Raw genomic sequence first — 56,605 nt, 5'->3', positions numbered from 1 at the left:
GTGATCGAAACGTCGGCCGCCGCGCCCGCTGCGGCGCCGGCCCCTGCGCCCGCACCGGCAGCCGGTGCCGCACCCGTTGCCGCAGCTCCCGCGTCCGTGCCTTTGGCCGGCAGCTACACCGGCAAGGCCGACATCGAGTGCGAAGTGCTCGTGCTCGGCGCCGGTCCCGGCGGCTACTCGGCCGCGTTCCGCAGCGCGGACCTGGGCATGAAGACCGTGCTGGTGGAGCGCTACGCCACGCTCGGCGGCGTGTGCCTCAACGTGGGCTGCATCCCCTCGAAGGCGCTGCTGCACACGGCCGGCGTGATGGACGAGGTGAAGCTGCTCGCCAAGCATGGCATCAAGTTCGCCGCACCCGAAGTCGACATCGACGCACTGCGCGACTTCAAGGACGGCGTGATCAAGAAGCTCACCGGCGGCCTTGCCGGCATGGCGAAGGCGCGCAAGGTCGAGGTCGTCACCGGCGTCGGCAGCTTCCTCGATGCGTACCACGTCGAGGTGGCGGGCGAGGGCGGCGCGAAGAAGGTGGTGAAGTTCGCCAAGGCCATCATCGCCGCGGGCTCGCAGGCCGTGAAGCTGCCCTTCATGCCCGAGGACGATCGCGTGGTCGACTCCACCGGCGCGCTGCTGCTCAAGGGCATCCCGAAGCGCATGCTCGTGATCGGCGGCGGCATCATCGGCCTCGAGATGGCCACGGTGTACTCGACGCTGGGCACGCGCATCGACGTGGTCGAGATGCTCGACGGCCTGATGCAGGGCGCCGACCGTGACCTCGTGAAGGTATGGGAGAAGGTCAACGCGCCGCGCTTCGACAACGTGATGCTCAAGACGAAGACCGTCGGTGCCAAGGCGACCAAGGCCGGCATCGAGGTCAGCTTCGAAGGCGAGAAGGCACCGAAAGAGCCGCAGGTCTACGACTTGGTGCTCGTGGCCGTGGGCCGCAGCCCGAACGGCAAGAAGATTGCGGCCGGCAAGGCCGGTGTGGCCATCACCGACCGCGGCTTCATCGACGTCGACAAGCAGATGCGCACCAACGTGCCGCACATCTTCGCCATCGGCGACGTCGTCGGCCAGCCCATGCTGGCGCACAAGGCGGTGCATGAGGCGCACGTGGCGGCCGAGGTAGCGCACGGCGAGGCGTCGTTCTTCGATGCGCGGCAGATTCCCTCGGTGGCCTACACCGACCCCGAGGTGGCGTGGGCCGGCAAGACCGAGGAGCAGTGCAAGGCCGAGGGCCTGAAGGTCGGCAAGGCGGTGTTCCCGTGGGCCGCATCGGGCCGTGCCATCGCCAACGGGCGCGACGAGGGCTTCACCAAGCTGCTGTTCGACGAGGCCACGCACCGCATCGTCGGCGGCGGCATCGTCGGCACGCATGCGGGCGACCTGATCAGCGAGGTGTGCCTGGCCATCGAGATGGGCTGCGAGCCCTCGGACATCGGCAAGACCATCCACCCGCATCCGACGCTCGGCGAATCGATCGGCATGGCGGCCGAAGTCTTCGAAGGGCATTGCACCGACCTGCCCCCGGTGAAGAAGAAGTAGGCCGCCGCCATGCCGCTCGCACTGGCTTTCGAGGCGCTGGGATCAGGGCCCCCGGTGGTGATCCTGCACGGCCTGTTCGGCGCGGGCCGCAACTGGACGCAGGTGGCACAGGCGCTGGCCGCGGACCATCGCGTCTACCTGCCTGACGCCCGCAACCACGGCGCCTCGCCGTGGGCCGAATCGATGTCGTACCTGGAGATGGCGGACGACGTGCTCGCGCTGATCGAGCGCGAGCAATTGCAGCGGCCCTTCGTGATCGGCCACAGCATGGGCGGCAAGACCGCGATGGCGCTGGCGCTCTCGCACCCCGAGGCCATCGGTGGCATCGCCGTGATCGACATCGCCCCCGAAAGCTACGCCGACCAGTTCTCGTCGTACGTGTCGGCCATGCGCAGTCTCGAGGTGGCGAGCGCCGCCAGCCGCCGCGAAATCCACCAGGCGCTGGCCGACAGCCTCGGCGCCGACGCGCCGGTCGACTTCCTGATGCAGAACCTGCGCCGGCAGAACAATCGCTTCGACTGGCGGCTCAACCTGCTCGCCACCGGTCTGTGCATGCGCGAGCTTTGCGGCTTTCCTGAGGCGCTGCGCGAAGCGCGCTACGACGGCCCCGCGCTGTTCATCCACGGTGCGGAGTCCGGCTACGTGCGGCCTTCGTCGCTTGCCGGCATTCGCGCGTTGTTCCCGCACGCGGGGACCGAGCGCATTGCCGACGCCGGGCACTGGGTGCACGCCGACCAGCCCGCGGCGCTGCTGTGCGGGCTGCGTGACTGGCTGGCCGATGCCGACGCGGCCACCCCTTACTGACATTTCCACGGAGACACCATGTCCGACGAAAAACTGCGCGAAGCCGCCCTCGACTACCACCGCTTTCCCACGCCGGGCAAGATCTCGGTGAACCCGACCAAGCCGATGGCCACGCAGCGCGACCTCGCGCTCGCGTACTCGCCCGGCGTGGCCGAGGCCTGCATGGAGATCGTGCGCGACCCGGCCGAGGCGATGAACCTCACCTCGCGCGCCAACCTGGTGGCCGTCATCACCAACGGCACGGCGGTGCTGGGCCTGGGCAACATCGGTGCGCTGGCCGGCAAGCCGGTGATGGAAGGCAAGGCCTGCCTGTTCAAGAAATTCGCCGGCATCGACGTGTTCGACATCGAACTCGACGAGAACGATCCCGACGCGCTGATCGACACCATCGCGCGCATGGAGCCCACCTTCGGCGGCATCAACCTGGAAGACATCAAGGCGCCCGAATGCTTCTACATCGAGAAGAAGCTGCGCGAGCGCATGAAGATCCCGGTCTTTCATGACGACCAGCACGGCACTGCCATCGTCGCGGCCGCAGCCATCCTCAATGCGCTGCGGCATGTGAAGAAGGACATCCGCGAGGTGAAGCTGGTGGCCTCGGGCGCCGGCGCGGCGGCGCTGGCCTGCCTCGACCTGATCGTGAGCCTGGGCCTGCCGATGCACAGCATCTTCGTGTCCGACAGCGCGGGCGTGGTCTACACCGGCCGCAAGGAGCAGATGGACCCGAACAAGGCCCGCTACGCGCAGGACACCTCGGCGCGCAAGCTGGCCGACGTGATCGCCGGCGCCGACATCTTCCTCGGCCTCTCGGCCGGCGGCGTGCTCAAGCCCGAGATGGTGAAGGAAATGGCGCGCGACCCGATCATCCTCGCCATGGCCAACCCGACACCGGAAATCCTTCCGGAAGATGCGCTGGCCGTGCGCCCCGACGCCATCCTCGGCACCGGCCGGTCGGACTATCCGAACCAGGTCAACAACGTCCTGTGCTTTCCGTTCATCTTCCGTGGCGCGCTCGACGTTGGCGCGACCACCATCAACGAGGAGATGAAGCTCGCCGCCGTGCGCGCCATCGCCGAGCTCGCGCATGCCGAAATTCCCGAGGTGGTGGCACAGGCCTACGGCGCGGTCGGCTTGCGCTTCGGCCGCGACTACCTGATTCCCAAGCCCTTCGACCCGCGCCTGATCGAGTTCGTCGCCCCCGCGGTGGCGCAGGCCGCGGCGGACAGCGGCGTGGCGACGCGGCCTATCGCCGACATGAAGGCCTACCGCCAGCGGCTGTCGCAGTTCGTCTACCAGTCCGGCAGCAGCATGCAGCCGCTGTTTGCCGCGGCCAAGCAGGCGCCCAAGCGCGTGGTCTACGCGGAAGGCGAGGACGAGCGCGTGCTGCGCGCCGCGCAGGTGGTGGTCGACGAAGGCCTGGCGCGCCCGCTGCTGCTGGGCCGCCCCGAGGTGATTGCCGAACGCATTGCGCAGTACGGCCTGCGCCTCACGCTGGGCACCGACTGCGAGGCCGTCGACCTGCTCGACCCCGGCGTGTACGGCGATGCGGCCGAAGCGTACTACCAGCTCAAGCGCCGCGACGGCGTCTCGCGCCTGGTGGCGCAGACCGAGATGCGCAGCCGCGGCACGCTGCTCGCGGCCATGCTGGTGCGCCAGGGCAAGGCCGACGCGATGCTGTGCGGCACGCTCGGCGGCTACGGCGACCACTTGGGCCATGTGCGCGACGTGATCGGCCTGCGCCCCGGCACCAAGACCATGGCCGCCATGCAGATGCTGATGCTGCCCGGGCGCCAGCTCTTCATTTGCGACACGCACGTCAACCGCGACCCCGATGCCGCGCAGATCGCCGAGATCGCGCTGCTCGCGGCCGAGGAGGTGCGCCGGTTCGGCGTGACGCCGAGCGTGGCGCTGCTGTCGCACTCGAATTTCGGCGGCTCGGACGCGGCCTCGGCCGTGAAGATGCGCGAAGCGCTCGCACTCATCAAGGCGAGCGATCCACAGCTTGCGGTGGAGGGCGAGATGCGCGGCGACGCGGCGCTGTCCAAGTCGATCCTCGACCACGAGTTTCCGGACTCGGCGCTGGAGACCGAGGCCAACGTGCTCATCATGCCCAACGTCGATGCGGCCAACATCTCGTACAACCTGCTGCGCGTGGCGGCCGGCAGCGGCATCACGGTGGGCGGCATCCTGCTGGGCGCGGCGCGCTCGGTGCACATCCTCACGCCGTCGTCCACGGTGCGCCGCATCGTCAACATGACGGCCCTGGCGGTGGTCGATGCCAACTCGAACCGCAACGCAGCCTGACGGCGACTGAAATTTTCTAGGAGATATCGTGGACCACCAAGTCGTACCCAAGCCCTTTTACAAGTCCCTGTACTTCCAGGTCATCACGGCCATCGTGCTCGGGGTGCTGCTGGGGCATTTCTATCCGGATACCGGCGCATCGATGAAGCCGCTGGGCGACGGCTTCATCAAGCTCATCAAGATGATCATCGCGCCGATCATCTTCTGCACGGTGGTGGTCGGCATCGCGGGCATGGAGGACATGAAGAAGGTCGGCAAGACCGGCGGCCTGGCGCTCCTGTACTTCGAGATCGTGAGCAGCATCGCGCTGGTGGTGGGCCTCGTGATCATCAACATCGTGCGGCCTGGCGCCGGCATGAACGTCGACGTGAGCCAGCTGGACGCCAAGAGCATCGCGGCCTACACCGGCCCGGGCAAGATGCAGAGCACCACCGACTTCCTGCTCAACGTGATCCCGAGCACGGTGGTCGACGCCTTCGCCAAGGGCGAGATCCTGCAGGTGCTGCTGATCGCCGTGATGTTCGGCTTTGCGCTGCACAAGTTCGGCGGGCGCGGCACGCTGGTGTTCGACGTGATCGAAAAAGGCTCACACGTGCTCTTCGTGATCGTGGGCTACATCATGAAGGTCGCGCCCATCGGCGCGTTCGGCGCGATGGCCTTCACCATCGGCAAATACGGCGTGAGTTCGCTGCTGCAGCTCGGCCAGTTGATGGCCACCTTCTACGCCACCTGCCTGTTCTTCATCTTCGTGGTGCTCGGGCTCATTGCGCGCTTCCACGGCTTCAGCATCTGGAAGTTCATCAAGTACATCAAAGAAGAGCTGCTGATCGTGTTGGGCACCTCGTCGAGCGAATCGGTGTTGCCGCGCATGATGGCCAAGCTGGAGAACCTGGGTGCCAAGAAGTCGGTGGTCGGCCTGGTGGTGCCGACGGGCTACTCGTTCAATCTCGACGGCACCTCGATCTACCTGACGATGGCGGCCGTGTTCATCGCGCAGGCGACCAACACCGACATGACGCTCGGCCAGCAGCTCACGCTGCTGCTGGTGCTGCTGCTGACCTCGAAAGGTGCGGCGGGCGTGACGGGGAGCGGCTTCATCGTGCTGGCGGCCACCCTATCGGCCGTGGGCCACGTGCCGGTGGCGGGCCTCGCGCTCATCCTCGGCATCGACCGCTTCATGTCGGAAGCGCGCGCGCTGACCAACCTGATCGGCAACGGGGTTGCCACGGTCGTGGTCGCCAAGTGGACCAACGACCTGGACACCGTCCGCATGAAGCGCATCCTGGACAACGAGACGTCGGCCGAGGCCGACGCGCCCGAGGCGGTGCTGGACAAGGTCGAGACCCACATGCCCGTGGCCCAGGCCCGCTGAAGCATCGCATGCCTGTACGGAGCAGCCCACCATGAACAGCCCCGTGCAGAAGCACCGAGTCGTCATCGTGGGCGGCGGGGCCGGCGGCTTGGAGCTGGCGACGCGCCTGGGCGACACGCTGGGCAAGCGCGGCGTGGCGGACATCACGCTGATCGACAAGAACCGCACCCACGTCTGGAAGCCCAAGCTGCACGAAATCGCCGCGGGCAGCATGGACCTGAGCGCGCACGAAGTGGATTACCTCGCGCAGGCGCACTGGCACCGCTTTCGGTTCCGGCTCGGCGAGCTCACCGGCATCGACCGCGAGCGGCGCGAGGTACAGGTGGCGCCCTACATGGATGACGAGGGCCGGCTGGTCACGCCGGCGCGCGCTTTCGGCTACGACACGCTGGTGATTGCCATCGGCAGCCTCAGCAACGACTTCGGCACGCCCGGCGTGCGCGAGCATGCGCTGCGGCTCGAATCGAAGGCCGATGCGCAGCGCTTTCACCAGCGCATGATCAACGCCTGCATCCGCGCGCACGCGCAGACCACGCCGCTGCGCCCCGAGCAGCTGCACGTGGCCATCATCGGCGCGGGCGCTACCGGCGTGGAACTGGCGGCGGAGCTGCACCGCACCACGCGCGAAGTGGTCGCCTACGGGCTGGATCGCGTGGACGCCGAGAAGGACATCCAGGTCAGCGTGATCGAGGCCGCTGACCGCGTGCTGCCCGCGCTGCCCGCGCGCATGTCCGCCGCCACGGAGGCGCTGCTGCGCAAGCTGGGCGTGGACGTGCACACCTCTGCCAAGGTGGCGGAGGTGCTGCCCGAGGGCATTCGGCTGGCCGACGGCCGCGTGCTGCCGGCCGAGCTGGTGGTGTGGGCCGCGGGTGTGAAGGCGGCCGATTTCATGAAGGACATCGCGGGGCTGGAAACCAACCGCAGCAACCAGCTCACGGTGCTGCCGACCTTGCAGACCACGCGCGATGCCGACGTCTTCGCCATCGGCGACTGCGCAGCCTGTGACTGGCCCGAGGCCAACGGCGGCAAGGGCGGGCTGGTGCCGCCGCGCGCGCAGGCGGCGCACCAGCAGGCCTCGCACGTTGCGGCGCAGATCCGCCGGCGCTTGGGCGGACAGGCGCTCAAGCCCTATCGGTACCGCGACTTCGGCTCGCTGGTGTCGCTGGGCGAGTTCAGCACCGTCGGCAACATGATGGGCGGGCCGGTGGGCGGCAGCCTGATGATCGAAGGCCGTTTCGCCCGGCTCATGTACGTGTCGCTCTACAAGATGCACGAGCTGGCGCTGCACGGCGTCGTCAAGGTCTCGCTCGACACGCTTGCACGCCTCATCACGCGGCGCACCGAACCCCACGTCAAGCTGCATTGAGCAGTCACAGCCATGACCCAACCTTCTTACGAATTCGACGCGGCCTCATGGCTGCAAGCCTGGCAACAAGGGCTGTCGCAGAGTCACCAGCAGTTCGGCGCGCTGATGCGCAGCGCGCTGGAGATCGCGCCGTTGGACGCGCGCGGCAAGGCGCAAATGGATTTTGCGCTGCGCCAGGTGATCGATGCGATGAACCCGGCCAACAGCCTTGCGACCAACCCCGAGGCGATGCAGGCCGCGCTCGACTCCGGCGGTACCAGCCTGGTGGAAGGCACACGCCTCTTTCTCGCGGACGTGGCGAAGGGCCGCATCTCGATGTCGGACGACGAGGCTTTCGAGGTCGGCCGCAACGTCGCGACCAGCCCGGGCGGCGTGGTGTTCGAGAACGAGCTGATGCAGCTCGTGCAGTACACGCCTTCCACGGCCAAGGTCCACAGGCGCCCGCTGGTGATCGTGCCGCCTTGCATCAACAAGTTCTACATCCTCGACCTGCAGCCTGCGAATTCGCTGGTCGCGTATGCCGTTGAACAGGGCCACACGGTGTTCCTCGTGTCGTGGCGCAACGTGTCCGCGGAACAAGGCCACCTGGGTTGGGACGATTACGTCGAGCAAGGCGTGTTGCAGGCACTCGACGTTGCGCGGGGCATCGCCCGAGCCGACAAGGTCAACGCGCTCGGCTTTTGCATCGGCGGCACGCTGTTGGGCAGCGCGCTCGCCGTGGCGGCCGCACGCGGCGAGAAGCCGGCCGCCAGCGTCACGCTCCTGACGGCGATGCTCGACTTCTCCGACACCGGCGAACTGGGGTTGATGGTCGACGAGAACATGGTCGCCACGCGCGAGGCCAGCATCGGCCGCGGCGGCCTCATGAAGGGCCGCGAACTCGCCACCGTGTTTGCCGCGCTGCGCGCCAACGATCTGATCTGGCCCTACGTGGTCAACGGCTACCTCAAGGGCAAGGCGCCGGCGGCCTTCGACCTGCTGTTCTGGAACGGCGACGACACCAACCTGCCAGGGCCGATGTACTGCTGGTACCTGCGCAACACCTACCTGGAAAACAAGCTCCACGTGCCTGGCGGCACGGTGCAGTGCGGCGTGCCGGTGGACCTGTCGCGCATCGATGCACCCGCGTTCATCTATGCCTCGCGCGACGATCACATCGTGCCGTGGAAGACGGCCTATGCCGGCACCCGGCTGCTCGGCGGCGAAACCCGCTTCGTGCTCGGCGCGAGCGGCCACATCGCCGGCGTGATCAACCCGCCCGCGAAGAAGAAGCGCAACCACTGGGTCGGCGATCTCGCGGCCGATGCCGGCGCCTGGCTCCAGGGTGCGCAAAGCATCGACGGCAGCTGGTGGCCTGCGTGGAGCGAGTGGCTCGGCGCCCATGCCGGCGCGAAGGTCGCCGCGCGCCGCGTGCTGGGCAGCGAGGATTTCGCCCTCATCGAGCCCGCACCCGGGCGCTATGTCAAAGCCAAGGCGGCCTGATCGGCCGCCGTCATTCCCTTCGCATCAACCCCAAAGGAGACTCTCATGTCAGACGATATCGTGATCGTGGCCGCGCAACGCACGGCGGTCGGCAAGTTCGGCGGCGCGCTCGCCGGCACGGCGGCGCCGGAGCTGGGCGCCCACGTGGTGAAGGGCCTGCTTGCCAAGGCCGGCGTGCCCGGCGATGCGGTGTCCGAGGTGATCATGGGCCAGGTGCTGGCGGCCGGCGCGGGGCAGAACCCGGCGCGCCAGACGGTCATCAAGGCCGGCCTGCCCATTGGTGTGCCAGGCCTCACCATCAACAAGGTCTGCGGCTCGGGCCTGAAGGCCGTGATGCTGGCGGCACAGGCCGTGAGGTGCGGCGACGCCGAGATCGTGGTGGCCGGCGGCCAGGAGAACATGAGCGCCGCGCCGCACGTGCTGCCCAACTCGCGCAACGGCCAGCGCATGGGCGACTGGAAGCTGGTCGACACCATGATCGTGGACGGTCTGTGGGACGTCTACAACCAGTACCACATGGGCACCACGGCCGAGAACGTGGCAAAGAAGTACGGCATCACCCGCGAGATGCAGGACGCCCTCGCGCTGGCCTCGCAGCAGAAGGCCGCGGCCGCGCAGGACGCGGGTCGCTTCAACGACGAGATTCTTCCCTTCAGCATCGCCCAGAAGAAGGGTGATCCGATCGTCTTCTCGGCCGACGAGTTCGTGAACCGCAAGACCAGTGCCGATGCGCTCGCGGGCCTTCGCCCGGCCTTCGACAAGACCGGCTCGGTGACGGCCGGCAACGCTTCGGGCCTGAACGACGGCGCGGCTGCAGTGCTGGTGATGTCGGCCTCGCGGGCGGCGGCGCTTGGCCTGCATCCGCTCGCGGTGATCCGCGCCTATGCGAGCGCAGGGCTCGACCCATCGCTCATGGGCATGGGCCCGGTGCCCGCCTCGCAGCTGGCGCTCAAGAAGGCCGGCTGGAAGGCGCAGGATCTCGACCTGATGGAAATCAACGAAGCCTTTGCGGCGCAGGCTTGCGCCGTGAACCGCGAGATGGAATGGGACACCAGCCGCATCAACGTGAACGGCGGCGCCATTGCCATCGGCCATCCCATCGGCGCCTCGGGCTGCCGCGTGCTGGTGACGCTGCTGCACGAGATGCGCCGCCGCGGCGCCAACAAGGGCCTCGCGTCGCTGTGCATCGGCGGCGGCATGGGCGTGGCGCTGGCTGTTGAACGCGCCTGAACGAATTTCTTACCTGTCACACACAACGCACCTAGGAGCAATCAAATGAGCGAGAAGAAGCAACAAGTGGTCCTGGTCACAGGCGGCATGGGCGGTCTGGGCGAGACGATCTCCATCAAGATGGTCGATGCGGGCTACAAGCTCGCGGTGACCTATTCGCCGGGCAACAAGTCGCATGCCGAGTGGGTGGCGCAGATGGCCGAGCGCGGCTACCAGATCCTGGCCGTGCCGTGCGACGTGGCCGACTACGACTCGTGCGCGCAGGCGGTGAGCCAGGTGCAGGCGGCCCTTGGCCCGGTCGACGTGCTGGTCAACAACGCCGGCATCACGCGCGACATGACCTTCAAGAAGATGGACCAGATCAACTGGAACGCCGTGCTGCGCACCAACCTCGACAGCCTGTTCAACATGAGCAAGCAGGTGGCCGACGGGATGGTGGACCGGGGCTGGGGCCGCATCATCAACGTGTCGTCGGTGAACGGCTCCAAGGGCGCGTTCGGCCAGACCAACTACTCGGCCGCCAAGGCCGGCGTGCACGGCTTCACCAAGGCGTTGGCGCTCGAGGTGGCGAAGAAGGGCGTGACCGTGAACACCATCTCGCCCGGCTACATCGGCACGAAGATGGTCACGGCCATCCCGAAGGAAGTGCTCGACAGCAAGATCCTGCCGCACATTCCCGTCGGGCGCCTGGGCAAGCCCGAGGAAGTGGCCGGCCTGATCATCTACCTGGCCTCGCAAGAAGCGGCCTTCGTGACTGGCGCGAACATCGCCATCAACGGCGGCCAGCACATGCAATGAACGGACGACCATGATCCTCAAAAACGGCATCGATCAGGTCGCACTGATCAACAAGTTCACCGACGCCTCGGCCAAGCAGGGCGAAGCCATCCGCAAGGCCGTGCACGAGGCCACGCTCAAGGCGCTGCAGGGGCGCGAGCTCACGCTCGCGAACATCCGGCAGGTGCTGGGCACGGTCACCAAGGCGGCCTCGGCCGGCGCCGAGGGGAGCAAGCTGCCCGCGCCCGATGTGCAGGCGCTGCTGGCCAAGGCCTTCGCCGGCATGGATGGCGCGTTGGAGCAGGCGGTGCTGGCCAACCAGCGCGCGCTGCAGCAGCTGGTCGACCAGGGGGTGAGCCTGCGCGAGACGCAGCTCAAGAAGGCGCTGGCCGACATCGAGAAGATGGAAGACACGCTGTTTGCCAGCGTGCGCAAGGCGGCGCCGGCCGACGGCCCCTGGAGCGCCGTGTTCCAGGCGGCGCAGGGCAAGGGCACGGGCACCGGCGCACGCGCCACCGCGGCGCTCGAACAGCTCATGGAAGACACGCACAAGAACCTGCGCGACGGCCGTGCGCTGAGCCTGCGCGCCTCGCAGGCGATGCTCGACAGCTACGCAACGCTGGTGAGCGGCGTGCTGATCGGCATGTCCGAAGCCCTGAAGCAGGGCGGGGCGGCGAAGCGATGACCCGGGCCGGCGGCGGCACCGCCGCCGGCCTGAAAGGAACCCGATGGACGCCCTGATCCTCGCCCGCATGCAGTTCGCGGCCAACATCACCTTTCACATCCTGTTTCCCACGATCAGCATTGCGCTGGGCTGGCTGCTGCTGTTCTTCCGCTGGCGGTGGCTGCGCACACGCGGTGGCACCGACACCATGCTGGCCCAGGGCTGGCTCGACGCCTACCGTTTCTGGACCAAGGTGTTCGCGCTGACCTTCGCGCTGGGCGTGGTGAGCGGCATCACCATGAGCTTTCAGTTCGGCACCAACTGGCCGGGCTTCATGGAGCGCGTCGGCAACGTGGCGGGACCGTTGCTGGGCTACGAGGTGCTGACCGCGTTCTTCCTGGAGGCGGGCTTTCTGGGCGTGATGCTGTTCGGCCATGGCAAGGTCAGCGAGCGCGTGCATCTCATGTCGACCTTCATGGTGGCCTTCGGCACCACGCTGTCGGCTTTCTGGATCCTGGCGCTGAACTCGTGGATGCAGACGCCCGCGGGCCACGAGATCGTGGACGGCGAGTTCCACGTGGCGAGCTGGTTGGAGGTGATCTTCAATCCCTCGTTCCCGTACCGCTTCGCGCACATGCTGCTAGCCTCGGCGCTGACCTGCGCGTTCCTCCTGACCGGCCTGTCGGCCTGGCAGGTGCTGCGCGGCGCGGGACAGCGCAGCGCGGCCCGCGTGATGCGCGTGGGGCTCACGCTGGCGGCGGTTCTGATTCCGGTGCAGATCGTGGTGGGCGACATGCACGGCCTCAACACGCTGGAGCACCAACCGGCCAAGATCGCGGCGATGGAAGGCGTGTGGGAGACCGAGCGCGGGGCGCCCCTCTTGCTGTTTGCCATTCCCGATGCCCGGACGCGCAGCAACCGCTTCGAGATCGCGGTGCCGAACGGCGCGAGCCTGATCCTCACGCACAAGGCCGACGGCGAGATCCGCGGGCTCAACGACTTTCCCGGCGCGCACCCGCCGCCGCTGCCGATGTTCTTCGCGTTCCGCATCATGGTCGGCATGGGCATGCTGATGCTTGCGACCAGCTGGCTCGGGTGGTGGCTGTATCGCCGCGCTCGCTGGCAGCCGGCGAAGCTGCCGCGCGCGCTGCTGTGGCTGTTCGCGGGCATGACCTTCTCGGGCTGGGTGGCCACGGTGGCTGGCTGGTACGTCACCGAGATCGGCCGCCAGCCCTACATCGTTTACGGCCTGGTGCGCACGGCCGACGTGGTGTCGAAGGTGCCGGCCGCGATGATCGGGCTCACGCTGGCGCTCTACGTGGCGTTGTACCTCGCGCTCATCGTCGCGTACGTGGCGGTGCTCAAGTACATGGCCGAGAAGCCCGACGAGGTGCTCGCGACGGAGGCGGCCGAACGGGCCGTGACACCGCCGGGCGCGATCACCTCGCCCGTGATCGAAAGAGGCCGCGCATGAGACGCCGGGCCGCTCCCAACTCGAACAGCACCGCAGCGCGTCGCGCGGAGGTTACCCAATGAATGCGACGATGAGCTTTGACGCCGCGTTGCCGGTGATCTTCATGGCGCTGATGGGCGTGTCGATGCTGGTCTACGTGATCAGCGACGGCTACGACCTGGGCGTGGGCATGCTCATGCACCGCGCCACCGACGCCGAGAAGGACGTGATGGTCGCCTCCATCGGCCCGTTCTGGGATGCCAACGAAACCTGGCTGGTGCTGGGCGTGGGCATCCTGCTGGTGGCCTTCCCCAAGGCGCACGGCCTGGTGCTGGGCGAGCTCTACCTGCCGGTGACGCTGATGCTGATCGGCCTCACGCTGCGCGGCGTGGCTTTCGATTTTCGCGTGAAGGCGCGCGACAGCCACAAGCGCACCTGGGACCGGCTCTTCTTTGCGGGCTCCACGCTGGCCTCGGTCGCGCAGGGCTGGATGCTGGGGCGCTACATCAGCGGCTTCGGCACCGGCTGGAACTACCCGGTGTTCGCCGCCGCGATTGCCGTGGCGCTGCCGATGGCCTACGTGCTGATGGGCGCGGCCTGGCTCATCATGAAGACCGAGGGCGCGTTGCAGGAGCGGGCCGTGCAGTGGGCGCGCACCGCCTGGGCGCCCATGGTCGGCGGCATGCTGCTGATTTCGATGGCCACGCCCTGGATCAGCCCCGAGGTGCGCGGGCGCTGGTTCGCGCTGCCCGAATTTCTGGCGCTGGCCGCCATTCCGCTCATGACCGGCGCGGCGCTGCTTGCCGTGCGCGCCCTGCTGAACACGCGCATGGTGCGCGGGCCGGTGTGCTGGCTGCCCTTTGTGCTGCTGGTGATGGTGTTCGTGCTCGGGTTTCTGGGGCTGGCCTACAGCATCTATCCCTATGTGGTGATCGGCCAGCTCACGATCTGGCAGGCGGCCAGCAGCGCGCCGGCGCTCAAGGTGATCCTGGTCGGCGTGTGCATCTCGGTGCCGGCCATCGTGGGCTACACCGTGTTCTCCTATCGGGTCTTCCGCGGCAAGACCGGCGAACTGCGCTATGCCTGAGCAGACGCTGGGCCTGGCTGAAACCGCGCGTGACACCCGGCACCGGGCAGCCACTGATGCGGCCTTCGCGGCCTTGTGCAATAACGGGTTCATGATTTCACGGGAGCCGACCCGGCACTTCGACTTGCCTTCTCATACCCACAGGCGGTGGCGCAGCCTGCCGCGCTGGTTCGGCGCGCTGTCGCTGGTGGCACTGGCCGCCTTCGCCGGCCACCACTTCGCCCTGCAGAACGGCCTGGCGCGGCTGCGCGAAGCGGCCGACCACCGGCTCGACATGCTTGCGACCGGGCTCGATGCCGACCTGGCCCGCTTCGAGTATCTGCCGGCGCTGCTGGAGATGACCCCGATCGTCCCGGCGTTGCTCCGCGCGCCGTCGGATGGGGCGCTGCGCGACGCGGTCAATCGCTATCTCGATGGCGTCAACGCCGCCGCGGGCGCGGAAATGCTTTATGTGCTCGACGCCGCGGGCACGTCGCTGGCGGCTTCCGATTGGGACCGGGCCGGTACCACCGTCGGCCAGGACCTGTCGTTCCGGCCCTATGTGATCGATGCGCTGGGCCAGGGCAAGGGCCGCTTCTACGGCGTCGGCATCACCAGCCGCAAGCCGGGCTATTACCTCTCGTACGCCTTGCGCCGCGACCAGCCCGTGCGCGGCGTGGTGGCCGTCAAGGTCAACCTCGAGGAGACCGAGCGCGCCTGGCGCATGCTGCCGGGCAACGTGGCGCTGATCGACCAGCGCGGCGTGGTGATCCTGGCCACCCGCGAAGACCTGAAGTTCCGGCCGATGCTGCCGCTGGACGCCTCGCAGCGGGCCGAAGTGCTGCGCTCGCGCCCCTATGGCGAGGCCGGCCTGCAGCCCCTGCAATGGACGCTGAAGGAGGCACTGGCGCGCGACGTGCAGGTCGTCGCGCTCGACGGCGTGGACCAGCTCGCCTCGAAGCGCTCGCTGCGCGGTGCGCCGTGGCAGCTGATGGCGCTCGACGACCTGGCGCCGGTGCGCGTGGGCGCGCGCAACGCGGCCATCACCGCGAGCCTGGCGATGGCGGTGCTGCTGCTGCTCGCCGTCACGCTGTGGCAGCGCCGCCGGGCCGTGCGGCAGAAGCTGGCCAACCAGGCGGCGCTGCAGGCGGCGCACGACACCCTCGAATCGACCGTGACCGCGCGCACCGCGCAGCTGCGCGCCGCCCAGGGCGAGGTGGTGCATGCCGGAAAGATGGCGACGCTGGGCCAGATGTCGGCCGGCGTGGTGCACGAGCTGAACCAGCCGCTCACGGCAATGCGCACCCTCTCCGAAAGTGCCGCCATCCTGCTCGACAAGAGCCGCTTCGACGACGTGCGCGGCAACCTGCAGCGCATCCGCGGCATGGTCGACCGCTTGGCGCGCCTGACTTCGCAGCTCAAGACCTTTGCGCACAAGGGCGAGCTGCCGCTCGCGCCGGTGCCGATGGCACAGGCCTTGGCCGACGCGCAGGCCATCGTCGCCGAAGCCTCGAAGAAGAACGGCGTTGCCATCGAGGTCGACGTGCAGCCGGCCACCGTAAGCGTCATGGCCGAGGAGGCCGCGCTGGGCAGCGTGCTCGTCAACCTGATGCGCAACGCCATCGACGCCATGCAGGCCTCGCCCGCCTCGCGACGCACGCTGCGCCTGGAGGCCCGGCCGCAGGACGGCCGCGTGATCCTGCGTGTGAGCGACACCGGTCCCGGCATTCCGCCCGACATCCTGCCGCGCCTGTTCGAGCCCTTCGTCACCAGCAAGCCGGCGGGCACCGGCCTGGGCCTGGGCCTCGTGATCTCGGCACAATTGGTGCGGGCCATGGACGGTACGCTGCGCGCCGCCAACCTGGCGGAGGGCGGCGCCTGCTTTGTTGCCGACCTGCCGGCCGCCGTCCAGGCCATTCTTATTCCCACCCCCACAGGAGTGATCAACAAGTGAGTGAAGCCCCTGCCATCCGGGTGCTGCTGGTGGAGGACGACGAAGACGTCCGCCTCAGCACGATCCAGGTGCTGACCCTGGCCGGTTTCGAGGTCGAAGCCTTCGCGAGCGCCGAACGCGCCCGCGCCCACATCAGCTTTGGCGTGCCGGCCATTGTGGTCTGCGACGTGCGACTGCCGGGCATGAGCGGCACCGAATGGCTGGGCGAACTGCACACCGCCGATGCCGAGCTGCCCGTGATTCTGGTCACCGGCCACGGCCACATCGCCATGGCAGTGCAGGCCATGCGCGAGGGTGCCTACGACTTCATCGAGAAGCCCTTCAGCTCCGAGCGGCTGGTGGCCATCGTGCGCCACGCCATCGAGCGCCGGCAGCTCACGCTGCAGGTGAGGGCGCTGCGTGACGCGCTGGAAAACTGGCACGGCATCCAGGCGGTGCTGATCGGCCGCTCGGCGCAGATGCAGCAGGTGCGCCGCACCGTGATGACCTTGGCCGAGACCTCCGCCGACGTGCTGATCTATGGCGAAACCGGGACCGGCAAGGAGCTCGTCGCCCGCTGCCTGCACGAGCACAGTGAGCGCCGCCGTCAGCACTTCGTGCCGCTCAACTGCGGCGGCCTGCCCGAGGCACTGGCCGAGAGCGAGCTGTTCGGCCACGAGGCCGGCGCCTTCACCAGCGCCAACCGCGTGCGCGTGGGCAAGTTCGAGTACGCCAACGGCGGCACGCTTTTTCTCGACGAGATCGAGAGCATGCCGATGGCGGTGCAGATCAAGCTGCTGCGTGCGCTGCAGGAGCGCAGCATCGAGCGCATCGGCTCCAACAAGGCCATTCCCTTCGACTGCCGTGTGGTGGCCGCGAGCAAGGACGACCTGAAGGACATGAGCGACCGCCAGAAGTTCAGGGCCGACCTGTACTACCGGCTCGGCGTCGCCTTCATCGAACTGCCGCCGCTGCGCGAACGGCGCGAAGACATTCCCCTGCTGTTCGAACATTTCACGCTGCTGGCGGCCGCGCGCTACGAGCGCGCCGCGCCGATCCCGAGCAGCGCGCAGGTCGCCGACCTGATGGCCTATGCCTGGCCCGGCAACGTGCGCGAGCTGCGCAACGTGGCCGACCGCTTCGTGCTCGGCCTCTTGGGCGAGCGCCTCACGCAGGTGCGAGGCAGCGCCGAAGACGTGCCCGCCTTGCCCCGCGGATTACCACAGCAGGTGGAGTCTTTCGAGCGGGCGGTGATCGTCGAGACGCTGCGCAAGCACCAGGGCGACCAACCGGCCACCGCCAGCGCGCTGGCCATCGCGCGGCAGACGCTGCACGACAAGCTGCGCAAGCTCGGCATCGCGGCGGACGAGTTCAAGGCCTAGGGGCGGGAAGTCGTCCGATCGGTCGGCGCGCCGGCGGCGAGATGCATCTGCCGCTCATGATTTCAACGCAGGTACCGATTGCTTGAACTGCCCGTCGGTCCTTTAGACGACCCGCAGTTTCTGGAACTCGCTGCGCAACAACGCGACGACTTCGGCGAGGTCCAGGGCCTCTAGTCGATTCGTTTTCAGGAAGGCGGCCCATTGCCTTTGCTTCGCGGCATCCTGCACGAATGCATCGCTCAAGCCCGAGGGGAGGGTGCTGGGCAGCGCCAGTTTCCGCCGATCGAACGTGGCCTCGACTGCACGGCGCAGCTCGGCAATTTCCAAGGCATCTTCGGTGACCAGTACCCAGAGATCGAAGTAGTCCTTCATGCGAGTATTGGCCATGCCCAGCAGGCACACCGCATGAAACTTCTCGGCTACCACCGTGTATTTCGGATAGGTGCGCAACTGCGGAGCGGGCAGGTCCTCGAGCATCACCGGGTAGCTTACCGATTCGGGCGCTGGCGTCACCGCGTCCCCAAAACCGATGTCTACTTGCAGCGCGATGCGCGCACCATCCAGTTTTGCCTGCAGATCGATCCGCACACCGCCATAGCCCGCCTCCCTGCGGATCACCGAGCCCTTGACCGAGGCCGGATCGAACGCGATGCCGTCCTCCACCTCGATCTGGCAGATCTCGCGGAATGCCGACACGGCGGTGTCGATGTCGTCCGGACCGAACCCCAGCAGATCCGCATCGCGTGTCGGCCGATGCGGCTGGTCGTACCACAGCGAAAACAGCAATGCGCCCTTGAGCAGGTAGTTGGCAGCATGCGGTGAGACCGACAGTCGGTAGAGCAGCCGTTCCAAGCCATAGTGGGTGAGCGTCAGGTTGAAGTCCTGCTTCGCGGCATCGGCGCGCTGCTTCAAGCGAGCGCGGATGGACGCTGCGAGATTGCGGCTCATGCCGTAACGCTTTCCAGATAGGGTCGCATGACATTGGCTACGCGATCCACCGTTGCGTAGTGCCAGAGCGCATCCATCGACAGCTTGCGCCGCGACCAGCCATCTTGCAGCGCCTCCAGCGCCACATCCAGGCCGATCTTGTTGCGGTACTTGAAACAGTCCGCCACCGTCTTGGCCGCGTTGAACACCGGGACCGTCACTCCATCGATCTCGACGGGCTCGATGCCTTCGGTCAGAGCCGCCCCCGACATGCGCACCACCCGCAGCGGCGGCTGGTCCAGCCGGGGTGTGGGCGAGTGATGGGGGATTGCCATCCAAACCTCGAACGGCGCCTGGGTGCCAATGCCATGGACGCGCAGCGCTGACAGCAGGCACACCACTCCGCGCGGCACGCGCAGCGCCACCTCAGCCAGAGACCGGTGTGCGCTGAGCGCGCGTCCCGGCAGGCTGTAGACGCCCCGGGCGACGCGCTCGAGCTTGCCCGCCGCCACCAGCCTGCTAAGGACCACTGTCGGCAGTGCCTGCTCAGCCAGATCGCGCGCGCGCAGCAGCGGTCGACGCTCGGCGAGCGCGAGGATGGCTTGTTCGAGCGTCGAGTCAGAGCCGAAGGTCATGCCCGGAGTATGTTGCAATAGTTAGTCATTTGTCAATAAATGACTAAATAATGCAATGTGCCGACGGCTACTCTCGAGCGCCGGGGCGGCAACCCAGCCAGCTTGCATCGGCACTGCCAATCCCGTACGCTGGCCCAACGTCCACGCGCAGCACCCGAGCCCTTGCGGGCCGCCGGGCCGGCCTTGCGGACGCTAAGGAGACATGCCATGCCAAGCCGATCGAACGGCCTCACGGCCGAAATAGAAGCGGTGCGAACGCTGGCGCTCGTGGGCCCTGCAGCCGCGGGCAAGAGCTCCCTTGCCGAGGCCTTGCTGCACAAGGCGGGTGCCATCGGAGCGTGCGGCAGCATCGAGCGCGGCAGCACCGTCAGCGACTACGACCCGCTCGAGCGCCGAATGCAGCACTCGCTCAACGCGTCGGTGATGCACCTCACGCATGCCGGCACGCGCATCCACTTCATCGACACGCCCGGCGGCCCCGACTTCCTCGGCCAAAGCCTGCCCGCGCTGGAGGCGGTCGAAACAGCGGCGGTGGTCATCAATGCCGCCACCGGCATCGAGCCGATGGCGGTGCGCATGATGGAGTACGCGGCCTCGCGCCATCTTGCCCGCATGATCATCGTCAACAAGATCGACGCGCAGGGCGTTTCGCTGGCGGGCCTGCTGGCCGACATCCAGGCGACCTTCGGCCGCGAATGCCTGCCGCTGAATCTGCCCGACAGGGTCGGCAAGCGGGTCTTGGACTGCTTCTTCAACCGCTTCGGGCAGTCCGACTTCGGCCCCGTCGAGGCGGCGCACCGCGCGCTGGTGGAGCAGGTGGTCGAGGTCGACCCGGCCTTTGTCGACCGCTACCTCGAGGAGGGCGACGTGGATTCGTCCGAGCTGCACGCGCCGCTCGAGCAGGCGCTGCGCGAAGGCCACCTGATTCCGGTGTGCTTCGTCTCGTCGCGCAGCGGCGCCGGCGTGGCCGAGCTGCTGGACGTGATCGTCAAGCTTCTGCCCGACCCGACCGAAGCCAATCCGCCGGAGTTCCTGCTGGGCGAGGGCACGGATGCGAAGCCGATGCAGGCCAGGCCCGACCCATCGATGCACGTGCTGGCGCACGTGTTCAAGGTCACGGTGGACCCCTACGTCGGCAAGCTCGGCATCTTCCGCGTGCACCAGGGCACGGTCACGCCCGACAGCCTTCTTTACGTGGGCGACGGTCGCAAGCCCTTCAAGGTGGGGCACCTGTTCATGCTCCAGGGCAAAGACCATGTGGAGGTCTCGCGTGCGATACCGGGCGACATCGTGGCGGTGGCCAAGGTCGATGAAATCCATTTCGACGCCGTGTTGCACGACGCGGCAGAAGACAACCACATCCATCTTGCGCCGCTGGCGTTTCCGGTGCCGGTGCACGGCCTGGCCGTGGAGCCCAAGCGGCATGGCGACGAGCAGCGCGCCTGGGAGATTCTCGGCAAGCTCGCGGCCGAGGATCCGTGCCTGCGCATCGAGCATGCGGCCGCGACCAACGAGACGGTGCTCTACGGACTCGGCGAGCTTCACTTGCGCATCGTGCTCGAGCGCTTGCGCGAGGTGTACCGCTTCGAGGTCCTGACCCGGCCGCCGCGCATTGCCTATCGGGAGACAGTGAGCGCGCCGGCCGCGGGGCATCACCGGCACAAGAAACAGACCGGTGGCGCTGGGCAGTTCGCCGAAGTCTTCCTGCGCATCGAGCCGCTGGCGCGCGGCGCGGGCTTTCAATTTGCCGACGAAGTCAGGGGCGGGGCGATCCCGGGTCAGTTCATTCCCGCCGTCGAAAAGGGCGTGCGCGAGGTCCTGCTGAGCGGCGCGATCGCGGGCTATCCCGTGGTCGATGTGCGCGTGGTGGTGCACGATGGCAAACACCACAGCGTCGACAGCAAGGACATCGCCTTTGCGACCGCAGGACGCAAGGCCTTCATGGCCGCGATCCGCGAGGCCCGGCCGGTCGTGCTCGAGCCGATCGTGCAGATCGAGATCGCCGTTCCTGAACATTCGGTGGGCGACGTCACGAACGACTTGTCGTCGCGGCGCGGCCTGGTCACCGGGACGTCGGCCCTGGGTGGCGGCACCGTGACCGTCGGCGGGCAGGTGCCCGAGGCCGAACTGGCCAACTACCAGTCGCGGCTCAATGCGATGACCAGCGGCCAGGGCCGCTACACCCTCGCGTTGTCGCACTACGAAGCCGTGCCGCCGGCCGTCCAGCAGACGTTGATGGGACAGTATCGGGTGCGGGAGGAGGATTAGGTCAGGCTCGGGCCAGGCGCCGATTCACGACACTCAAGGTCGTCGGCGCTCTTGCGAAGCGCCGATGTTCGTGGACGCTTGGCCCTAGTGATAGTCATCTTCGCGCTGATGACGGATCGCGGCGACCGCGACCTCTCGTTCGCTGATGATTCGAAACAAGGCCACATATCCCGAAGCTCCGAAAGGGATGACTAACTCGCGCTCGAGCCGGTCCGCGTCCGCAATCCGGCAAGTGAACGGATTGGTTTCCAGGATTCGGAATTCCGTGCGAATAGCGGCCAATGCGCGACTCGGAAGATCGAAGTCTCCGTGCTGCAGAGCGGATTCGACAAGAAAGTCTTCAAGACGCAAGAGATCTTCAAGGGCCTCGCGCGTCAGGGTGACCGCATAAGTCACGAACGAGCGGTTCTGCCGCGTTTTTCTTGAGCTAACTCTGAAATACGCGCGTCGAGACGCCCTTGCATCGCGTCGAATACGTCTTTGGCAGAGTAGTACTCGCCGCTCTTTTTTGCACGCTTCAATGAATCGCGCCCACGCGCAAGGAACTCTTGTTGGGACTTGCGTCGCTGCGCAGCCTGCACGGCCGCGTTTTCCACGAACTGCGACAAAGTTTCACCTTGGCGCAGCACGCTCTCGATTTCATCGCGCACGGATGGCTCGACGCGTACGGGGGGCAACTGGGCTGTTTTCATGCCAATGATTGTAGAGCAATTGCTATGCGCGGCCAAGCCGATAGATACCGCCAGATCACCCCTCCGGACCACCGTGGCCCAGCCTTCCGCCGAGCGCCTCGTCGATGTTGTGATGAAAGCGCAGCACCTCGTGCTCGAGCCGGCCGAGATGAAAATGCGTGTTGGCGCCGCTGGAAAGGCCGCGCTGGATCGCCACCGCTGTGGCAATGTCCTCTTGCTGGAAAACGGTCTGTTCGATGAGCTGGAAGGTCTTCTCCCAGTGAGGGGTCCAATCGTCGCCAGTGCGATCCGGTGGAATCAGCATCGTGTGCACCCAGCGGACCTGATCCGGCGCCGGCGAAAACATGCCGATCAGGCTCACGTAGTCGGGGTGCCAGATGAGAAAAGTGTTCGGGAACACGAGCTGCGTCGGCGTGGCGAGCTTGCACAGTGCGTCGCGGCCCTGCGGCGGCTCGAAGGCCTCGAAGGCGGCCCGCCGCGCCACCAGCGAGTCCTGGTGCGGCCCGGCATGCAGGTTGACCGTGTACGCGTCGGCAAAGAAGGGATAGATCGTGTCGCGGTGCAGCACGCGGATGTGATAGCCCTCCAGGAAGGCGTCGACCGTCAGCTTCCAGTTGGCCTGGTACACCCGGTCGACCTTGCGGAACACGGTCATTCGGGGCAGGCCCATCCAGTCCATGTGCGCGCCCAGCCCTTGGAGGAAGGCCTCGGCCGAAAACGCCGCGCCGGGACTGCACTTGACGACGACCAGCCCGCTGGCTTCGTCGCAGGGCAGCTCGACCAGGTTCAGCGTGGCGGGATCGATGCCGTCGAAGGTCTCGGCATGCAGGCGATGGCGCAGTCGGCCATCGAGTTCGTAGGTCCAGGCATGGTAGGGACAGACCAGGGCCTTGCAGGCTTTGGCCTTGGCCGGCTCGGCGCCGGGGTCGGAGCCGGCGATCAGCGCCATGCCGCGGTGCCGGCAGACGTTGAGGAAAGCACGCACGCGGCCGTCGGCCGCCCGGGTCAGGACGATGGGGACGCCGAGAGCGTCGAAGGGCAGGGCCGATCCGATCGGAATTTCCGAGCTGTGGGCCGCAACGATGGGCCACTGGCCGAACAGCGCCGCCTGCTCCTGCTGCCAATGCTGCGGGTCCGTGTAGTGGCTGACCGGCACGGTTCCGGACTGCTCCCCCTCCTCACGCGATTGGGTGAGCCGAGCCTGGTCGAGGCGGTGGACCATGTCGGCCAGCGTCGCCGGTATCGGTGCAGCAGTGTTCGGATTGATCATCGGGATCGCTTCGCATCGTGGTGAGCCATGGAACAGCCCTCAGCTTAGGTTGAATGCGTGCCGGACATGTTCAGCTTTCATTCGCGGATGCCGGCAGGTGCGCAGTCCAGCCCTCCGGCACATCCGACGCGAGGGGTGTTCAGCTTTTCCGGGCTCGCGTGGGCCGCCTTGCACCCGCCGCGGTGAACCCCGAAGATGAGCCCCTTCCTCCATTGGAGCTCGCCATCGCCCCCGCATGAATTCGATCGTCAGACCTCGCCGCAAGCCCATGCAGTCGCGCGCCTGGATGACCAGTTGCGCGATCCAGGATGCCTTCGTCATGCTGCTGGTCGAGCGGGGCTACGAGAAGATGTCGATGCGCGAGATCGCAGGCGTTGCGGGTGTCGGCCTGGGCACCCTGTATCTGTACTTTCCCGGCAAGGAGTCGATTGCCGCGGTCACCATCCGCCGCTGGATGCGCAAGCAGGCCGCGATCCTGGCGGAGGCCTCCAAGGTGTCCAGTCCGCGCACGGTCGAGCTGGCGGCGCGAGCCATGGTGCAAGCGCATGTGCGAGGCCTGCTCGGCCAGGAAAACGAGTGGCGCGCATTGCTTCATCTCGAACGCCGCATCTCTTCGCCCGCCAGCTACCGCGAGATCTACCGCGAATTCGTCGGCCTGTTCCGCGATGCCTTCATCGCGTCTTCCGACTGGCCAGTCGGGGCCGATCCGCTGCGTGCCGCATTCAATGCGTTCTCGATGGTCGATGGCATCGTCGGGCATGCGCTGCTGGTGCAGGAGACCTGCCCGGATGCGGGAGAACTGGCGGCCGACATAGAGTGCGCGGTGGCCGGCTACATCCGGTCCGTACAGGCGCAGGCGAGTCGTATCGGTGACATGGAGACATGCTGGCCAGCCTCCGCATGACTGCGCTGCTGCGGGATTTCACCAAGGCCCTGCGGCCACAGGGGCGGCGCATACTCGCTGCAGCGCCGCTCGTCGGCCCCTCTCGGGGTTCCGGGCGACTGTCAGGAGGCACGCCTTGCAGCGAACCGACATTGCGAATCCGGCCTATTTCCACAAGGTCGTCGATTGCCAGTACGCCTGTCCGGCGCACACCCCTGTTCCCGAATACATCCGCATGATCGCGCAGCGCCGCTACAGCGACGCCTACATGATCAACTGGGTTTCCAACGTCTTTCCCGGCATCCTGGGGCGCACCTGCGACCGGCCTTGCGAGCCGGCCTGCCGGCGCGGGCGGGTCGAGGAAAGCAACGCGAAGGATCCGGAGCCGGTGGCGATCTGCCGGCTCAAGCGAGTGGCGGCCGACATGAAGGACGACGTGCGAGCGCGCATGCCCAAGCTCGCGCCGAAGAACGGCAAGCGCGTTGCCTGTGTCGGCGCGGGGCCGGCATCGCTTACCGTCGCGCGCGACCTTGCGCCGCTGGGCTACGAAGTGACGGTGTTCGACGGCGATGCCAAGGCCGGCGGCTTCATCCGCACGCAGATCCCGCGCTTTCGGCTGCCCGAATCGGTGATCGACGAGGAGACGGGCTACATCCTGGACCTGGGCGTCGAATTCCGCGGCGGCGAGCGCATCGACTCGATGAAGGCGCTGATGGCCGAGGGGTGGGATGCGATCTTCGTCGGCTGCGGCGCGCCGCGCGGGCGCGACCTGGACCTTCCCGGCCGCCAGGAAGCGGCGGCCAGCATCCACATCGGCATCGATTGGCTCAACTCCGTCTCGTTCGGCCACGTCACGAGCATCGGGCAGCGCGTGATCGTGCTGGGCGGCGGCAACACGGCGATGGACTGCTGCCGATCGGCCCGCCGGCTGGGCGGCACCGACGTGAAGGTCATCGTGCGCAGCGGCTTCGAGGAGATGAAGGCCTCGCCCTGGGAGAAGGAAGACGCCCAGCACGAAGGCATTCCGATCATCAACTTCCACGTGCCCAAGGCCTTCGTCCACGAGGAGGGCAGGCTGGTGGGCATGCGCTTCGAGATCGTCCAGGCCGCGTACGACGACCAGGGCCGCCGCACGCTGGTGCCCACCGGCGCGCCGGACGCCTGCTTTGAATGCGACGAGGTGCTGGTGGCGGTGGGCCAGGAAAACGCCTTCCCGTGGATCGAGCGCGATTGCGGCCTTGGCTTCGACACATGGGGCCTGCCGGCGCTCGACAAGAACACTTTTCAATCGACGGTGCCCAACGTGTTCTTCGGCGGCGATGCGGCCTTCGGGCCCAAGAACATCATCACCGCCGTGGCCCACGGCCATGAGGCTGCGGTGTCGATCGACAAGCTGTTGCGCGCCGAGCCGGTCTACGTTCGCCCGCCGCCCATGACCAACCTGGTGTCGCAGAAGATGGGCATCCACGAGTGGAGCTACGACAACGACACCTCCAACGACCTGCGCTACAAGGTGCCGTGGGCCAAGGCCGAGGCAGCGCTCGCCAGCATCCGGGTGGAGGTGGAACTGGGCTTCGACGCCGCCACCGCCTTCAAGGAGGCCGAGCGCTGCCTGAACTGCGATGTGCAGACCGTGTTCAACGAGACCACCTGCATCGAGTGCGATGCCTGCGTGGACATCTGCCCCATGGACTGCATCAGCTTCACCGCCAACGGCGCGGAAGCCGAGCTGCGGACCCGGCTCAAGGCGCCGGCGCTCAACCTGGCGCAGGACCTGTACGTGTCCGGCGGGCTCAAGACGGGCCGCGTGATGGTCAAGGACGAGGACGTCTGCCTGCACTGCGGCCTGTGTGCCGAGCGCTGTCCCACGGGGGCGTGGGACATGCAGAAGTTCTTGCTGAAGATGACGCCCGCGGGGCAGGGGGTGGCGCGATGAGCGCCGTACGGCCGCCTGAAAGGGCAAAGGACGGGGCGAAGGAAATGGAGAGCTTGAACCCCATCCCGCAGATCGAAGCGGTCAACGATTTCGTCATCAAGTTCGCCAACGTCAACGGCTCAGGCTCGGCCTCGGCCAACGAGCTGTTCGCCAAAGCCATCCTGCGCATGGGCGTGCCGGTGAGTCCGCGCAACATCTTCCCCAGCAACATCCAGGGCCTGCCGACCTGGTACGAGGTGCGCGTGACCGAAGCGGGCCACCTGGGGCGGCGCGGCGGCACCGACATGATGGTGGCGATGAACCCGCAGACCTGGGATGCCGACCTGGCCGAGCTGGAGCCCGGCGGCTATCTCTTCTACGACAGCACGCGGCCGCTGCCGCCGTCGAAATTTCGCAGCGACATCCGCGTCATCGGCATGCCGCTCACCGATATCTGCAACGCCGTCTACCAGGACCCGCGCCAGCGCCAGCTGTTCAAGAACATCGTCTACGTGGGCGCCCTGGCCATCCTGCTCGGCATCGAGCCGAAAGTGGTCGAAGAGCTGTTCGGCGAACAGTACAAGGGCAAGGAAAAACTGCTGGCCTCCAATGTGCAGGCGCTGCACCTGGGCTGCGACTTCGCAAGGGAAAACCTGCGCGAACCGCTGGGGCTGCAGGTGCGGCGCGCCGACCGGGTGGGCGACCGGATCTTCGTGGACGGCAACAGCGCCGCGGCATTGGGCTGCGTGTATGGCGGCGCCACGGTCGCGGCCTGGTATCCGATCACGCCGTCGTCCTCGGTGGCCGAGGCCTTCCAGAAGTACTGCACCAAATTCCGCGTCGACCCAGCCACCGGCCAACAACGATTCGCCATCGTGCAGGCGGAAGACGAACTCGCCTCGATCGGCATGGTGGTCGGCGCGGGCTGGAACGGTGCGCGGGCCTTCACCACGACCTCGGGGCCGGGCGTTTCGCTGATGGCCGAGTTCATCGGCCTGGCCTACTTTGCCGAGATCCCCGTCACGCTCATCAACGTGCAGCGCGGCGGGCCTTCCACCGGCATGCCGACGCGCACGCAACAGGCCGACATCCTGTCCTGTGCCTACGCCTCGCACGGCGACACCAAGCACGTGCTGCTGTTTCCCGAGGATCCGCACGAGTGCTTCGAGCATGCGGCGGCGGCGCTGGACCTGGCCGACCGCCTGCAGACCCCGGTGTTCGTGATGACGGACCTGGACATCGGCATGAACCAGCGCCTGTGCGCGCCCTTTGCCTGGGACGACAGCAAGGCCTACGACCGCGGCAAGGTCATGAGCGCCGAAGAGCTCGAGGCCGGCCGCGACTTCGGTCGTTACAAGGACGTGGACGGCGACGGCATCCCGTGGCGCACGCTGCCGGGCACGCATCCGACCAAGGGCAGCTACTTCACCCGCGGCACCACACGCGACGCCTATGCCCGCTATTCGGAGCGCGGGCCGGACTACATCTACAACATGGAGCGGCTGCTGAAGAAGTTCGCGACCGCGGCCACGCTGGTGCCGCAGCCGGTGCTGCGCCCGGCCGCCCAAAAGACCGAGCTGGGCGTGATCTATTTCGGTTCGACCAGCCCGGCCATGCACGAGGCGCTGCAGGCGCTGGAGGAACGCGGCATCCACCTCGATGCGCTGCGGCTGCGGGCCTTTCCCTTCCCGGACAGCGTGGTTCGTTTCCTGGCGCAGCACGCGCAGGTGTTCGTGGTCGAGCAGAACCGCGACGCCCAGATGCGCAGCCTGCTGGTCAACGAGCTGGACATCGATCCCGCACGGCTGGTCCGGGTGCTGCACTTCGACGGCACGCCCATCACGGCGCGCTTCATCGTCCGGTCCATCGGCACGCACCTGCAGGCGCAGGCATCCGGCACCACCGATCCGAAGGAGCCTGCATGACCTACCTCGCCAAGCCCCGGCTGCACCACCCGACGCTGGCCACCAACAAGGTCGGCTACACGCGGCGCGACTACGAGGGCAAGATCTCCACGCTGTGCGCCGGCTGCGGACACGACTCGATCTCCGCCGCCATCATCGAGGCCTGCTGGGAGCTGGACATCGAACCGCATCACGTGGCCAAGCTCTCGGGCATCGGTTGCAGCTCGAAGACGCCGGACTATTTTCTGGGTGCGTCGCACGGCTTCAACACCGTGCACGGCCGCATGCCCAGCGTGCTGACCGGCGCCAACCTGGCCAACCGCGACCTGCTGTACCTGGGCGTTTCGGGCGACGGAGATTCGGCTTCCATCGGCCTGGGCCAGTTCGCCCATGCCATGCGGCGCGGCGTGCGCATGGCCTACATCGTGGAGAACAACGGGGTCTACGGCCTCACCAAGGGCCAGTTTTCCGCCACTGCCGACCAGGGTTCGAAGAGCAAGAAGGGTGTCGTCAACACCGACAGCCCCGTGGACCTTGTTGCCATGGCGCTGCAGCTGGGTGCCAGTTACGTGGGTCGGGGCTTTTCGGGTAACAAGGCGCAATTGGTGCCGCTCATCAAAGGGGCGATCAGCCACGGCGGAGCCGCTTTCATCGACGTGATCAGCCCCTGCGTTGCGTTCAACAACCATCCCGGCAGTACCAAGAGTTACGACTATGTGCGTGAGCACAACGAGGCGGTGAGCCGCATCGACTTCATCAGTGGGCGAGAGGAGATCGCCGTCGACATCGAGCCGGGCGAAGTGATGGACGTGCGCCAGCACGACGGCACGCTGCTGCGCCTGCGCAGCCTGCATCCCGACTACGACCCCGGCGACCGTTACGCCGCCATGGCCTACATGCAAAGGCACCAGGAAATGGGCGAGGTGGTGACCGGCCTGCTCTTCGTCGACCCGCTGGCGACCGACCTGCACACGGCGCTCAACACCTGCGACCGGCCGCTCAATGCGCTGGGGCCTGCCGAGCTGTGCCCGGGCGGCCAGGCCCTGGAACGGCTCAACGCCTCCTTGCGCTGAGCGGCGGCTCGCTGCACCATTGCCATCCTTCTCTTCTGGAGGTCGCACCATGGCCGAGCGCACCGTTTTCCAATCCATCTCGCGCAAGCATGTGGTCAGCCTGGGTCCCCAGGCCAGTGCGCGCGACGCCGCCTGCGTGATGACGCGTGCGAACTGCGGCAGCGTGCTCATCATGGAGCTGCCCGACATCCTGCTGGGCATCCTGACCGAGCGCGACCTGATGACCCGCGTGCTGGCCCGGGGGCTCGACGCCGATCACACTTCGGTGCGCGAAGTCATGACACCCAACCCGATCTGCGTGCCGCCCGAAACGCTGGTGTCCGACGCCGTGGTGCTCATGCTCGAACGGGGCTTCCGCCATCTGCCCTTGATGGCGGGCACGAAGATCCTCGGCGTGTTCTCGGTGCGCGACGCGCTGCCGCGGGAGCTCGGCACCGCCGTGAGCCTGACCGAATTTCGCGAGCAGGTGAATGACGCGCTGGGGTAGGGCGACCGCAGTGGGCAATGGGCCGTTCGCGATGCCAGTGCGATCGACCGTCTTCTAGCCGTTCAGTACGAGAGAGCCCTGCGGATACTGCGCGCACATGAATTCGACGAACGCCCGAACCTTTGGCGCGGGAAGCCGCCGCGAGGTATGCAGAACCCAGAGCGCGGGCTCCACGCCCGACACCGTGCCCCACTGAACCAGTTCTCCGCGCGTCAGTTGGTTCCACGCAATGGACTGTGGGATCAGGGCGGCGCCAGCGCCAGCGATCGCAGCGTCGCGAATCATGAGGAACGAAGAAAGTCTCAGCCGCGGGATTGGCTCCAGGACAAGGCGTCCGTCGTCGAGCGTCCAGTTCCCGCCTTGAAAGTTTGTTGAAACGACGCCGGGAACGGGGCTGACCTTGCCGGGCGTTGGCACGGGCACAGAGGGCGCCGCCACAACCACCAGCCGGTCCTTGGCGAAGCACCGGCCCACGAGGCTGCTGTCCGGGCTTGGACTGATCCGGATCGCGGCATCGAACTGCTCCTCGACGAGGTCGACCAGGCGATCGTCCGCGACCACCTCGCACGCGACCTCGGGATAGGCCGCGCAGAACTCGGCGCAGATGCGACCCATCGCCAGCTGGGAGAACAGCACTGGCGAAGCGATACGCAAGCGCCCGCGCGGTACCGACAAGCCCTCGCGCGCGGACGTCATGGCGTCAGCCACCTCATGCATTGGCCCTTCGGTGCGGTCCATCAGCATCTGGCCGGCTTCCGTCAGCTTGAGCCCGCGGGCGCTGCGCTCGATGAGTCGCACGCCGAGCTGCTCTTCCAGGTCCGCGATGCGCCGGGACAGAGTGGCCTTCGATCTGCCGCTCGCGCGGCTTGCCTTTCCGAGGCCGCCATTGGTGGCGACGAGCGCGAAGTCGGTCAATGCGTTGAGGTCCATGGTGTTCCGGATTTGAGACGAGGTGTCTTCATTTTCGAGTCTTCGTTTTGCCAATGCAACGGCCTATCTTCTCCTCATCGCAACTTCGACCGGAGAAAACTGAAATGACCACTGCCACCACCACTGCTCCCACCACCGCTCAACGCGCCGTGCTGATCCGCGCCTATGGCGGTGCGGCCGCCGCCGAGCTCGCCGAGATCGCGACACCCGCGGCCGGACACGGCCAGGTCCTGGTCCGCGTCCGGGCCGCCGGCGTGAACGGCATCGACTGGAAGGTTCGTGAAGGCTTCGTGCGGGAGGCGTTCCCGCTTCAACTGCCCGCCGTGCTGGGCATCGAACTCGCGGGTGTCGTCGAAGCGCTCGGTCCGGGCGCCTCGCGCTTTCGGGTGGGTGATCGCGTCATGGGTCCGCTGGGAGGGCTGGGTGCCTATGCCGAGTTCGTGGCGGTCGACGAGGCGAAGCTCGTGCGCACGCCGCACGGCCTGGACGACCTACATGCGGCCGCCATCCCGGTGGCGGCCGTGGCCGCCTGGCAAAGCTTGCATCACGCGGGCCCGCTCGCCGCAGGCCAGCGAATCCTGATCCACGGCGCAGCGGGAGGGCTGGGCGGCTATGCGGTGCAGTACGCCAAGCGGGCCGGCGCCGAAGTCTTCGCCAGCGCGTCGACCGCGCACCTCGACTACGTTCGCAGCCTGGGCGCGGACCACGTCATCGACTACCGCACCGAACGCTTCGAGTCGGTCGCGCGGGACATCGACCTGGTGCTCGACTACGTTGGCGGCGAAGTGCTCGATCGCTCGTGGCAGGTGCTGACGAAGGACGGCGCGATCGTCGGCACGTCCTCGCCTGACATCCTTGCACGCACGCCACCCGGCCGGCGTGGACTGTGGTTCATGAACAAGCCGGACATCGACCTCCTGGAACGGCTGGCGGCAGAGATCGCCCAAGGCACGCTGATCTCGAAGCTCGACGAAGTCGTGGGCTTCGACGACATCCCCGCGGCCATCGAACGCAATCGCACCGACCCTCGCATCGGCAAGGTCGTCGCGGATTTATCGCGCTGATCGACGTCGTTACCTCGTTACCTCGTTCCCTCTTCAACCCGTTTTCCCTCAACCTCTGGAGATTTTCATGAGCATTCTCGTCACAGGTGCCACCGGCACCATCGGTTCTCTCGTCGTCCAAGGCCTGGCCAGCGCCGGCGCCGAAGTCAGCGCGTTCGTTCGCACACCCGGAAAACAAAGCTTTCCGGCGGGCGTCAAGGAGGTCGTCGGCGACCTGACCGACGTGCCTTCGATGCGCGCGGCACTGTCGTCGGTGCGCACGCTGTTTCTGCTGAACGCCGTCACGCCCGACGAAGTGACGCAAGCCCTGGTCGCGCTGAACCTGGCGCGCGAGGCTGGCATCGAGCGCGTCGTCTACCTCTCGGTCATTCACGCAGACAAGTTCACCGACGTGCCGCACTTCACCGGCAAGCACACGGTCGAGCGGATGATCGAGAGCCAGGGCATTCCGGCGACCATCCTTCGCCCGGCCTACTTCATGCAGAACGAGCGCATGGTCCAGCAGGTGATCCAGGGTTACGGCGTGTACCCGATGCCGATCGGCTCCACCGGCGTCGCGATGATCGATGCGCGAGACATCGCGGACGCCGCCGTCGCCGAACTGCTGCGCCGCGACCGAGCGCTCGCGCCGTCACCGCGCGTGACGCTGGAGCTGGTCGGGCCCGAACTGTTGACTGGAGCGTCGGTGGCCAAGATCTGGAGTGCCGCGCTCTGCCGCGAAGTGGCTTACGGCGGGGACGACGTGGCGGCCTTCGAAGTGCAGATGGCCGCGTTCGGGCCGTCCTGGCTGGCCTACGACATGCGCCTGATGATGGCCGGGATTCAGAAGTTCGGCATGCACGGTGCGGACGGCGCAGCGGATCGCCTGCAAGCCCTCCTCGGCCGTCCACTGCGCAAGTACGCTGACTTCGTCAAGGAGGCCACTGCCACACCGGCCGCATCGTAGGCGGCGCGCATCGCGTACCTCAGCCGGGACCGCAGTCCCAAGCAATGCCGGTTCTTGCACGGGGCAAGTTCTCGTTGGCGATCTGTAGACGGAAGGCGGCTTGCTCAAGGCCCTAAGCGCGGTGAACGCTCGAGTTCGCTTCCAGCAATCCCTTCGCCTACCTGACTACAGAAGCGGACCTTCCGGCGCAGCGTCTGTTGAATATCATCGGGCCCATGGCGATATCCGCGTTTGCTGTCCAAGTGCCCTCGGCCGAGCCGTTCGTCGGCGACTTACGCGAGCGCTTCGACGCGACGGCGAAGCTGGGGGTGCCAGCGCACATCACTGTGCTGGTGCCGTTCATGGACCCTCAGCACATCACGCCCGCCGTACTGGACCGAGCGCAACACGCGTTGAATCGGGTCGCCGCTTTCTCCTTTTCGCTGGGCAGGGTGGCACGCTTCCCTGCCACCGCGTATCTCGCGCCGGAACCTCCCGAGCCGTTCATCGCCATGACCAAGGCACTCGTGGATGTCTTTTCAGATTTCCAGCCGTACGGAGGTGAGCACCAAGGAGTAGTTCCGCACCTTACTGTTGCCCATGGGGACCCATCCGAGGCCGATGCAGTCGTTGCAGAGTTGCAGCGGCGGTTAGATGCATCTGGCGCCATCAAGGCAGATTGCGCCTCGGTCGTTCTGATTGAAAACTCGACAGGCCGTTGGGAAGAGTTGCATGTCTTCCACCTGGTGTCGGCCGATACATAGCCGTTCCTTTCGGCCGAGGCGAAAGAACAGAATGCGGCCAACAGCGAACCGTCGGCACGATCGTACAGCGCGAAGTTGAATCTCTCAAAGACCCACGAATGCATGCCTTCTGACTCAAACGTCCCCTTGCCGGCTTGCGTGCCGCTCCCTCGGATAGCATTCACCCTGACAGGCCGCCGCCTCCATGTTCCATCGTGGACGGCTTCCCTGGACAAGGTCTATTGATTTGGATACCGAAAACGCTTTCGCCGAACTGGGATTGGCACCTGACGCGACCGAGCGCGAGGTGAAGGCGGCAGTCGGTTGCATCAAGGTGCTGCGAGGCAAGGTCACCGACATCTGCGCCACCTGCGCGGGCGCCGGGCACCAGGTGCTGGGCGGAAATTGCGCTCGGTGCGGGGGGTCTGGTGCGATCCCGAAGCGCTCCTTTTTCGGTTGGCCCGCCGGTGTGACCGAGTGCGAGGCTTGCTTGGGCGGCGGCATCGCGAGGCAGCCATGCGTAGCGTGCCGCGGGGTCGGCAAGATGGCGCCGCGCGGCTACAAGATGAACGTGCGCATTCCGCACGGAGTGCGCGACGGCGATCTGCTCCATGTCGACGGACAGCGCGTTCGCGCCGGAGGCCCTCCCGCTGACATCGAGATTCGCGTCGAGGTGTCGGAGCACGCGTTCTTCAAGCTCGACGACGACGGCACCATTCGATGCGAGATGCCGGTCGATGGATTCGCATGGATCGCCAATCGGGAAGTCAAGGTGCCGACCGTCACCGGCTTTCAAGCGCTGCAGCTGAGCCGCGACCGGCTGTCTTACCGCTTGAAGGGCCAGGGCTTCCCGGTGCAGCGCCGCGGCACGCGTGGAGACCAGCTGGTCACGCTGGCGCCGATATTTCCAGAGCAGCTCAGCGCCGATCAGCAGATCCTGCTCGACCAGCTCTTGGCCACCAGTTCGGGCGCCGGCGGAGAAGCATTGGACGAGCGCCTTCGCACATGGAATCGGGATCTACGCGCCTGGGAACGAAGCCTGTAGACGGTGGTGGCTGAGCCTGCAAAGGATCGCGGTCTCCGGGCCATGAGCGGTCAGGCGGTTCTTACTCACCGCGAGCGATGTTTGAAGGACGAGGACCGCAAGACCTGGCAGGGCGTTCTCGACAAGCTCAATATCAAACCGGAATGAGGTTGCCGCTGGCGCCCGGCTTGTTGACAACAATCACGGTCGCTGCCTGGCGCGCCAGCACCTGCAGCAAGTTCTTCGCGGCGCTCACGCCCATGTTCACATAGGCATCGCCGGTCACGCCGCCGATGTGCGGGCTCAGCACGATGCGCTTTTCGCCCTGGAAGGGGTGACCAGGTGCCATCGGTTCGACCGCGAAGCTGTCGAGTCCGGCCATGGCGACCTGGCCCGAGCGCACGGCTGCGAGCAGTGCATGCTCGTCGATCAGGCCGCCGCGCGCCGTGTTGACGACGATCACTCCGCGCTTGCATTGCGCCAGAGTCTGCGCGTCGAGCAGGTCCCGGTTGTCCTCGGTAAGCGGGCAGTGCAGCGAGATGGCGTCGGATTCGCGCCAGAGCGTGGCGAGGTCCACCGTTTCGACATGGGCCGGCAGGTCCTTGGCGAACGGGTCGAATCCCAGCACGCGCATGCCCAGCGCATCTGCCATGCGCGCGAAGCGCAGCCCAATCGCGCCCAGTCCGACCAGGCCGATGGTGCGGCCGCCGAGTTCGAGGCTCTTGTGCGTGGCCTTGTCCCAGTGGCCGGCGTGCATGCGCGCGTCCAGCGCCACCACCGACTTGGCGCAGGCAAGCAGCAAGGCGAGCGCCTGCTCGGCGACGGCCGCGGCGTTGGCGCCGACGGCCGCGACAACCTCGATGCCGCGCGCGCTCGCGGCCGCCTTGTCGATGGTGTCGGTGCCGCTGCCGTGCTTCGAGATCACTTTCAGAGACTGGGCCGCGTCCATGACGGCCGCACCCACCTTGCCGTAGCGCACGATGATGGCCACCGGATCGTGCTTGCGGCACAGGGTGACGAGGTCTTCCTCGGTCGGCGTCTTGCCCGCATAGACCACGTCATGGCCCTCGAGCAGTGCGAGGGCTTGCGGCGCCAGGTCGGCGCCTGTGACGAGGATGGCGGTCACAGCGTTTCGCCTTCCTTCAGCACGCCGGCCGTGCGCAGCGCCGAGACGAGCCATTTGGCGGCCGTGTCGCCCTTCTTGATGGCAGCGATGCGCGCGGCTTCGTCCTCGACCTTCTTCGCGGCCAGCGGCAGCAGCGACTCGATCTTCTCGCGCTCCACCACGACCACGCCGTCGCAGTCGCCGATGACGAAGTCGCCCGGGTTCACGGTCACGCCGCCGATCGACACCGGATGGCCGATGCGGCCGCCGATGTTCTTGGTCGGGCCGTTCGGGTTGGTGCCGACCGAGAAGACCGGGAAATCCATTTCGTCGATCTCCAGGCTGTCGCGGCACGCTCCGTCCATCACGACGCCGGCAATGCCGAGCTGCTTGCAGGCGGTCATCATGATCGTGCCCATGAGCGCCGAGCCCTGGTCGCCCTTGCCGTCGATGACGAGCACGTCGCCGGGCTTCGCCATGGCAATGGCGGCATGGATCATCAGGTTGTCGCCGGGCCGCACTTCCACCGTGATCGCGCTGCCGGCGAGCTTCATGCGGGGACGCAGTGCCTTGATGCGGCCATGCACGGCGCCGCGGCGCCCGGCCACGTCCGCAAGGATCGCGGGTTGGAATTCGGCCGCCTGGGCCACGACGTGCGCAGGCACGCGTTCGAAGTTGCGGATGATGTCGGGAAGGGGCGATGACATGGAGTGCTTTCAGAAATCAGGGATGGAGGGGCGGTTCATTCCGGGCTTGATACCGACGTCCTTTTCATGCGCGTTCAGTCCAGCCTGACGCCCGAGGCCTTGACGATGGCGCCCCAGCGCACGCCGTCGGTGCGGATCAGCGAGGCGAATTTCTCGGGCGGTCCGGTCATCACCTCCGCCCCCTGTGCGGCGAGCTTCTTTTGCACATCGGCGGTTGCCAGTGCCTTGTTGAAGGCTGCGTTGAGCTTGACGATGGCGTCCTTGGGCATCGCCGCTGGGCCGGCGACTCCGAACCAGGTGACGGCCTCGAAATCCTTGTAGCCCGACTCGGCCATGGTCGGCACATCGGGCAGGTCGCGATTGCGCTGCAGCGAGGTCACTGCCAGCGCGCGCAGTTGGCCGCTCTTGATCTGGGCGATCAACGTCGGCACCGACGAGACATACATCTGGATCTGCCCGCCCACGAGATCGGTCAGGCCCTGCGAGGCCCCCTTGTAGGGCACGTGGGTGAACTGCACCCCGGCGGCCTTCTGAAACTGCTCTGTCGCAAGGTGGGCGACCGTGCCGTTGCCCGAGCTCGCGTAATTGAGGGCGGTGGGCTTGGCCTTGGCGGCAGCCACCACGTCCGCGAGCGTCTTGTAGGGCGATGTGCCCGACACCACCACGACCAGCGGTGCAGAGGCGACGAGGCCGACCGGAGCCAGATCCTTCACCGGATCGTAGGGCAGCTTGGCGTAAAGCGACGGATTGATCGCGAGGTTGCTGGTCTGCCCCAGCACCAGCGTGTAGCCGTCGGGATTGGCCTTGGCCGCCGCGTCGACCCCGATGTTGCCGCCAGAGCCGGGCTTGTTGTCGATGACGATGGTCCAGCCCTCCGAGGTCGCGACCTTGTTTGCCACTTCGCGGGCAATGATGTCCGTGCCGCCGCCCGGCGGGAACGGCACGACGAGGCGGATGGGGCGCATCGGATAGCTCTGTGCCAACGCAGTGCCGGCGGCCATGACGAGGGCAAGGCCGAGCACGGCGCGGCGAGGAATGGATGCGTAGTTCGTGGGATGCATTGGTTTGTCTCCGTATCGTTCGATGGGCCTGCGGAGCGGTGCTCTCAGGAATGTCGCGACTTTAGATTTGCGTTCCGTTCCGTACAATGGTGGTCCACCAAACGGACCATGGTCCACTCTGTGAAACAGCATGCCTGCAGCTAAAGCCAAGCGTTCAGCCGAGATCGTCGAGCAGCCGCGAGAGGTCGACAGGGACGTGAACGGCGGCGTCACTGCCGTTACCCGCGCCCTTCACCTGCTCGATGCGTTCGGCATGCGCGATGAGCGGCTCTCGCTGGCCGAACTGACGCGCCGAAGCCAGATGCACAAGACCACCGCGCTGCGGCTGCTGCGCACGCTTGCGCTTGCCGGCTACGTGGTGCAGCGCGACGACGGCGAATGGAGACTGGGGCCCGCTGCGGGTTGGCTGGGTGCGCGCTATCAATCGAGCTTCGATGCAAACAACGTGGTCGAGCCGATGCTGCTGGCGCTGTCGCACGCGACCGGTGAAAGTGCCGCGTTCTATGTGCGCGAGGGCAATGCCCGGACCTGTCTCGCCCGCGTCGAAGGGCCGCAACCCATTCGCCACCACGCGCGCATGGGTGCAATGCTGCCATTGGACAAGGGCTCCCCCGGGCGGGTCATCCTCGCGTTCTCGGGCGAGCCCGGCAAGCTGTACGAGGACATTCGCAAGAAGGGCTACCACTTCTCCATCGGCGAGCGCGAGAAGAACGTCGCGACCGTGTCGGCCCCTGTCTTCGGCTTGCGTTGGGTGCTGTTGGGTTCCGTGTGCATCTCGGGTCCCGCGGACCGGTTGCCCAAGGCAAAGTTGCTCGGCCACGCCAAGACGATCATGAAGGCCGCAAACGAGCTGTCCTATGCGCTTGCCGGACGTCCAACGGCGGAGACCCCGGCGGTCGTGTCCACGTGGCACCCTTAGTCTTGGCGAGATCCGGCGGAGAAACCCCCGAGCGCGCTCAGGCCACGCGACCGGCCGTCAGCGGATACCCTGCCTCGCGCCAGGCCTTCATGCCGCCGTCCAGCGCGACCGCGTGCAGAAAACCCATGCCGCGCAGCGTCGAAGCCGCCAGAGTCGAGATGTAGCCCAGTTCGCAGCAGGTGAGGATGCGCCGCGTGGGATCGGGCAGGTCCTGGTTGACGCGCAATTCCAGCTGGCCGCGCGGCAGCAGGCGTGCGCCGGGAATGTGGCCGGCCTCGTAGGCGTCGCGCTCGCGCACGTCCAGCACGATCAGGTCGTCCTCCGCGGCCTCGACGCGCGCCTTGAGTTCGGCCAGCGACATGAAGGGCACCCCCGCCGTCGCTTCGGCGAGCAGGCTCGCCACGGTCTTGCCGCCGCTCATGTTCGTGCGCAGCGCCTCGGTGATGTGTGTTGGCATCGTGAGGTTGAGGCTGCGCATCATCTCGGCGAAAGCCTCGCGGTCGCGTGCCTGCAGGCGCGGGTTGGATGCGATTTCCTCGGCGATCGTCGAGTGGGTGCGTCCCTTGTAGTCGTGCGCGGGGCAGACCTTAAGCGCCGGGTCCATTCGCAGCACGCGCTTGAACAGGCTGTCGTAGAGTGCTTCGGGGTCGCCGCTGGGCAGGTCGGTGCGCCCGGTGGCGCCGATGAGCAGCGTGTCGCCGGTGAAAAGGCGGTCTTCCACCTGAAGGCACATCGAGTCGGAGGTGTGGCCCGGCGTGTGGGTGACTTGCAGTCGCAGGCGCCCGACGACGATCATCTCGCCGTCGCCGATGCGCATGTCCACGAAGGGCGCGGGGCTCGCGTGGTGCATGACCACGGGCACCTTCAGCTGGCGCGCGAGTTCGCGGGTCGCCGAGAAGTGGTCGGCGTGCGTGTGGGTGTCGATCAGGTAGCGGATGCGCACGCCGTCGTGGGCGGCGAGCGCGATGTAGTGATCGATCTGGCTCAGCTCCGGATCGATGAGTGCGGCGGCACAGGTCTGGTCGCAGCCGATGAGGTAGGACTGGCAGCCGCCGGTCGCGATCTGCGCGAAGACCATGATGCTGCGCTCGCGTTCAGCCGGGCTGCTTCACCACGCGCAGGTAGGGCTTCGGCGACTTCCAGCCCCCCGGGAACAGCTTCTTGGCGTCCTCGTCGGACACAGAGCCCGCGATGATCACGTCCTCGCCCTTTTGCCAGTTGACCGGCGTCGCGACCTTGTGCGCAGCGGTCAGCTGCATCGAGTCGAGCACGCGCAGGATCTCGTCGAAGTTGCGCCCGGTCGTCATCGGGTAGGTCAGCATCAGCTTGATGCGCTTGTCGGGCCCGATCACGAACACCGAGCGCACCGTCGCATTGGTCGCCGCGGTGCGGCCCTCGAACGTGCCTGCCTCGTCGGCCGGCAGCATGTTGTACAGCTTGGCCACCGCAAGGTCGGTGTCGCCGATCATCGGGTACTTGGGCAGGTAGCCCTGCGTTTCCTCGATGTCCTTGGCCCAGCGGTCATGGGCATCGACCGGATCGACGCTCAGGCCGATCAGCTTGGCGTTGCGCTTGGTGAATTCGGGCTCGATCTTCGCCATGTAGCCCAGCTCGGTGGTGCAGACCGGCGTGAAGTCCTTGGGATGCGAGAACAGGATCGCCCAGCTGTCACCGATCCATTCGTGAAACTTGATCGGCCCCTGGGTCGTCTGGGCCGTGAAGTCGGGGGCGGTATCGTTGATGCGCAGTGACATGATCATTCCTTGAACAGGTTGACGACAAACGCTCTTTCTTGCCGGCCGTCCGGCAAGACTCAAAGCATAGAACGGCGCGGCGACGGACGCCAGTGCCGGCGTGTCGTCAGTTCCGTTCCGACAGTTGCTCCAGGATGGCCGGGTTCTCCAGCGTCGAGGTGTCCTGCGTGATGGCCTCGCCCTTGGCGACGGAGCGCAGCAGCCTGCGCATGATCTTGCCGCTGCGGGTCTTGGGCAGGTTGTCGCCGAAGCGGATGTCCTTGGGCTTTGCGATCGGGCCGATTTCCTTGGCGACCCAGTTGCGCAGCTCGTTGGCGATCTTCTTCGCTTCATCCCCGGTGGGGCGCGCGCGCTTCAGGACGACGAAGGCGCAGATCGCCTCGCCCGTGGTGTCGTCGGGGCGCCCGACCACCGCGGCTTCGGCCACGAGATCGGTGCACGACACCAGCGCGGACTCGATCTCCATCGTGCCCATGCGATGGCCCGAGACGTTGAGCACATCGTCGATCCGCCCGGTGATCGTGAAATAGCCGGTCTTCGCATCGCGGATCACACCGTCTCCCGCAAGGTAGAAGCCCTTGAGCTCCGGCGGGTAGTAGCTCGCCTTGAAGCGCTCCGGATCGCCCCAGATCGTGCGGATCATGCTCGGCCAGGGCTTCTTGACCACCAGGATGCCGCCCTGGCCGTTGGGCACGTCGGCGCCGGTCTCGTCGACGACGGCCGCCGCGATGCCGGGGAAGGGCAGGGTGCAGGAGCCCGGCACCAGCGGCGTGGCGCCCGGCAGCGGCGTGATCATGTGGCCGCCCGTCTCCGTCTGCCAGAAAGTGTCGACGATCGGACAACGCCCGCCACCAATGTGCTGGTGGAACCACTCCCAGGCCGCGGGGTTGATCGGCTCACCCACCGAGCCCAGGATGCGCAGGCTCGACAGGTCGTAGCGCCTGGGGTGCACCGTTTCGTTGCCTTCGGCCGCCTTGATCAGCGAGCGGATCGCCGTCGGCGCGGTGTAGAACACGCTGACCTCGTGGTCCTGGATCATCTTCCAGAAGCGGCCCGCGTCGGGGTAAGTGGGAACGCCCTCGAACACGACCTCGGTGGCGCCCAGCGCCAGCGGGCCATAGGCAATGTAGGTGTGGCCCGTGACCCAGCCGATGTCGGCAGTGCACCAGAACACGTCGTCCGGCTTCAGATCGAAGGTCCACTTCGTCGTCAGCGCCGCATGCAGCAGGTAGCCGCCGCTGGAATGTTGGACGCCCTTGGGCTTGCCGGTGGATCCGGAGGTGTAGAGCACGAACAGGGGATGCTCGGCGCCCACCCATTCGGGTTCGCAGGCTTCCGGCTGGGCTTGCGCTTCGTCGTGCAGCCAGAGGTCGCGGGAGGGCTCCCATCCGATCGGCCCGCCGGTGCGCTGGTAGACGATGACGTTCCTGACGCTCTCGCAGCCGCCCAGTGCGATGGCATCGTCGACGATGGCCTTGAGCGGCAGTTGCTTTCCGCCGCGCACCTGTTCGTCGGCGGTGATGACCATCACGGCGCCGGCATCCTGGATGCGATCGCGCAAGCTCTGCGCCGAGAAGCCGCCGAACACCACCGAATGCGTGGCGCCGATGCGCGCGCAAGCCTGCATGGCGACCACGCCCTCGATGCTCATCGACATGTAGATGACGACGCGATCGCCTTTCTTCACACCGCGCGCCTTCAGCGCATTGGCCATGCGGCAGGTGCGCGCGAGCAGCTCGCGATAGCTGACCCGCGTCACCTGTCCGTCGTCGGCTTCGAAGATGATTGCCGTCTTGTCGCCCAGGCCGCGCTCGACCTGGCGGTCCAGACAGTTGTAGGACACGTTCAGCGTGCCATCCTCGAACCACTTGAAGAAAGGTGCCTGGCTCTCGTCGAGCCCTTGGGTGAACGGCGTTCTCCAGCTCAGGAACTCGCGCGCAAGGCGCGACCAGTAGCCGCTGTAGTCTGCCTCTGCCTCGGCCACCAACGTGTCGTAGGCGGCCATGCCGGCCACATGGGCGTCCTTCATGTCCGGGACTGGAAACAGATGGGGCGTTATTTGGTTGCTGCTCACGATGGATCTCCTGTTGCTCGATTCAAGACGTCAAGTGGGTTGCACGGGTCACGGGTCCGCATGGCTGTTCAGCCATGCCGCGATCGCCGCGGCACTGCGAAAGTCGTCGCAAGCGCGAGCCGGAACGGTGGGGTAGCGCTGATTCCACATGCGCGCCAGCGCCTGGCCCGGACCCACTTCCAGCACGCAGCGCACCTGCCGCGCCGAGACGTTTTCCATGCATTCGTCCCAGCGAACCGTCCGGGCGATCTGGGCGGCCAACGCAACGCGGGCAGACTTCGCGTCCCGGATGCGGTCCCCCGCATTGCTGAACAGCACGACCCGGGGCGCGTCGAACGGCACCTGTGCAAGCGTCCGCGAGAAGCTCTCTGCCGCCTCGCGCATCCAGGGTGTGTGGGAGGCGACGTTGACTCGCAAGCGCGTGCACTGCGCGCCCAGCGCCGCGGCCTTGCTTTCGGCGTCATTCAACGCGGCGATTGGGCCGCCGAGGATCACGCTGGCATTGCCGTTGCGGATGGCGAGTTCAAGGCCAGCTTCGACCCGCAGCTGTTCGAGCTTCTGTTCGGAAACGCCGCTGACGGCCAGCAGGCCGCCGGGCGCACGGGCGGCGCAACGATCCATGGCCTCGGCGCGCTGCGGCGCCAGCGCTGCCGCTGTGGCGGGATCGACCACGCCGGCCGCACTGAACGCGGCCAGTTCCCCGACGCTGTAGCCCGCCACTGCGGCTGGCGGTGCGAGCAGGGGCGCGAGCTGCCCCCAGGCCGCCAGGGCAAGGCCCGTCAGCAGCGTCTGGGCGTTGTCGTTCCGTTCGGCCCACTCGGGTTTAGCGAGTGCCTGGCGCCAGTCGTCGATGCCAAGCCGCGCGCACATGGCGCGCACGAGTGCGTCGTCGGCCAGCCAAGGAAGCATGGCGGGATGCTGGGTGCCCTGGCCGGAAAAAAGCAGCGCGAAGCTCATGGGCCTGGACACACGCGCTGGATCCAACAGGCGGCGGCGAGCGTGTCTGCCGCGCCACCGGGCGACAGGCGCTGCCGCACGAAATCGTCGGCAATGGCTTGCGCTGCCCGAAGCCCATCGGGTCGCGCGATGCCTCCTCGATCCAGAAAGTCTTGCGCGGCGCGCTGGGCGCAGTGCAGGCCGGCGAGGCCGCCGCGGTGCGCGAGGTTGCTGTCGTCCAGCACCGCAATGATGTGGAACAAGGTGTCGAGCCGGGCCTGGCGAGGCGAGAGGCCCCGCGCCAATGCGCCCTTCAGCGCGGGGAGCGCTGTCTCGAACAGCACAGGAAACGCCAGCGCCGCCTCTTCGGATGCGCTGCGCAGGCCGTGGCGCCGTGCGGCGATGCCGCCGGGCAGCACGGGCGGGCGCTGGCTTCGCCAGGCCAGTGCGTCGCCCCAGTGCTGGCGCAACGCATCGCGCAGCGCCATCGGCTGCAATGTGCCGCTTTGTTCTCGCAGTGCGGCACCGGCTGCCGCGCACAACAGGCCGAGCATGAAGATCGCGCCGCGATGCGTGTTGACGCCGCCGGTGGCGGCGAGCATGCGTGCCTCCGCCGCGATGCCATGTCGCTCCAGCACGTCGAAATCCGCGCCGCCGAATCCGGCCTCGGCGATCTGCGCGAAGTAGCGGCGCAACGAGAACAGGCTGCGCATGAACGTGTGCGCGTCCATGTCGTCGTGGCTGCCGGCGTCGATCAACGTCACCAGACCAGGCTTGGGTGCCAGCGACAGTTCGTCGTAGAGCGCGAGCGTGGCGGCGCGTCCGATGGCCGCCGGCGTCGGCGGTGAATAAGGTGCCTGCGAAAGGGCGAGGTTCGTCACGCGGCGACCTTCACCAGTCCGGCGTGTTCGCACCACGCGGCATCGCGCTCCAGGGACACGCCGTCCAGTCGCTTGACCATCACCGCCCGCGCGCGTCCGGCGCGCCATTCGCGCCATTCGCGCCACGCCACCGCTGCGCCGTCGCCGAAGATGAGCTCGCCATCCAGGCGAGGCCGTCCCGCGTCGAACGACTCGAGGGCACGAACCGCGGCATCCGCATGTGTCGCGCCCCGGGCGGTGACCGACAGATCGAGATCGGAATCCGTCCGCACGTGATCGAGACCACTGATCGCCTGCCAGCCGTAGCTGCCGAACACGCGCGCCGTCGCCTGGCATGCGTCGAGCCTGACAAGCAGTTCGCTTGCTGCGTCGCGCACTGGCGGCGGTAGCAGCGCCTGCATGTCGGCGAGCCGCGGGAATTCGCCGAGGCCATGCAACGCGTCGTACGGCACCTGCAGCGCAAGCCGGCGCTTGTCCCAGCGCGCAGGCGCAGGCAAACCGAGCGCGATCCATCCGTCGACCACGGCGTCCGCCGGCTGGCGCGTCACGACGAGCGGCAACTGATGCGATGCCCAATGCGCGAGGCAGTCGCGCGCCTCTTCATCCCACGGCCGGTCCAGCACGGCGGCCCAGCCGCTCGTGGAGAGCCGGGCGAGCTGGTGGCGATGCAGTGGAACCATGGCGCTCATGCACATTCAGTCGGAGTTCACGCGGCGTCCAGCACCCGCTGCACGACCGCGGCGGCAAGCTGGCGGCCGCCCCGTTCGGCGCCATCTCGTGCGCGCCGGTCGTCTGTCGGCGCGGGGGCCAGCGCCTCGCGCAGGCAGGCCTGCAGGTCGCCCTGCCAGAGTGCGCGCACGCCCCCCATCGCGACGTAGTTCTGCACGCCGGGTGCGAATACCGGGTTGGACTGCGACAACGCCGTGAGTTTCTCCTCCGGCAACTTGGTCACGCGCGCCATGGCGGGGATGCGCATCACTCGGATCTCTGCATCCGGCAGCGCATAGCAGGCGTCGGCAATCAACCCCGAGGTGATGAAACCGCCGGACAGCGCCTGGTCGTACACCAGGCCGATCACGCGGTGGCCGCGGCGCCGCGCCAGGTCGATGCTTGCGCCGAGGTGCGCCATTGCCCGGTTGATGCCGAGCAGTTCGTCGCGCCGGCGCAGTTGCTGGCCCTGGGTGTCGATCAGCAGCAGGATCGGCCGGCCCGGGTGCTGGGTGACGGTGTCCAGGATCACGCGGGCCTGCGCAAGTGCGAGCTGGACCCCGATCGGCGCATGATTTGTCGTGCCGATCACCGTGAGCGGCTCGCCTTCGAAGATGACTTCGCCCTGCAGAAAATCGCCGTCTTCGCGCATGCCGTGATAGGGCCCGAAGAGCTGGGTGACTAGAGAACTCCACTGCATGTGATGCTCCTCGGTTAAATGGTGCGCAGTGCGCGGACGGCTTCCACCGAAAGCTCCGGGACCCGCTCGGCATCGGGAATGCCGAGTGCGCTCCAGAGCCGCATTGCTTCGTCGCTTCCGGCGCTGTCGACAGGCAGGGCAGGCAGAGCGTGCAGCCGTGCCGTGAGCAAGGCGTGCTCCTGCTCCAGCGCCGCCAGGGTCAATGGCCTCGATTCGCCGATCGCCGCGATGGCCGCCGCGCGAAAAGCGGCGACGTCGTCTTCGACCAGCGCATCGCAGTCGCCAGTCAGCCAGCGGTGCTTGCCGCCGGTCGTGCGCCAGACCAGCGCACGGTCGCGCGAGTCGAATTCATCCACGCCGTGGGAGGCTTCGATCACCTCGGGCCCCGACATCGCCAGCCGGCCGACGTCGCTCATCACGATGTAGTCGGCGCAGCGCGCCACGATGCCCATGCCGCCGAAGCAGCCGTTAGCGCCGCCGATCAGCACGAGCACCGGGATGCCGGCGGCCCGCACGTCGAGCAGGGCGCGCATCACTTCCGACACCGCGATCAACCCGGCGTTGGCTTCATGCAGTCGCACGCCGCCCGATTCGGCCAGCAACAGCACGGCGGCCGGCCGGTCGCGCAGCGCGCGCTGCAGCAGGCCGACCAGCTTGGCGCCATGCACCTCGCCAACGCCGCCGCCCATGAACGCGCCTTCCTGCGCGGCCACGAACACGCTGCGGCCGTCGAGCATCGCGCGGCCCACCGCCACGCCGTCGTCGAACGCGCAGGGCACGCCCAGTTGCGCCAGGTGCGGGCTCGTGATCCGCTCGCTCGGAGGCAGCCATTCATGAAAACTGCTGGGGTCGAGCAGCAGGGCGAGCCGCTCGCGCGCCGAGCATTCGGCATAGCTGATCATGGCCGGCCTCCGGTGATCTCGACCACCGCCTGGTCGAGCCGCAGGCTCACCACCGCGGGCGTGGCGCCCATGTCGTTGATCGAGACGCGCACGCCGGCCAATGGATGGCGTGCGTGGAAGTCGTTCATCACGGCCTGCCAGATGGCACCGAAGCCGCGCGCCGACGTCTCGACGCGCACCGCGCAGTCGTTGCCGGCGGCCGGCTCGAGCATGACCTCGAGGTTGCCGGAGCCGACGACGCCGACCAGCACCGGCGCGAAGGCACCGGCCGGCTGGCTGCCGGAAAAAGAAAAGTCCAGGGTCTCGAGCCCTGCGGGAACGTCGCTCATCGTTGAATCTCCTGCTACCAGTTTCTGAAGCGCTTGGGCGGCTGGTACAAGCCGCCGGAGGCGCGCACCAGGTCGCGCATGTTGCGTGCGGCCAGCAGATTGCGCGTGGCCTGGCGGGGGTCGATGCCCAGGTCCTGCGGCCGCCGTATCACGCCGCGGTCGCGCAGGTTCTCGACCGCGCGCTTGTCGCGCGCCAGGCCCACTGCCGTGTAGCCGGCGACGCCGCGGATGGCTTGCTCGCGCTCCGCATCGCTGCGGCACATCAGCAGGTTGGCAATGCCTTCCTCGGTGAGGATGTGCGAGACGTCGTCGCCGTAGATCATGATCGGCGGCAGGTCCATGCCGGCCTGCTCCTGCAGTGTCCAGGCGTCGAGCCTGTCGACGAAGGCCGGCTGCATGTGCTCGCGGAAGGTCTCGACCATCTGCACCACCAGCTTCTGCCCGCGCGGTGTGCCGGCCGCGCCGGTGCGCCCGGCCCGCGCCTCGCGCCCGGCCTTGAGCCAGGCAGGGCTCGCATGGCGGCGGCCGCGCGCATCGGCGCCCATGTTGGGCGCACCACCGAAGCCGGCGATGCGGCCCAGCGTGGCAGTGGAGCTGTTGCCGTCGAGGTCGATCTGCAAGGTCGAGCCGATGAACATGTCGCAGGCGTAGTGGCCCGCCGCCTGGCAGAACGCCCGGTTGCTGCGCAGGCTGCCGTCCGGGCCGGTGAAGAACACGTCGGAGCGCGCGCGGATGTAGTCCTCCATGCCCAACTCGGAGCCGAAGGAATGCACCGACTCCACCCAGCCCGCTTCGATCGCCGGAATCAGCGCCGGATGCGGGTTCAATGCCCAGTGCTTGCCGATCTTTCCCTTGAGGCCGAGCGACTCGGCATAGGTCGGCAGCAGCAGCTCGATGGCTGCGGTGTCGAAGCCGATGCCGTGGTTCAGGCGCTGCACGCCGTACTCGGCATAGATGCCCTTGATGGCCATCATCGCCATCAGGATCTGGACCTCGCTGATCTGCGCCGGGTCGCGCGTGAACAGCGGCTCGATGAAATTCGGGCGCGGCGCCTTGACCACGAAGCTCACCCAGTCGGCGGGGATGTCGATGCGCGGCAGCGTGGTGGTCCTGCCGTCGACCATTTCGTTGACCTGCGCGATCACGATGCCGCCCGAAAAAGCGGTGGCTTCGACGATGGCCGGCGTGTCTTCGGTGTTGGGGCCGGTGTAGAGATTGCCTTCGGCGTCGGCCGCCTGCGCGGCGACCAGCGCCACCTTGGGTGTCAGGTCGACGAAATACCGCGCGAACAGTTCGAGGTAGGTGTGGATGGCGCCGATCTCTATGCGCCCGCCCGACACGAGCTTGGCCAGCCGCGCACCCTGTGGCCCCGAGAAACTGAAGTCCAGTCGGGCGGCCACGCCATTCTCGAAGACGTCCAGATGCTCAGGCAGCGCCAGCACCGACTGCACCATGTGCAGGCCATGCACCTTTGCCGGATCGACCTGGACAAGTGCGCGTGCGAGAAAGTCGGCCTGTTTCTGGTTGTTGCCCTCGAGACAGACGCGGTCGCCAGGCGAGAGCACCGCTTCGAGCAGGGTGGCGATGGCTTCGGTCTCGACGCGCTTGCCGGCGAGGCGGTTCCCGAGCGCTTCGGCCGCGCGCGCCAGCCGGGCATTGCGGTCGTCGGCCTTGGTGGTCCAGGAGCTGGAAGTCATAGGAAGAGGAGTTGAAGGTCGATCAAGAACAAGAACAAGAAGATGCGCCTCACAGGACCACGAAGAGCAGCCACACCACCACGGGGGCCACCAGGGTCACGATGGCACCGTACACCATCAGCTGCCGGAAGAACACGTCGCGGTCCACGCCCTTGGCACTGGCAAGCACCAGCGCTCCGTTGGTGGAGAACGGACTGACGTCGACGATGGTCGAGGACACGGCCATCGCAGCGATGAAGCCGATGGCACTGACACCGGTATCGCCCTGCAGGAACGGCACCGCCAGCGGGATCAGCGAGCCGAGCACCGCGGTCGACGAGGCGAAGGCCGACACCACGGCGCCGACGAAGCACAGCAGCAACGCGGCCACCATGGGCGAGGTGAGCCCGGCCACGCTGTGGCCGACGAAATCGATCGTGCCCATCTTTTCCATCACGCCCACGTAGGTGCTGACACCCACGATCAGCATGATCTCCGGCCACGACACCTGGCCCAGGGCGCGCTTTTGCAGATTGGGCGCCATCAGCGTCAGCACCAGGCCGATGGTGATCGAGACGAAGCCGATGTCCTGCTTGAAGAACAGCGTCAGCACCGCCAGCGCCAGCAGGCCGGCGACGGTGGCGATCTGGTAGCGGCGCGAACCCTGGTCGGCCGGGACCGCCGGCGCCGCGTCCATGAGCGACTCGCCAGCCGCAGTCGCGACGCGGCGCTCTTCCGCGAACGATTCGGCCTCCGCATCGCCGAATACCTGCGCCCCGCCCTGCGCATGTGCAGCGCGGCGCGTTGCTGGTACTGCGCCGGTCACGTCGGCCTTCTGGCGGATCAGCTTCATGCCGCCCATCAGGAAGAACAGCAGCAGCGACACGGACAGGTTGATCCCCAGGCTTGCCAGCATGGTGGCGATTTCGTTGAGCGGTAGGCCGGCCTTGGCGACGATCTTGTTGGTGATGCCGCCGTAGATGCTGATCGGCGAGAAGCCGCCGCCCTGCGCGCCGTGCACGACCATGAGCCCCATGAGCAGCGGATTGATGCCGTACTTGGCGGCAAAGCCCAGCGCAATCGGCGCGATGATGGCCACCGCCGCCGGGCTGACCGCACCCACCGCCGTGAGCAGTGCGGCGATGAGGAACATGATCCAGGGAATGGCGGCGATGCGCCCGCGCACGGCGCGCACCGCCAGCCTGACGAGCCAATCGATGGTGCCGTTGTTCTGCGCCAGCGCAAACAGGTAGGTGATACCGACCAGCGTGAGAAACAAGTCGGCGGGAAAGCCGCCCATGATCGCCTTGGCGTTCATGCCCGCCACCAGCGTGCCGACCAGGAAGGCGCCGACGAAGGCGATCACGCCCATGTTGATGGGCAGCACCGTGGCCAGCACGAACATGCCGACCAGTGCGTAGATTGAAATCCAATGTGAACTCATCGATGCGTCTCCGGTGTTTTAGGTGGGACGCACATGCACGGCGCGTCTGGGTCCGTACGGTACGCACCCCCCCCGGGACGATCAATGAAGCGGCGTCATCGACCTTTACGCCTTGCGAAACGATCGAGGGTTAACCCTTGATCTCGCCGATCAGTCGAGCGTGGCGCCAGAAATCTTCACCCGCTCAGCCTGCACCTTGAAGTCTTGGGCCAGAAAGCTTTTGTACTCCGCAGGCGTCGAGCCAATAGCCACATAAGAATAGGCGTCGATCTGTGTGCGGCGGAATTCGGGGTCCATCAGGATCTTGCGAACGTCGCCGGCGATTTTGTCCACCACGGCCGGGGGTGTTCCCGCAGGTGCCACGAGCCCGATGTTGAAAGCACCGTTGATGTCTTTCACGCCCGCTTCCTTGAACGTTGGCACATCTGGCAAGGCAACACTCCGGCTGTCGCCGGAAATTGCCAGCGCCTTCATCTTGCCGGTTTTGACGTGTTGCTCGACGACTGAAACACCGAGGATTGCCGAATCCACTTGACCCGAAATGATATCGGGGATCAGGGGCGCTGCGCCTTTGTAGGGCACGTGCACCATTTCCAAGTGCTCTTGCTTGGCAAACATTGCCAAGGGCAAATGGACGATGCCGCCGGCACCGGAAGAGCCGTAGCTCATTGGCTTGTCTTTGGCGTTATGTGCCAGTTGAATGAACTCTTTAAGGGTATTGGCCTTTGAGTTTTGCGGTACCAAAAAGACCATTGGCACGGTGATCAACCGAGAGATGGGCGCAAAGTCCTTTTCAGCGTTATAGGGCAATTTTTTGTACAGGTGCGGATTCATGGTCAGCGCCGCCTCTGTTGCCGCAAACAAGGTGTAGCCGTCAGGCGGGCTCTTGGCCACGAGCTCGGCGCCAATGATTTCATTGGCGCCTGTTTTGTTCAGAACCAGAACTGGCTGGCCCCACTCCTTTGTCAGCCTGATGCCCAAGGATCGAGACAGATTGTCTACAGGGCCGCCCGGGGAGTAAGGAACCACGATGGTCACGGGCTTCGAAGGGAAAGTCTGGGCAACAACGCCCTGCGAAGCGGCAACGACGACAAGGGAAAGCGCAAGTTGTACGAGATTTTTCATGGCAATTGTGCAAAAAAACGAGACCAGATACAGAAGCAAAGATAGGTCGATTTCCTGTCGCTCGAATGCGGCGACTGGCGTGATGCACTTTCCTAGGAAGCGCATGAAAATACTCCCCTATAAAAACTGACTGCGTAGAACGATATCGCGCTCCCAAGCCATGGCGATAGAACGAACGCGCTCCGGAATTTGGATGATTGCGACATCGCCGGCCACAGCGGCGAAGCTTTCATATCCGCACGGCTTTGCAATCCTATCGGCGCCATCGCAGGCGGCCGAAAATTACGCTATTGGTCGACCCGGTACCTGCGGTTTGAAGTGATGACGGCGAGTTCTAGCTACGGTGGTCACAGGCGAGCATCGATCAATGTCCCAGATTAATAGCCAAGGAATTCTCTTCATGAAACTATATTGGTCATCGACATCCCCGTTCGTCAGGAAAGTCATCGTAAGTGCCCACGAGCTGGGGCTGAGCGACCGGTTGGAAACGATCCCGACCCGTGTTGCACCCAATAAGCCTGACCTGGCTTTATTGCCATTCAACCCGCTTGGGCAACTTCCAACACTGGTTCTGGATGACGGCACCGCGCTCTACGATAGCCTCGTCATCATCGAGCACCTCGAACACATCGCAGGTGGCGCCAAGCTTATTCCGTCGTCGCCCGCAGCGCGAATTGAAGAGCTTCGGCTGCATGCCTTGTGCAATGGATTTCTCGACCTGTTGGTGCAATGGCGCATCGAATCCATGAAAGATACGAAGCAGATTGCGCTTATCAATGCATTCAACTTGAAGTCGAGCATGATCTGGGCAAGACTGGAGGCGACGGCTGAGCAAATCGGGCAACGGCCTTTCGGGTTGTCGGCAATTACGCTGGCGATCGTTGCTGAATACGCCGACTTTCGGTTTCCGAGGCTTGGCTGGCGAGAAAAATACCCGGTGCTCTCCAGCTGGCACCAATCCATACAGTCACGACCGTCTCTGGCCTCCAGCAAATTTTTCGATAGCTCCAAGCCTCAGTAGGAAGTAGCCTTGTAAGGCTGCGGATTGCGGTCACGACGGACTACTACCACCATCAAAACTAGGATACAAAATGTCAACACTTGAACGTAAGCTGATCCCGACGCATGAAGGTCAGGTCGAACTTCTGGTCGAAGGCAAGGGCCCGCGTATTGTCTTGCTGCCCTCGCTGGCAAGAGGTGCGACTGACTTCGACGAAATTGCCCCAATAATTGCGGCAGCTGGATTTCGTGTATTGCGACCTCAGCCGCGCGGCGTCGGCGAAAGTACGGGACCGACCGAAGGCATCACCTTGATCGATCTTGCCGCCGATGTTGTTGCTGCGATCGAAGCTGACTGCGCACCCGGAAAGCCTGAAGTATTGTGTGTGGTTGGCCACGCCTTCGGTAATTGGGTCGCGCGGGTTCTCGCCCATCATTGGCCATCGACGACGAAATCTGTCGCACTTCTCGCGGCTATTATTGGCAGCACCATATCGCCCGAGCTCTTGATTTCCGTTAATGTCGTATCTGACAATTCCAAGCCAGATGCAGACCGACTGTTTTATCTGGAGCGCGACTTCTTCGCTCCGGGGCACGATGCCTCCGTCTGGTTGAGCGGATGGCACACAGAGGTTTCCAAATTCCAGCTCGCGGCGACAAACGCGACCGCCGACAGTAGCTGGACCGAGGTCGGCAAGAATTTGCCGGTGCTTTATGTTGCGCCTGAGTTTGACAAGATCGCACCCGTACCTGAAGAAGATTACCTGCGAGATCGCGTGGGCCACCTGACCACGATGGAAATCATTCATGGTTCCGGCCACGCACTTCTTCCGGAGAAGGTTGCTGAGGCAGCGGCCGTACTTGTCTCATTCGCGGAGTCGATCATGCGCGGCGAAGGCGGTACAGCCAAATCTGCCTAGCGTTCGCAGCTGCATTTCAAAGAGCCGGCATTCTTTGCGGCCAAGAATTTCACGGGCCCGCTTTTCACGCGGGACCTTTTCCCGCAGCTCAATTTTTCCAGGAGAATTCCATGAGCATTCAACGCATCGAACCGGGCGCCCGCATGAGCAACGCCGTCGTCCACGGTAACATTGTCTATCTTGCCGGCCGGGTTGGCGAAGGCGAGAGTGTCACCGACCAGTGCAAGAGCGCACTGGCTCAAGTCGACCAACTGCTCGCTGCCACCGGCAGCCACAAGTCGAAGATCTTGCAGACGATCATCTATCTCGCAGATATGGCGAACTTCGGCGAAATGAACGCCGTCTGGGAAGCCTGGATCGATCCTGCCAACCCGCCGGCCCGCGCCACCAGCGAAGCCAAGCTCACCACGCCGAAATACAAGGTCGAGTTCATCGTCACGGCAGCAATCTAATCGCTGGATATCGCGCGAAAAAAAGCCGGCCTATCGCTCTGATGGGCCGGCAATCGGGATTGATGGAGTACTGTTTGAGCGGGCGAGAACGAGCACAAGAAGCTGCTTGCCAGGAGCTTAGAGACGGGCCGTGATTTCTGTCTCTGTCAAGGCGGCATCGGGATTGATCTTGCCTGAAGATCCACCCACCGAGTGAGCCAGGTTTGTGTAAACCGACTTTTTCGATCTCGACAAGTCTAGATCTTGATCGCTCTTCACAGTTCTTTCGTAGAGAGAAGCCCATTGCGGCGACATCACATCATCCACGCTGACCTTTGATTGGCGAGCTTGCGATGGCGTCATTGCAAATTGAGTTCGAAAACATCGGTTGAAGTGGGAGCTGTCCGAGAAACCGGTGATTGTCGCGATCTCGGTTATCGACTTGGGGCTGTTTAAAAGCAGCCAATAGCCATAAGCGAGCCTGAGTTGCCGGCAATATTGCTGGACCGGTTGCTTCATTTCCTGCTGGAACAGCCGTTCTATCTGCCGCTTGGAAATCCCCAAGGATGACGCGAGAGATTCAACCTTCATTGGCTCCTGTCCGAGATTTCTCTCGATAATCTTGAGGGCCCGAAGTACTCTGGGATCGAGTGGATTTTCTCTAGCTTCAGAGTTCTGCGCACCCTCGGTAGAGGAGGCTGAAAGTTCCTGCGGTGCGGGAATCTCGGCGCCGATGGCGGAATAATGACGCTCCAACAGCCATGATCCGAGCTCCAGCGCCGCCAATCCTCCCGCACAGCTGACGCGCCTGCCGCTCACCATCAAGTTGACGCCTGGGATCTGCTGCACCTCCGCAAAACGGGTATCCCGGTCGGCGCCGCGATACCAATCTGTCGCGCAGGGCAATTTGTCGAAAAACCCGGCCTCGATCAACACGAAGAGCCCCGAGCCTGTTCCGATGAGAGTCGCGCTATTCCTGTCGGCGTTCGTCAGTGCGTCCAGAATCGATCTGCGGTCCTCGATAGGTGCTGCTGTCTTCCCACCAATCACAAAAACGTAGTTGCAATCGCGAGCAGCGTCCAAGGGCGCTGTCGGAGGTACTTGGACACCGCAGGTCGTCTGGGCTGGCTTTTGTCCTAAGACAACGTATTCAAAGTCGACGCCGACGGCAGCGGCCGGGTCGGTGCAATGCTTCAAGATATAAACCAGGGCGGAGTACGAAAACATCGTAAAGCCTGGAAGGAGGATGAAGCCGACCTTCACTCGTCGCCGCGCCAGCTTGGCGGTGTCGGCCTTCACACCTGCAACCGGCATCATCATGGAATCTCCTGCCATAGGGTCGCGCATCGTAGCAGTCACAGTATGTTCGCGCGCAATCGGATGCTCATGGCACTTGTCGCATAGAAGGTAAGCGGATAGTCGTACTTCACGACTCCGCCGGCAGCACGCAATTTCGGTGCCCGCTCACCGCTCTTGCCGACGTGCACAGTCCCATCCCGCACCTTCATTCGGCGGAACTGCGCCGCATGCCGGTCGGGTTCCCCGGAAGACGGTGCCCTCAGCGTCTCGGGAGCGCTGGCGCTGCCGCCGCGAGATCCCAGAACAGGCCCGTCATCAGCTGCAGCGCCTCACGCGCCACCGGTGCCAGCAGGTGCTCGTCGGGTGCGTGCTGCTGGCAAGCCGCGTAGCTGTGCGGCACCCACACGGTCGGTAGGCCCAGGATGTCGGCAAACACATCGTTGGGCAGGCTGCCGCCCAGGTTGGGCAGCAGCACGGGCTTCTTGCCAGTGCTCTGCTCGATGCTGGCCAGCGTGAAGCGCACCCAGGCGTTGTCCGGGTCCAGCCGGGTGGCGTGCATGATCTCGGGTTCGCTGACTTCGATGCCTTCGAAGCCATGCGTGGACAGGTGCTGCTGCACGACGTCACGCAGCCGGCTCACGTCGGTGCCAACGACAAAGCGCATGTGCATGAAGGCCTGTGCCGAGGGCGGGATGGCGTTGACCGGGAAGTCCGGGTTGCCGGTCTTGTAGGCCAGCACTTCCAGTGTGTTCCAGGCAATCACCCGTTCGGCCGGAGTCAGGCCAGGCTCACCCCAGCCGGGGTCGACTTCCGGGTCGCCGGCGTCACCCCCAAAGCGCAGGCCCTGCAGTGCGGCGCGAACATTGTCCGGAATGGGCGGCGGGCGCAGACCCTGGACACGGATCACGCCGTGGGCGTCCACCATGCTTGCAATGGCATTGGCCAGGACCGTGCCGGGGTTGCGCAGCAGGCCGCCCCAATTGCCGCTGTGGTGGCCGCCGCCGCCGCGCAGGTTCAGCGTCAGGCTGAAGTTCGCCACACCGCGCGAGCCCAGAAAGACGGTCGGCTGGTCGCGGCCCACGCGCGGGCCGTCGCTGGCGATCAGCACATCGGCGGCCAGCAGTTCCTGGTGCGCAGAGCAGAACGCGGCCAAGCCCGGCGAGCCAGTCTCTTCTCCGGTTTCCAGCAGCCACTTGATGTTGAAGCCCAGTTGGCCGCGCAGCGCCAGCACGGTCGCCAGCGCGGCGATGTTGATGCTGTGCTGGCCCTTGTTGTCGGCGGTGCCCCGTCCATAGAGGCGCTCACCGTCCACCGCCAGCGTCCACGGTCCCTGGCCGCAGGTCCAGCTCTTGTCCTGTCCGCGGATGACGTCGCCGTGGCCATACATCAGTACCGTGGGCAGGTCATCGCCTTCATGGCGGCTGGCCACCAGGAAGGGTCCGTAGGCGGGCTCGGGGTTGGGGTGGATGCTGAAGCTGAAGCCCAGCTTGGCCAATGAAGGGCCGATCTCGTCATGCAGGTAGGCGGCCAGCGCCGGTCCGGAATCCGGCTCCTGGCTGGCGGTGCGGAAGGCGACGCGGCGCGACAGGTCGCGCACGAAGTCGCCGCTGTCGAAGTGGTCGGCCGCATGGGCCAGTGCGGCGTCGCGTGTCATGCGGCCTCCCGCAGGGCTTCCCAACGGCGGCCAACCCCATCGAGGGGTACGTCCATGAGAGTGGAGTTGACGCACTTTGCTAGGAAACGCATGTGGATACTTTCGTGTAGCGGACTGCTCAGGACGATATCGCGCTGCCAACCCGTGCAATAGGATAAAAGCGCGCCTGAATTTGGATGATTGCGACGTCACCGGAGGCGACGGCGGAGCTTTCATATTCCCGCGGCTTCGAAATTCTATTGATTCGATCACATTCGGGAAAAAATTACCGCCCAATTTGATTCCTCCGCTGGTGAGCGCAATTTTGAGTCCTATGGAAATTAATTGTTGACTGCCAATGATGATCCGAATAAGCTCCAATTTAGCAGGAGAGCGGGCCGCGGAAGCGGCTCCACCGAAGGCGCAAACTCCCATAAACGCTCAGGTCGGCTCACGTGATGAGCCTGTACTGCATCAATTGTCAAAGCCGTCTGGAGAGCCATCACGCCATTGGTATATGAGCGTGATGCACCGAAGGAGCAAACCCGCTGCGGGCGCAGCGGGTGAATCTCTCAGGTACCGAGGACAGGGGGAGCGGCAACTTGGACGCAAGGTCCGGTTGCTTTCTTTTCGAGCTTCCGTTTCCCTTTGCGTTCGAGCGCTGCAACCTCAAGGGTTCTCGAAATGCGCGTAATCGTTCTTGGCGCCGGCCTGCTCGGCGTGACCTCGGCTTACTACCTCCAGCAACTCGGCCACGAAGTGACCGTCATCGACCGGCAAGCCACACCGGCGGCCGAAACCAGCTTTGCCAATGGCGGGCAGATCTCCGTCAGCCATGCCGAACCCTGGGCCAACCCGAGCGCACCGCTCAAGGTGCTGCAATGGCT

51 protein-coding genes and 2 riboswitches (1 of these 53 cut by a window edge) are annotated in these 56,605 nt (G+C 66.0%); of the genes, 28 read left to right on the top strand and 23 right to left on the bottom strand.

Going from position 1 to position 56,605, the window contains the following annotated elements; translation table 11 throughout:
* From lpdA to BLR24_RS03770, 13 genes are all read left to right on the top strand, one after another.
* Positions 1-1,542: the 3' portion of a dihydrolipoyl dehydrogenase gene (gene lpdA / locus BLR24_RS03830; RefSeq protein ID WP_093012982.1), read on the top strand. The gene continues 225 nt to the left of window position 1, outside the view; 1,542 of the gene's 1,767 nt are visible here — the last part of the coding sequence; its start codon lies off the left edge, out of view; its stop codon occupies positions 1,540-1,542.
* A 9-nt stretch (positions 1,543-1,551) separates the two neighbouring features.
* Complete coding sequence (locus tag BLR24_RS03825; RefSeq protein WP_093012979.1) at positions 1,552-2,346, top strand: alpha/beta fold hydrolase; 795 nt, start codon at positions 1,552-1,554, stop codon at positions 2,344-2,346.
* A gap of 18 nt (positions 2,347-2,364) precedes the next feature.
* Entirely contained in the window at positions 2,365-4,650 is a 2,286-nt protein-coding gene (locus BLR24_RS03820; RefSeq protein WP_093012976.1) for an NADP-dependent malic enzyme, read from the top strand.
* A 28-nt stretch (positions 4,651-4,678) separates the two neighbouring features.
* Positions 4,679-6,022 carry a dicarboxylate/amino acid:cation symporter gene (locus tag BLR24_RS03815; protein ID WP_093012973.1) on the top strand — a complete coding sequence of 448 codons (1,344 nt, stop codon included), beginning with the start codon at positions 4,679-4,681 and terminating at the stop codon, positions 6,020-6,022.
* Between the two features lie 31 nt (positions 6,023-6,053).
* Positions 6,054-7,388, top strand: a complete 1,335-nt coding sequence (locus BLR24_RS03810) for an NAD(P)/FAD-dependent oxidoreductase (RefSeq protein WP_093012970.1) — start codon at positions 6,054-6,056, stop codon at positions 7,386-7,388.
* 12 nt (positions 7,389-7,400) lie between these two features.
* Complete coding sequence (phaC, locus tag BLR24_RS03805) at positions 7,401-8,870, top strand: PHA/PHB synthase family protein (protein ID WP_093012967.1); 1,470 nt, start codon at positions 7,401-7,403, stop codon at positions 8,868-8,870.
* Between the two features lie 45 nt (positions 8,871-8,915).
* Positions 8,916-10,100 carry an acetyl-CoA C-acetyltransferase gene (locus tag BLR24_RS03800; protein ID WP_093012964.1) on the top strand — a complete coding sequence of 395 codons (1,185 nt, stop codon included), beginning with the start codon at positions 8,916-8,918 and terminating at the stop codon, positions 10,098-10,100.
* A 45-nt stretch (positions 10,101-10,145) separates the two neighbouring features.
* Positions 10,146-10,898: an acetoacetyl-CoA reductase gene (phbB, locus tag BLR24_RS03795; protein WP_093012961.1), complete on the top strand. Its 753-nt coding sequence runs from the start codon at positions 10,146-10,148 to the stop codon at positions 10,896-10,898.
* A 10-nt stretch (positions 10,899-10,908) separates the two neighbouring features.
* The gene (locus tag BLR24_RS03790; protein ID WP_093012958.1) at positions 10,909-11,562 is read left to right on the top strand and encodes a DUF6781 family protein; all 654 of its coding nucleotides are present in this window, start codon (positions 10,909-10,911) and stop codon (positions 11,560-11,562) included.
* A 43-nt stretch (positions 11,563-11,605) separates the two neighbouring features.
* Positions 11,606-13,015, top strand: coding sequence for a cytochrome ubiquinol oxidase subunit I (locus tag BLR24_RS03785; protein WP_093012955.1), 1,410 nt, complete (start codon positions 11,606-11,608; stop codon positions 13,013-13,015).
* Between the two features lie 58 nt (positions 13,016-13,073).
* On the top strand, positions 13,074-14,081 hold the full coding sequence (locus BLR24_RS03780) for a cytochrome d ubiquinol oxidase subunit II (protein WP_254787154.1): 1,008 nt from the start codon (positions 13,074-13,076) through the stop codon (positions 14,079-14,081).
* Between the two features lie 91 nt (positions 14,082-14,172).
* Positions 14,173-16,014, top strand: a complete 1,842-nt coding sequence (locus BLR24_RS03775) for a sensor histidine kinase (RefSeq protein ID WP_093014633.1) — start codon at positions 14,173-14,175, stop codon at positions 16,012-16,014.
* On the top strand, positions 16,011-17,375 hold the full coding sequence (locus BLR24_RS03770) for a sigma-54-dependent transcriptional regulator (RefSeq protein WP_093012953.1): 1,365 nt from the start codon (positions 16,011-16,013) through the stop codon (positions 17,373-17,375). The genes BLR24_RS03775 and BLR24_RS03770 overlap by 4 nt, the downstream gene beginning before the upstream one ends.
* A gap of 102 nt (positions 17,376-17,477) precedes the next feature.
* Here BLR24_RS03770 and BLR24_RS03765 read toward each other — a convergent pair whose 3' ends face one another.
* On the bottom strand, positions 17,478-18,323 hold the full coding sequence (locus BLR24_RS03765; protein ID WP_093012950.1) for a nucleotidyl transferase AbiEii/AbiGii toxin family protein: 846 nt from the start codon (positions 18,321-18,323) through the stop codon (positions 17,478-17,480).
* Complete coding sequence (locus BLR24_RS03760; protein ID WP_093012949.1) at positions 18,320-18,937, bottom strand: type IV toxin-antitoxin system AbiEi family antitoxin domain-containing protein; 618 nt, start codon at positions 18,935-18,937, stop codon at positions 18,320-18,322. Before BLR24_RS03760 ends, BLR24_RS03765 begins: the two co-directional genes overlap by 4 nt.
* Positions 18,938-19,144: 207 nt before the next feature.
* On the opposite strand from BLR24_RS03760, the gene fusA reads away from it, so the two are divergent.
* The gene (gene fusA, locus BLR24_RS03755; protein ID WP_093012947.1) at positions 19,145-21,205 is read left to right on the top strand and encodes an elongation factor G; all 2,061 of its coding nucleotides are present in this window, start codon (positions 19,145-19,147) and stop codon (positions 21,203-21,205) included.
* Between the two features lie 84 nt (positions 21,206-21,289).
* Here the strand turns inward: fusA and BLR24_RS03750 are convergent, their stop codons facing one another.
* Genes BLR24_RS03750 through BLR24_RS03740 form a run of 3 tightly spaced genes read right to left on the bottom strand, consistent with a single transcriptional unit; the run spans position 21,290 to position 23,167 of the window.
* Complete coding sequence (locus tag BLR24_RS03750; protein WP_093012944.1) at positions 21,290-21,601, bottom strand: type II toxin-antitoxin system RelE/ParE family toxin; 312 nt, start codon at positions 21,599-21,601, stop codon at positions 21,290-21,292.
* Positions 21,598-21,897 carry a YlcI/YnfO family protein gene (locus BLR24_RS03745; protein ID WP_093012941.1) on the bottom strand — a complete coding sequence of 100 codons (300 nt, stop codon included), beginning with the start codon at positions 21,895-21,897 and terminating at the stop codon, positions 21,598-21,600. The genes BLR24_RS03750 and BLR24_RS03745 overlap by 4 nt, the downstream gene beginning before the upstream one ends.
* A gap of 55 nt (positions 21,898-21,952) precedes the next feature.
* Positions 21,953-23,167 (bottom strand): aromatic ring-hydroxylating oxygenase subunit alpha, encoded by a 1,215-nt coding sequence (locus BLR24_RS03740; RefSeq protein ID WP_093012938.1) that lies wholly within the window; start codon positions 23,165-23,167, stop codon positions 21,953-21,955.
* A gap of 235 nt (positions 23,168-23,402) precedes the next feature.
* Here BLR24_RS03740 and BLR24_RS03735 point away from each other — a divergent pair, with 235 nt between their 5' ends.
* From BLR24_RS03735 to BLR24_RS03715, 5 genes are all read left to right on the top strand, one after another.
* Entirely contained in the window at positions 23,403-24,071 is a 669-nt protein-coding gene (locus BLR24_RS03735) for a TetR/AcrR family transcriptional regulator (protein ID WP_093012935.1), read from the top strand.
* Between the two features lie 115 nt (positions 24,072-24,186).
* Entirely contained in the window at positions 24,187-25,986 is a 1,800-nt protein-coding gene (locus tag BLR24_RS03730; protein WP_093012932.1) for an FAD-dependent oxidoreductase, read from the top strand.
* A 44-nt stretch (positions 25,987-26,030) separates the two neighbouring features.
* Positions 26,031-27,890: a 2-oxoacid:acceptor oxidoreductase subunit alpha gene (locus BLR24_RS03725; RefSeq protein ID WP_093012929.1), complete on the top strand. Its 1,860-nt coding sequence runs from the start codon at positions 26,031-26,033 to the stop codon at positions 27,888-27,890.
* The gene (locus BLR24_RS03720) at positions 27,887-28,942 is read left to right on the top strand and encodes a 2-oxoacid:ferredoxin oxidoreductase subunit beta (protein ID WP_093012926.1); all 1,056 of its coding nucleotides are present in this window, start codon (positions 27,887-27,889) and stop codon (positions 28,940-28,942) included. Before BLR24_RS03725 ends, BLR24_RS03720 begins: the two co-directional genes overlap by 4 nt.
* A gap of 49 nt (positions 28,943-28,991) precedes the next feature.
* Positions 28,992-29,429, top strand: a complete 438-nt coding sequence (locus BLR24_RS03715; RefSeq protein ID WP_093012923.1) for a CBS domain-containing protein — start codon at positions 28,992-28,994, stop codon at positions 29,427-29,429.
* A 54-nt stretch (positions 29,430-29,483) separates the two neighbouring features.
* Here the strand turns inward: BLR24_RS03715 and BLR24_RS03710 are convergent, their stop codons facing one another.
* A complete protein-coding gene (locus BLR24_RS03710) occupies positions 29,484-30,359 on the bottom strand; it encodes a LysR family transcriptional regulator (RefSeq protein ID WP_093012919.1) in 876 nt (291 codons plus the stop codon).
* Between the two features lie 104 nt (positions 30,360-30,463).
* Between BLR24_RS03710 and BLR24_RS03705 the strand changes: the two genes are divergently transcribed.
* The 4 genes from BLR24_RS03705 to BLR24_RS03690 all read left to right on the top strand — a co-directional run bounded on the left by BLR24_RS03705 (position 30,464) and on the right by BLR24_RS03690 (position 34,136).
* On the top strand, positions 30,464-31,423 hold the full coding sequence (locus BLR24_RS03705) for an NADP-dependent oxidoreductase (RefSeq protein ID WP_093012916.1): 960 nt from the start codon (positions 30,464-30,466) through the stop codon (positions 31,421-31,423).
* 67 nt (positions 31,424-31,490) lie between these two features.
* Complete coding sequence (locus tag BLR24_RS03700) at positions 31,491-32,369, top strand: SDR family oxidoreductase (RefSeq protein ID WP_093012913.1); 879 nt, start codon at positions 31,491-31,493, stop codon at positions 32,367-32,369.
* Positions 32,370-32,584: 215 nt separating this feature from the next.
* Complete coding sequence (locus tag BLR24_RS03695; protein ID WP_093012910.1) at positions 32,585-33,112, top strand: 2'-5' RNA ligase family protein; 528 nt, start codon at positions 32,585-32,587, stop codon at positions 33,110-33,112.
* Positions 33,113-33,338: 226 nt separating this feature from the next.
* Entirely contained in the window at positions 33,339-34,136 is a 798-nt protein-coding gene (locus tag BLR24_RS03690; protein ID WP_254787152.1) for a DnaJ C-terminal domain-containing protein, read from the top strand.
* A gap of 133 nt (positions 34,137-34,269) precedes the next feature.
* Here BLR24_RS03690 and BLR24_RS03685 read toward each other — a convergent pair whose 3' ends face one another.
* From BLR24_RS03685 to BLR24_RS03675, 3 genes are all read right to left on the bottom strand, one after another.
* Positions 34,270-35,241: an NAD(P)-dependent oxidoreductase gene (locus BLR24_RS03685; protein WP_093012904.1), complete on the bottom strand. Its 972-nt coding sequence runs from the start codon at positions 35,239-35,241 to the stop codon at positions 34,270-34,272.
* Entirely contained in the window at positions 35,238-35,927 is a 690-nt protein-coding gene (locus BLR24_RS03680) for an RraA family protein (protein ID WP_093012901.1), read from the bottom strand. Before BLR24_RS03680 ends, BLR24_RS03685 begins: the two co-directional genes overlap by 4 nt.
* A 74-nt stretch (positions 35,928-36,001) precedes the next feature.
* Entirely contained in the window at positions 36,002-36,988 is a 987-nt protein-coding gene (locus BLR24_RS03675) for a Bug family tripartite tricarboxylate transporter substrate binding protein (protein WP_093012898.1), read from the bottom strand.
* A gap of 130 nt (positions 36,989-37,118) precedes the next feature.
* Here BLR24_RS03675 and BLR24_RS03670 point away from each other — a divergent pair, with 130 nt between their 5' ends.
* Positions 37,119-37,907, top strand: coding sequence for an IclR family transcriptional regulator (locus BLR24_RS03670; RefSeq protein ID WP_093012895.1), 789 nt, complete (start codon positions 37,119-37,121; stop codon positions 37,905-37,907).
* A gap of 37 nt (positions 37,908-37,944) precedes the next feature.
* Here BLR24_RS03670 and BLR24_RS03665 read toward each other — a convergent pair whose 3' ends face one another.
* The 12 genes from BLR24_RS03665 to BLR24_RS03610 all read right to left on the bottom strand — a co-directional run bounded on the left by BLR24_RS03665 (position 37,945) and on the right by BLR24_RS03610 (position 50,541).
* On the bottom strand, positions 37,945-38,985 hold the full coding sequence (locus tag BLR24_RS03665; RefSeq protein WP_093012892.1) for an MBL fold metallo-hydrolase: 1,041 nt from the start codon (positions 38,983-38,985) through the stop codon (positions 37,945-37,947).
* A 16-nt stretch (positions 38,986-39,001) separates the two neighbouring features.
* The gene (locus BLR24_RS03660; RefSeq protein WP_093014630.1) at positions 39,002-39,661 is read right to left on the bottom strand and encodes a peroxiredoxin; all 660 of its coding nucleotides are present in this window, start codon (positions 39,659-39,661) and stop codon (positions 39,002-39,004) included.
* A gap of 106 nt (positions 39,662-39,767) precedes the next feature.
* Positions 39,768-41,690 carry an acetate--CoA ligase gene (acs, locus tag BLR24_RS03655; RefSeq protein ID WP_175543212.1) on the bottom strand — a complete coding sequence of 641 codons (1,923 nt, stop codon included), beginning with the start codon at positions 41,688-41,690 and terminating at the stop codon, positions 39,768-39,770.
* 93 nt (positions 41,691-41,783) lie between these two features.
* Positions 41,784-42,692 carry an ACP S-malonyltransferase gene (locus tag BLR24_RS03650; RefSeq protein WP_093012886.1) on the bottom strand — a complete coding sequence of 303 codons (909 nt, stop codon included), beginning with the start codon at positions 42,690-42,692 and terminating at the stop codon, positions 41,784-41,786.
* Positions 42,689-43,552, bottom strand: coding sequence for a triphosphoribosyl-dephospho-CoA synthase MdcB (gene mdcB / locus BLR24_RS03645; protein ID WP_093012883.1), 864 nt, complete (start codon positions 43,550-43,552; stop codon positions 42,689-42,691). Before mdcB ends, BLR24_RS03650 begins: the two co-directional genes overlap by 4 nt.
* Positions 43,549-44,241, bottom strand: a complete 693-nt coding sequence (gene mdcG, locus BLR24_RS03640) for a malonate decarboxylase holo-[acyl-carrier-protein] synthase (RefSeq protein WP_093012880.1) — start codon at positions 44,239-44,241, stop codon at positions 43,549-43,551. Before mdcG ends, mdcB begins: the two co-directional genes overlap by 4 nt.
* Positions 44,242-44,258: 17 nt before the next feature.
* Positions 44,259-44,960 carry a biotin-independent malonate decarboxylase subunit gamma gene (gene mdcE, locus BLR24_RS03635; RefSeq protein ID WP_093012877.1) on the bottom strand — a complete coding sequence of 234 codons (702 nt, stop codon included), beginning with the start codon at positions 44,958-44,960 and terminating at the stop codon, positions 44,259-44,261.
* Positions 44,961-44,974: 14 nt separating this feature from the next.
* The gene (locus tag BLR24_RS03630; RefSeq protein ID WP_093012874.1) at positions 44,975-45,862 is read right to left on the bottom strand and encodes a biotin-independent malonate decarboxylase subunit beta; all 888 of its coding nucleotides are present in this window, start codon (positions 45,860-45,862) and stop codon (positions 44,975-44,977) included.
* The gene (gene mdcC / locus BLR24_RS03625; protein WP_093012871.1) at positions 45,859-46,191 is read right to left on the bottom strand and encodes a malonate decarboxylase acyl carrier protein; all 333 of its coding nucleotides are present in this window, start codon (positions 46,189-46,191) and stop codon (positions 45,859-45,861) included. The genes BLR24_RS03630 and mdcC overlap by 4 nt, the downstream gene beginning before the upstream one ends.
* Before the next feature lie 14 nt (positions 46,192-46,205).
* On the bottom strand, positions 46,206-47,888 hold the full coding sequence (gene mdcA, locus BLR24_RS03620) for a malonate decarboxylase subunit alpha (protein ID WP_093012868.1): 1,683 nt from the start codon (positions 47,886-47,888) through the stop codon (positions 46,206-46,208).
* Between the two features lie 49 nt (positions 47,889-47,937).
* Positions 47,938-49,311 carry an SLC13 family permease gene (locus BLR24_RS03615; RefSeq protein ID WP_093012865.1) on the bottom strand — a complete coding sequence of 458 codons (1,374 nt, stop codon included), beginning with the start codon at positions 49,309-49,311 and terminating at the stop codon, positions 47,938-47,940.
* Positions 49,312-49,461: 150 nt separating this feature from the next.
* Positions 49,462-50,541, bottom strand: a complete 1,080-nt coding sequence (locus BLR24_RS03610; RefSeq protein ID WP_254787151.1) for a Bug family tripartite tricarboxylate transporter substrate binding protein — start codon at positions 50,539-50,541, stop codon at positions 49,462-49,464.
* Between the two features lie 295 nt (positions 50,542-50,836).
* On the opposite strand from BLR24_RS03610, the gene BLR24_RS03605 reads away from it, so the two are divergent.
* The 3 genes from BLR24_RS03605 to BLR24_RS03595 all read left to right on the top strand — a co-directional run bounded on the left by BLR24_RS03605 (position 50,837) and on the right by BLR24_RS03595 (position 52,807).
* On the top strand, positions 50,837-51,457 hold the full coding sequence (locus BLR24_RS03605) for a glutathione S-transferase family protein (RefSeq protein ID WP_175543172.1): 621 nt from the start codon (positions 50,837-50,839) through the stop codon (positions 51,455-51,457).
* A gap of 70 nt (positions 51,458-51,527) precedes the next feature.
* Positions 51,528-52,355 (top strand): alpha/beta fold hydrolase, encoded by an 828-nt coding sequence (locus tag BLR24_RS03600; RefSeq protein WP_093012859.1) that lies wholly within the window; start codon positions 51,528-51,530, stop codon positions 52,353-52,355.
* Between the two features lie 110 nt (positions 52,356-52,465).
* Complete coding sequence (locus tag BLR24_RS03595) at positions 52,466-52,807, top strand: RidA family protein (RefSeq protein WP_093012856.1); 342 nt, start codon at positions 52,466-52,468, stop codon at positions 52,805-52,807.
* A gap of 117 nt (positions 52,808-52,924) precedes the next feature.
* Here the strand turns inward: BLR24_RS03595 and BLR24_RS03590 are convergent, their stop codons facing one another.
* Together BLR24_RS03590 and BLR24_RS03585 are read right to left on the bottom strand one after the other, a co-directional pair.
* Positions 52,925-54,106 carry a GlxA family transcriptional regulator gene (locus tag BLR24_RS03590; RefSeq protein ID WP_175543171.1) on the bottom strand — a complete coding sequence of 394 codons (1,182 nt, stop codon included), beginning with the start codon at positions 54,104-54,106 and terminating at the stop codon, positions 52,925-52,927.
* Positions 54,107-54,344: 238 nt separating this feature from the next.
* Positions 54,345-55,739, bottom strand: coding sequence for a M20 family metallopeptidase (locus BLR24_RS03585; protein ID WP_093012850.1), 1,395 nt, complete (start codon positions 55,737-55,739; stop codon positions 54,345-54,347).
* A gap of 355 nt (positions 55,740-56,094) precedes the next feature.
* Positions 56,095-56,196: riboswitch (glycine riboswitch) on the top strand.
* A gap of 3 nt (positions 56,197-56,199) precedes the next feature.
* Positions 56,200-56,317: riboswitch (glycine riboswitch) on the top strand.
* Between the two features lie 85 nt (positions 56,318-56,402).
* Between BLR24_RS03585 and BLR24_RS03580 the strand changes: the two genes are divergently transcribed.
* The coding region (locus BLR24_RS03580; protein ID WP_139188704.1) for an FAD-dependent oxidoreductase at positions 56,403-56,605 on the top strand (203 nt) is incomplete at its 3' end.

The organism is Variovorax sp. OV700, assembly GCF_900099805.1.
GTDB lineage: Bacteria > Pseudomonadota > Gammaproteobacteria > Burkholderiales > Burkholderiaceae_C > Variovorax.
This window is presented reverse-complemented; position numbering and strand designations above follow the sequence as displayed.

Excerpts from the sequence above, each read along its gene's own strand:
- BLR24_RS03825 (WP_093012979.1), top strand. The coding sequence starts at position 1,552 with ATGCCGCTCGCACTGGCTTTCGAGGCGCTGGGATCAGGGCCCCCGGTG.
- BLR24_RS03820 (WP_093012976.1), top strand. The coding sequence starts at position 2,365 with ATGTCCGACGAAAAACTGCGCGAAGCCGCCCTCGACTACCACCGCTTT.
- BLR24_RS03810 (WP_093012970.1), top strand. The coding sequence starts at position 6,054 with ATGAACAGCCCCGTGCAGAAGCACCGAGTCGTCATCGTGGGCGGCGGG.
- phaC (WP_093012967.1), top strand. The coding sequence starts at position 7,401 with ATGACCCAACCTTCTTACGAATTCGACGCGGCCTCATGGCTGCAAGCC.
- BLR24_RS03800 (WP_093012964.1), top strand. The coding sequence starts at position 8,916 with ATGTCAGACGATATCGTGATCGTGGCCGCGCAACGCACGGCGGTCGGC.
- phbB (WP_093012961.1), top strand. The coding sequence starts at position 10,146 with ATGAGCGAGAAGAAGCAACAAGTGGTCCTGGTCACAGGCGGCATGGGC.
- BLR24_RS03790 (WP_093012958.1), top strand. The coding sequence starts at position 10,909 with ATGATCCTCAAAAACGGCATCGATCAGGTCGCACTGATCAACAAGTTC.
- BLR24_RS03785 (WP_093012955.1), top strand. The coding sequence starts at position 11,606 with ATGGACGCCCTGATCCTCGCCCGCATGCAGTTCGCGGCCAACATCACC.
- BLR24_RS03780 (WP_254787154.1), top strand. The coding sequence starts at position 13,074 with ATGAATGCGACGATGAGCTTTGACGCCGCGTTGCCGGTGATCTTCATG.
- BLR24_RS03775 (WP_093014633.1), top strand. The coding sequence starts at position 14,173 with ATGATTTCACGGGAGCCGACCCGGCACTTCGACTTGCCTTCTCATACC.
- BLR24_RS03765 (WP_093012950.1), bottom strand. The coding sequence starts at position 18,323 with ATGAGCCGCAATCTCGCAGCGTCCATCCGCGCTCGCTTGAAGCAGCGC.
- BLR24_RS03760 (WP_093012949.1), bottom strand. The coding sequence starts at position 18,937 with ATGACCTTCGGCTCTGACTCGACGCTCGAACAAGCCATCCTCGCGCTC.
- fusA (WP_093012947.1), top strand. The coding sequence starts at position 19,145 with ATGCCAAGCCGATCGAACGGCCTCACGGCCGAAATAGAAGCGGTGCGA.
- BLR24_RS03745 (WP_093012941.1), bottom strand. The coding sequence starts at position 21,897 with ATGAAAACAGCCCAGTTGCCCCCCGTACGCGTCGAGCCATCCGTGCGC.
- BLR24_RS03740 (WP_093012938.1), bottom strand. The coding sequence starts at position 23,167 with ATGATCAATCCGAACACTGCTGCACCGATACCGGCGACGCTGGCCGAC.
- BLR24_RS03735 (WP_093012935.1), top strand. The coding sequence starts at position 23,403 with ATGAATTCGATCGTCAGACCTCGCCGCAAGCCCATGCAGTCGCGCGCC.
- BLR24_RS03725 (WP_093012929.1), top strand. The coding sequence starts at position 26,031 with ATGGAGAGCTTGAACCCCATCCCGCAGATCGAAGCGGTCAACGATTTC.
- BLR24_RS03720 (WP_093012926.1), top strand. The coding sequence starts at position 27,887 with ATGACCTACCTCGCCAAGCCCCGGCTGCACCACCCGACGCTGGCCACC.
- BLR24_RS03715 (WP_093012923.1), top strand. The coding sequence starts at position 28,992 with ATGGCCGAGCGCACCGTTTTCCAATCCATCTCGCGCAAGCATGTGGTC.
- BLR24_RS03710 (WP_093012919.1), bottom strand. The coding sequence starts at position 30,359 with ATGGACCTCAACGCATTGACCGACTTCGCGCTCGTCGCCACCAATGGC.
- BLR24_RS03705 (WP_093012916.1), top strand. The coding sequence starts at position 30,464 with ATGACCACTGCCACCACCACTGCTCCCACCACCGCTCAACGCGCCGTG.
- BLR24_RS03700 (WP_093012913.1), top strand. The coding sequence starts at position 31,491 with ATGAGCATTCTCGTCACAGGTGCCACCGGCACCATCGGTTCTCTCGTC.
- BLR24_RS03695 (WP_093012910.1), top strand. The coding sequence starts at position 32,585 with ATGGCGATATCCGCGTTTGCTGTCCAAGTGCCCTCGGCCGAGCCGTTC.
- BLR24_RS03680 (WP_093012901.1), bottom strand. The coding sequence starts at position 35,927 with ATGTCATCGCCCCTTCCCGACATCATCCGCAACTTCGAACGCGTGCCT.
- BLR24_RS03675 (WP_093012898.1), bottom strand. The coding sequence starts at position 36,988 with ATGCATCCCACGAACTACGCATCCATTCCTCGCCGCGCCGTGCTCGGC.
- BLR24_RS03670 (WP_093012895.1), top strand. The coding sequence starts at position 37,119 with ATGCCTGCAGCTAAAGCCAAGCGTTCAGCCGAGATCGTCGAGCAGCCG.
- BLR24_RS03665 (WP_093012892.1), bottom strand. The coding sequence starts at position 38,985 with ATGGTCTTCGCGCAGATCGCGACCGGCGGCTGCCAGTCCTACCTCATC.
- BLR24_RS03660 (WP_093014630.1), bottom strand. The coding sequence starts at position 39,661 with ATGTCACTGCGCATCAACGATACCGCCCCCGACTTCACGGCCCAGACG.
- acs (WP_175543212.1), bottom strand. The coding sequence starts at position 41,690 with ATGAAGGACGCCCATGTGGCCGGCATGGCCGCCTACGACACGTTGGTG.
- BLR24_RS03650 (WP_093012886.1), bottom strand. The coding sequence starts at position 42,692 with ATGAGCTTCGCGCTGCTTTTTTCCGGCCAGGGCACCCAGCATCCCGCC.
- mdcG (WP_093012880.1), bottom strand. The coding sequence starts at position 44,241 with ATGAGCGCCATGGTTCCACTGCATCGCCACCAGCTCGCCCGGCTCTCC.
- mdcE (WP_093012877.1), bottom strand. The coding sequence starts at position 44,960 with ATGCAGTGGAGTTCTCTAGTCACCCAGCTCTTCGGGCCCTATCACGGC.
- BLR24_RS03630 (WP_093012874.1), bottom strand. The coding sequence starts at position 45,862 with ATGATCAGCTATGCCGAATGCTCGGCGCGCGAGCGGCTCGCCCTGCTG.
- mdcC (WP_093012871.1), bottom strand. The coding sequence starts at position 46,191 with ATGAGCGACGTTCCCGCAGGGCTCGAGACCCTGGACTTTTCTTTTTCC.
- mdcA (WP_093012868.1), bottom strand. The coding sequence starts at position 47,888 with ATGACTTCCAGCTCCTGGACCACCAAGGCCGACGACCGCAATGCCCGG.
- BLR24_RS03615 (WP_093012865.1), bottom strand. The coding sequence starts at position 49,311 with ATGAGTTCACATTGGATTTCAATCTACGCACTGGTCGGCATGTTCGTG.
- BLR24_RS03610 (WP_254787151.1), bottom strand. The coding sequence starts at position 50,541 with ATGCGCTTCCTAGGAAAGTGCATCACGCCAGTCGCCGCATTCGAGCGA.
- BLR24_RS03605 (WP_175543172.1), top strand. The coding sequence starts at position 50,837 with ATGAAACTATATTGGTCATCGACATCCCCGTTCGTCAGGAAAGTCATC.
- BLR24_RS03600 (WP_093012859.1), top strand. The coding sequence starts at position 51,528 with ATGTCAACACTTGAACGTAAGCTGATCCCGACGCATGAAGGTCAGGTC.
- BLR24_RS03595 (WP_093012856.1), top strand. The coding sequence starts at position 52,466 with ATGAGCATTCAACGCATCGAACCGGGCGCCCGCATGAGCAACGCCGTC.
- BLR24_RS03590 (WP_175543171.1), bottom strand. The coding sequence starts at position 54,106 with ATGATGATGCCGGTTGCAGGTGTGAAGGCCGACACCGCCAAGCTGGCG.
- BLR24_RS03585 (WP_093012850.1), bottom strand. The coding sequence starts at position 55,739 with ATGACACGCGACGCCGCACTGGCCCATGCGGCCGACCACTTCGACAGC.